This is a genomic window from Pseudoalteromonas sp. BSi20495, assembly GCF_000241185.1.
Taxonomy (GTDB): Bacteria; Pseudomonadota; Gammaproteobacteria; order Enterobacterales; family Alteromonadaceae; genus Pseudoalteromonas; species Pseudoalteromonas fuliginea.
In genome coordinates, this window is sequence record NZ_BADY01000061.1 from 1 (window position 1) to 55,867 (window position 55,867).

The 55,867-nt window shown below is 39.5% G+C and carries 60 protein-coding genes, 2 tRNA genes and 1 riboswitch; of the genes, 38 read left to right on the plus strand and 24 right to left on the minus strand.

Going from position 1 to position 55,867, the window contains the following annotated elements; genetic code table 11:
- Nucleotides 1–146: 146 nt before the first annotated feature.
- Nucleotides 147–2,246, minus strand: a complete 2,100-nt coding sequence (locus P20495_RS11740) for a TonB-dependent receptor (RefSeq protein ID WP_033015570.1) — start codon at nucleotides 2,244–2,246, stop codon at nucleotides 147–149.
- Between the two features lie 102 nt (nucleotides 2,247–2,348).
- Here P20495_RS11740 and P20495_RS11735 point away from each other — a divergent pair, with 102 nt between their 5' ends.
- The 8 genes from P20495_RS11735 to P20495_RS11700 all read left to right on the plus strand — a co-directional run bounded on the left by P20495_RS11735 (nucleotide 2,349) and on the right by P20495_RS11700 (nucleotide 10,039).
- Nucleotides 2,349–2,747 (plus strand): thioesterase family protein, encoded by a 399-nt coding sequence (locus P20495_RS11735; RefSeq protein WP_008135779.1) that lies wholly within the window; start codon nucleotides 2,349–2,351, stop codon nucleotides 2,745–2,747.
- Nucleotides 2,748–2,873: 126 nt separating this feature from the next.
- Nucleotides 2,874–3,272: an META domain-containing protein gene (locus P20495_RS11730; RefSeq protein ID WP_033015572.1), complete on the plus strand. Its 399-nt coding sequence runs from the start codon at nucleotides 2,874–2,876 to the stop codon at nucleotides 3,270–3,272.
- 120 nt (nucleotides 3,273–3,392) lie between these two features.
- Nucleotides 3,393–3,507: riboswitch (TPP riboswitch) on the plus strand.
- 143 nt (nucleotides 3,508–3,650) lie between these two features.
- Nucleotides 3,651–5,603, plus strand: a complete 1,953-nt coding sequence (gene thiC, locus P20495_RS11725) for a phosphomethylpyrimidine synthase ThiC (RefSeq protein WP_008135783.1) — start codon at nucleotides 3,651–3,653, stop codon at nucleotides 5,601–5,603.
- A gap of 105 nt (nucleotides 5,604–5,708) precedes the next feature.
- The gene (locus P20495_RS11720; protein ID WP_008135784.1) at nucleotides 5,709–6,710 is read left to right on the plus strand and encodes an FAD-dependent oxidoreductase; all 1,002 of its coding nucleotides are present in this window, start codon (nucleotides 5,709–5,711) and stop codon (nucleotides 6,708–6,710) included.
- A gap of 6 nt (nucleotides 6,711–6,716) precedes the next feature.
- Entirely contained in the window at nucleotides 6,717–6,911 is a 195-nt protein-coding gene (gene thiS / locus P20495_RS11715; RefSeq protein ID WP_008135786.1) for a sulfur carrier protein ThiS, read from the plus strand.
- A gap of 5 nt (nucleotides 6,912–6,916) precedes the next feature.
- Nucleotides 6,917–7,708: a thiazole synthase gene (locus P20495_RS11710; RefSeq protein WP_008135788.1), complete on the plus strand. Its 792-nt coding sequence runs from the start codon at nucleotides 6,917–6,919 to the stop codon at nucleotides 7,706–7,708.
- A gap of 10 nt (nucleotides 7,709–7,718) precedes the next feature.
- Nucleotides 7,719–9,254: a thiamine phosphate synthase gene (gene thiE, locus P20495_RS11705; RefSeq protein WP_008135790.1), complete on the plus strand. Its 1,536-nt coding sequence runs from the start codon at nucleotides 7,719–7,721 to the stop codon at nucleotides 9,252–9,254.
- Nucleotides 9,255–9,289: 35 nt separating this feature from the next.
- On the plus strand, nucleotides 9,290–10,039 hold the full coding sequence (locus P20495_RS11700) for a HesA/MoeB/ThiF family protein (RefSeq protein ID WP_008135792.1): 750 nt from the start codon (nucleotides 9,290–9,292) through the stop codon (nucleotides 10,037–10,039).
- Between the two features lie 724 nt (nucleotides 10,040–10,763).
- On the opposite strand, the gene asd is transcribed toward P20495_RS11700, so the two are convergent.
- Together asd and rsgA are read right to left on the minus strand one after the other, a co-directional pair.
- Nucleotides 10,764–11,630, minus strand: coding sequence for an archaetidylserine decarboxylase (asd, locus tag P20495_RS11695; protein ID WP_007378748.1), 867 nt, complete (start codon nucleotides 11,628–11,630; stop codon nucleotides 10,764–10,766).
- Between the two features lie 15 nt (nucleotides 11,631–11,645).
- Nucleotides 11,646–12,704, minus strand: a complete 1,059-nt coding sequence (gene rsgA / locus P20495_RS11690) for a small ribosomal subunit biogenesis GTPase RsgA (protein WP_007378747.1) — start codon at nucleotides 12,702–12,704, stop codon at nucleotides 11,646–11,648.
- A gap of 120 nt (nucleotides 12,705–12,824) precedes the next feature.
- On the opposite strand from rsgA, the gene orn reads away from it, so the two are divergent.
- The 3 genes from orn (at nucleotide 12,825) to P20495_RS11675 (ending at nucleotide 13,979) form a co-directional block, all read left to right on the plus strand.
- Entirely contained in the window at nucleotides 12,825–13,370 is a 546-nt protein-coding gene (orn, locus tag P20495_RS11685; RefSeq protein WP_008135796.1) for an oligoribonuclease, read from the plus strand.
- A 337-nt stretch (nucleotides 13,371–13,707) separates the two neighbouring features.
- Nucleotides 13,708–13,783, plus strand: a tRNA-Gly gene (locus P20495_RS11680).
- Between the two features lie 120 nt (nucleotides 13,784–13,903).
- Nucleotides 13,904–13,979: transfer RNA gene (locus P20495_RS11675), tRNA-Gly, on the plus strand.
- A gap of 231 nt (nucleotides 13,980–14,210) precedes the next feature.
- Here P20495_RS11675 and P20495_RS11670 read toward each other — a convergent pair.
- From P20495_RS11670 to P20495_RS11660, 3 genes are all read right to left on the minus strand, one after another.
- Nucleotides 14,211–14,639 (minus strand): secondary thiamine-phosphate synthase enzyme YjbQ, encoded by a 429-nt coding sequence (locus P20495_RS11670; RefSeq protein WP_008135799.1) that lies wholly within the window; start codon nucleotides 14,637–14,639, stop codon nucleotides 14,211–14,213.
- Nucleotides 14,636–15,103, minus strand: coding sequence for a chemotaxis protein CheX (locus P20495_RS11665; protein ID WP_007378744.1), 468 nt, complete (start codon nucleotides 15,101–15,103; stop codon nucleotides 14,636–14,638). Before P20495_RS11665 ends, P20495_RS11670 begins: the two co-directional genes overlap by 4 nt.
- A 77-nt stretch (nucleotides 15,104–15,180) precedes the next feature.
- On the minus strand, nucleotides 15,181–15,618 hold the full coding sequence (locus P20495_RS11660; RefSeq protein ID WP_033015589.1) for a transcriptional repressor: 438 nt from the start codon (nucleotides 15,616–15,618) through the stop codon (nucleotides 15,181–15,183).
- A gap of 94 nt (nucleotides 15,619–15,712) precedes the next feature.
- On the opposite strand from P20495_RS11660, the gene P20495_RS11655 reads away from it, so the two are divergent.
- The 10 genes from P20495_RS11655 (at nucleotide 15,713) to P20495_RS11610 (ending at nucleotide 24,821) form a co-directional block, all read left to right on the plus strand.
- Nucleotides 15,713–16,333: a MarC family protein gene (locus tag P20495_RS11655; protein WP_007378742.1), complete on the plus strand. Its 621-nt coding sequence runs from the start codon at nucleotides 15,713–15,715 to the stop codon at nucleotides 16,331–16,333.
- Nucleotides 16,334–17,300: 967 nt separating this feature from the next.
- Nucleotides 17,301–17,765 (plus strand): hypothetical protein, encoded by a 465-nt coding sequence (locus P20495_RS11650; RefSeq protein ID WP_008135805.1) that lies wholly within the window; start codon nucleotides 17,301–17,303, stop codon nucleotides 17,763–17,765.
- A 57-nt stretch (nucleotides 17,766–17,822) separates the two neighbouring features.
- Nucleotides 17,823–19,499 carry a methyl-accepting chemotaxis protein gene (locus P20495_RS11645; RefSeq protein WP_242401474.1) on the plus strand — a complete coding sequence of 559 codons (1,677 nt, stop codon included), beginning with the start codon at nucleotides 17,823–17,825 and terminating at the stop codon, nucleotides 19,497–19,499.
- A 393-nt stretch (nucleotides 19,500–19,892) separates the two neighbouring features.
- The gene (dusA, locus tag P20495_RS11640) at nucleotides 19,893–20,825 is read left to right on the plus strand and encodes a tRNA dihydrouridine(20/20a) synthase DusA (RefSeq protein WP_008135808.1); all 933 of its coding nucleotides are present in this window, start codon (nucleotides 19,893–19,895) and stop codon (nucleotides 20,823–20,825) included.
- Between the two features lie 244 nt (nucleotides 20,826–21,069).
- Complete coding sequence (locus tag P20495_RS11635) at nucleotides 21,070–21,750, plus strand: PspA/IM30 family protein (RefSeq protein ID WP_008135810.1); 681 nt, start codon at nucleotides 21,070–21,072, stop codon at nucleotides 21,748–21,750.
- A 9-nt stretch (nucleotides 21,751–21,759) separates the two neighbouring features.
- A complete protein-coding gene (locus tag P20495_RS11630; protein WP_008135811.1) occupies nucleotides 21,760–21,966 on the plus strand; it encodes a PspC domain-containing protein in 207 nt (68 codons plus the stop codon).
- A 170-nt stretch (nucleotides 21,967–22,136) separates the two neighbouring features.
- Nucleotides 22,137–22,463 (plus strand): hypothetical protein, encoded by a 327-nt coding sequence (locus tag P20495_RS11625; RefSeq protein ID WP_007378285.1) that lies wholly within the window; start codon nucleotides 22,137–22,139, stop codon nucleotides 22,461–22,463.
- A gap of 79 nt (nucleotides 22,464–22,542) precedes the next feature.
- A complete protein-coding gene (locus tag P20495_RS11620; protein ID WP_008135815.1) occupies nucleotides 22,543–23,052 on the plus strand; it encodes a copper chaperone PCu(A)C in 510 nt (169 codons plus the stop codon).
- A gap of 8 nt (nucleotides 23,053–23,060) precedes the next feature.
- Nucleotides 23,061–24,047: a DUF2333 family protein gene (locus P20495_RS11615; protein WP_007378287.1), complete on the plus strand. Its 987-nt coding sequence runs from the start codon at nucleotides 23,061–23,063 to the stop codon at nucleotides 24,045–24,047.
- Between the two features lie 3 nt (nucleotides 24,048–24,050).
- The gene (locus P20495_RS11610) at nucleotides 24,051–24,821 is read left to right on the plus strand and encodes a TIGR04219 family outer membrane beta-barrel protein (protein WP_007378288.1); all 771 of its coding nucleotides are present in this window, start codon (nucleotides 24,051–24,053) and stop codon (nucleotides 24,819–24,821) included.
- A gap of 44 nt (nucleotides 24,822–24,865) precedes the next feature.
- On the opposite strand, the gene P20495_RS11605 is transcribed toward P20495_RS11610, so the two are convergent.
- Together P20495_RS11605 and P20495_RS11600 are read right to left on the minus strand one after the other, a co-directional pair.
- Entirely contained in the window at nucleotides 24,866–25,753 is an 888-nt protein-coding gene (locus P20495_RS11605) for a TIGR03899 family protein (RefSeq protein WP_007378289.1), read from the minus strand.
- The gene (locus tag P20495_RS11600; RefSeq protein WP_008135818.1) at nucleotides 25,722–26,261 is read right to left on the minus strand and encodes an SRPBCC family protein; all 540 of its coding nucleotides are present in this window, start codon (nucleotides 26,259–26,261) and stop codon (nucleotides 25,722–25,724) included. The genes P20495_RS11605 and P20495_RS11600 overlap by 32 nt, the downstream gene beginning before the upstream one ends.
- A gap of 264 nt (nucleotides 26,262–26,525) precedes the next feature.
- Here P20495_RS11600 and P20495_RS11595 point away from each other — a divergent pair, with 264 nt between their 5' ends.
- Nucleotides 26,526–28,718 carry an EAL domain-containing protein gene (locus P20495_RS11595; RefSeq protein ID WP_008135819.1) on the plus strand — a complete coding sequence of 731 codons (2,193 nt, stop codon included), beginning with the start codon at nucleotides 26,526–26,528 and terminating at the stop codon, nucleotides 28,716–28,718.
- 110 nt (nucleotides 28,719–28,828) lie between these two features.
- Nucleotides 28,829–31,006: a YgiQ family radical SAM protein gene (locus P20495_RS11590; protein WP_007378293.1), complete on the plus strand. Its 2,178-nt coding sequence runs from the start codon at nucleotides 28,829–28,831 to the stop codon at nucleotides 31,004–31,006.
- A gap of 183 nt (nucleotides 31,007–31,189) precedes the next feature.
- On the opposite strand, the gene P20495_RS11585 is transcribed toward P20495_RS11590, so the two are convergent.
- From P20495_RS11585 to P20495_RS11530, 13 genes are all read right to left on the minus strand, one after another.
- Nucleotides 31,190–31,741 carry a protein disulfide oxidoreductase gene (locus P20495_RS11585; protein ID WP_008135821.1) on the minus strand — a complete coding sequence of 184 codons (552 nt, stop codon included), beginning with the start codon at nucleotides 31,739–31,741 and terminating at the stop codon, nucleotides 31,190–31,192.
- A 56-nt stretch (nucleotides 31,742–31,797) separates the two neighbouring features.
- Nucleotides 31,798–33,156, minus strand: a complete 1,359-nt coding sequence (gene mgtE / locus P20495_RS11580; protein ID WP_007378295.1) for a magnesium transporter — start codon at nucleotides 33,154–33,156, stop codon at nucleotides 31,798–31,800.
- 101 nt (nucleotides 33,157–33,257) lie between these two features.
- Nucleotides 33,258–33,530: an HPr family phosphocarrier protein gene (locus tag P20495_RS11575; protein WP_007378296.1), complete on the minus strand. Its 273-nt coding sequence runs from the start codon at nucleotides 33,528–33,530 to the stop codon at nucleotides 33,258–33,260.
- A gap of 43 nt (nucleotides 33,531–33,573) precedes the next feature.
- Nucleotides 33,574–34,419, minus strand: a complete 846-nt coding sequence (gene rapZ, locus P20495_RS11570; protein ID WP_007378297.1) for an RNase adapter RapZ — start codon at nucleotides 34,417–34,419, stop codon at nucleotides 33,574–33,576.
- 19 nt (nucleotides 34,420–34,438) lie between these two features.
- Complete coding sequence (ptsN, locus tag P20495_RS20470) at nucleotides 34,439–34,891, minus strand: PTS IIA-like nitrogen regulatory protein PtsN (protein ID WP_033015583.1); 453 nt, start codon at nucleotides 34,889–34,891, stop codon at nucleotides 34,439–34,441.
- 4 nt (nucleotides 34,892–34,895) lie between these two features.
- On the minus strand, nucleotides 34,896–35,183 hold the full coding sequence (hpf, locus tag P20495_RS11565; protein WP_007378299.1) for a ribosome hibernation promoting factor: 288 nt from the start codon (nucleotides 35,181–35,183) through the stop codon (nucleotides 34,896–34,898).
- A gap of 26 nt (nucleotides 35,184–35,209) precedes the next feature.
- On the minus strand, nucleotides 35,210–36,709 hold the full coding sequence (locus P20495_RS11560) for an RNA polymerase factor sigma-54 (RefSeq protein WP_007378300.1): 1,500 nt from the start codon (nucleotides 36,707–36,709) through the stop codon (nucleotides 35,210–35,212).
- A 69-nt stretch (nucleotides 36,710–36,778) separates the two neighbouring features.
- Nucleotides 36,779–37,504, minus strand: a complete 726-nt coding sequence (lptB, locus tag P20495_RS11555) for an LPS export ABC transporter ATP-binding protein (RefSeq protein ID WP_007378301.1) — start codon at nucleotides 37,502–37,504, stop codon at nucleotides 36,779–36,781.
- A complete protein-coding gene (lptA, locus tag P20495_RS11550) occupies nucleotides 37,501–38,043 on the minus strand; it encodes a lipopolysaccharide transport periplasmic protein LptA (RefSeq protein ID WP_007378302.1) in 543 nt (180 codons plus the stop codon). The genes lptB and lptA overlap by 4 nt, the downstream gene beginning before the upstream one ends.
- Nucleotides 38,033–38,587, minus strand: coding sequence for an LPS export ABC transporter periplasmic protein LptC (gene lptC / locus P20495_RS11545; RefSeq protein ID WP_008135827.1), 555 nt, complete (start codon nucleotides 38,585–38,587; stop codon nucleotides 38,033–38,035). The genes lptA and lptC overlap by 11 nt, the downstream gene beginning before the upstream one ends.
- A complete protein-coding gene (gene kdsC / locus P20495_RS11540) occupies nucleotides 38,584–39,135 on the minus strand; it encodes a 3-deoxy-manno-octulosonate-8-phosphatase KdsC (protein WP_007378304.1) in 552 nt (183 codons plus the stop codon). The genes lptC and kdsC overlap by 4 nt, the downstream gene beginning before the upstream one ends.
- Nucleotides 39,136–40,107, minus strand: coding sequence for a KpsF/GutQ family sugar-phosphate isomerase (locus P20495_RS11535; protein ID WP_008135829.1), 972 nt, complete (start codon nucleotides 40,105–40,107; stop codon nucleotides 39,136–39,138).
- 3 nt (nucleotides 40,108–40,110) lie between these two features.
- Nucleotides 40,111–41,079, minus strand: coding sequence for a calcium/sodium antiporter (locus P20495_RS11530; RefSeq protein WP_008135831.1), 969 nt, complete (start codon nucleotides 41,077–41,079; stop codon nucleotides 40,111–40,113).
- A 268-nt stretch (nucleotides 41,080–41,347) separates the two neighbouring features.
- Between P20495_RS11530 and P20495_RS11525 the strand changes: the two genes are divergently transcribed.
- Genes P20495_RS11525 through murA form a run of 7 tightly spaced genes read left to right on the plus strand, consistent with a single transcriptional unit; the run spans nucleotide 41,348 to nucleotide 46,013 of the window.
- Nucleotides 41,348–42,163, plus strand: a complete 816-nt coding sequence (locus tag P20495_RS11525; protein WP_033015593.1) for an ATP-binding cassette domain-containing protein — start codon at nucleotides 41,348–41,350, stop codon at nucleotides 42,161–42,163.
- Nucleotides 42,163–42,942 (plus strand): lipid asymmetry maintenance ABC transporter permease subunit MlaE, encoded by a 780-nt coding sequence (gene mlaE / locus P20495_RS11520; protein WP_007378308.1) that lies wholly within the window; start codon nucleotides 42,163–42,165, stop codon nucleotides 42,940–42,942. Before P20495_RS11525 ends, mlaE begins: the two co-directional genes overlap by 1 nt.
- Nucleotides 42,943–42,955: 13 nt before the next feature.
- Nucleotides 42,956–43,504, plus strand: coding sequence for an outer membrane lipid asymmetry maintenance protein MlaD (mlaD, locus tag P20495_RS11515; RefSeq protein WP_008135833.1), 549 nt, complete (start codon nucleotides 42,956–42,958; stop codon nucleotides 43,502–43,504).
- A 5-nt stretch (nucleotides 43,505–43,509) separates the two neighbouring features.
- Nucleotides 43,510–44,190 (plus strand): phospholipid-binding protein MlaC, encoded by a 681-nt coding sequence (locus P20495_RS11510; RefSeq protein ID WP_007378310.1) that lies wholly within the window; start codon nucleotides 43,510–43,512, stop codon nucleotides 44,188–44,190.
- Nucleotides 44,183–44,476, plus strand: coding sequence for a lipid asymmetry maintenance protein MlaB (locus P20495_RS11505; RefSeq protein WP_007378311.1), 294 nt, complete (start codon nucleotides 44,183–44,185; stop codon nucleotides 44,474–44,476). Before P20495_RS11510 ends, P20495_RS11505 begins: the two co-directional genes overlap by 8 nt.
- Nucleotides 44,477–44,481: 5 nt before the next feature.
- Nucleotides 44,482–44,739: a BolA family protein gene (locus P20495_RS11500; protein ID WP_007378312.1), complete on the plus strand. Its 258-nt coding sequence runs from the start codon at nucleotides 44,482–44,484 to the stop codon at nucleotides 44,737–44,739.
- Between the two features lie 14 nt (nucleotides 44,740–44,753).
- On the plus strand, nucleotides 44,754–46,013 hold the full coding sequence (gene murA, locus P20495_RS11495; RefSeq protein ID WP_007378313.1) for a UDP-N-acetylglucosamine 1-carboxyvinyltransferase: 1,260 nt from the start codon (nucleotides 44,754–44,756) through the stop codon (nucleotides 46,011–46,013).
- A 57-nt stretch (nucleotides 46,014–46,070) separates the two neighbouring features.
- Here murA and P20495_RS11490 read toward each other — a convergent pair whose 3' ends face one another.
- The 3 genes from P20495_RS11490 to P20495_RS11480 all read right to left on the minus strand — a co-directional run bounded on the left by P20495_RS11490 (nucleotide 46,071) and on the right by P20495_RS11480 (nucleotide 49,183).
- Nucleotides 46,071–47,153 carry a trypsin-like peptidase domain-containing protein gene (locus tag P20495_RS11490; protein WP_007378314.1) on the minus strand — a complete coding sequence of 361 codons (1,083 nt, stop codon included), beginning with the start codon at nucleotides 47,151–47,153 and terminating at the stop codon, nucleotides 46,071–46,073.
- 100 nt (nucleotides 47,154–47,253) lie between these two features.
- A complete protein-coding gene (locus P20495_RS11485; protein WP_007378315.1) occupies nucleotides 47,254–48,606 on the minus strand; it encodes a Do family serine endopeptidase in 1,353 nt (450 codons plus the stop codon).
- Between the two features lie 133 nt (nucleotides 48,607–48,739).
- Nucleotides 48,740–49,183 carry a YhcB family protein gene (locus tag P20495_RS11480; RefSeq protein ID WP_008135838.1) on the minus strand — a complete coding sequence of 148 codons (444 nt, stop codon included), beginning with the start codon at nucleotides 49,181–49,183 and terminating at the stop codon, nucleotides 48,740–48,742.
- Nucleotides 49,184–49,317: 134 nt separating this feature from the next.
- Here P20495_RS11480 and zapE point away from each other — a divergent pair, with 134 nt between their 5' ends.
- The 8 genes from zapE (at nucleotide 49,318) to P20495_RS11440 (ending at nucleotide 55,849) form a co-directional block, all read left to right on the plus strand.
- A complete protein-coding gene (gene zapE, locus P20495_RS11475) occupies nucleotides 49,318–50,406 on the plus strand; it encodes a cell division protein ZapE (protein ID WP_007378317.1) in 1,089 nt (362 codons plus the stop codon).
- Between the two features lie 286 nt (nucleotides 50,407–50,692).
- Nucleotides 50,693–51,121, plus strand: a complete 429-nt coding sequence (gene rplM, locus P20495_RS11470) for a 50S ribosomal protein L13 (protein ID WP_007378318.1) — start codon at nucleotides 50,693–50,695, stop codon at nucleotides 51,119–51,121.
- 8 nt (nucleotides 51,122–51,129) lie between these two features.
- Entirely contained in the window at nucleotides 51,130–51,522 is a 393-nt protein-coding gene (gene rpsI / locus P20495_RS11465; RefSeq protein ID WP_086007041.1) for a 30S ribosomal protein S9, read from the plus strand.
- A gap of 582 nt (nucleotides 51,523–52,104) precedes the next feature.
- A complete protein-coding gene (gene petA / locus P20495_RS11460; RefSeq protein WP_007378319.1) occupies nucleotides 52,105–52,695 on the plus strand; it encodes a ubiquinol-cytochrome c reductase iron-sulfur subunit in 591 nt (196 codons plus the stop codon).
- Nucleotides 52,695–53,960: a cytochrome b N-terminal domain-containing protein gene (locus P20495_RS11455; RefSeq protein WP_007378320.1), complete on the plus strand. Its 1,266-nt coding sequence runs from the start codon at nucleotides 52,695–52,697 to the stop codon at nucleotides 53,958–53,960. Before petA ends, P20495_RS11455 begins: the two co-directional genes overlap by 1 nt.
- On the plus strand, nucleotides 53,957–54,706 hold the full coding sequence (locus P20495_RS11450) for a cytochrome c1 (protein WP_008135840.1): 750 nt from the start codon (nucleotides 53,957–53,959) through the stop codon (nucleotides 54,704–54,706). Before P20495_RS11455 ends, P20495_RS11450 begins: the two co-directional genes overlap by 4 nt.
- Nucleotides 54,707–54,785: 79 nt before the next feature.
- Nucleotides 54,786–55,412: a stringent starvation protein SspA gene (gene sspA, locus P20495_RS11445; RefSeq protein WP_007378322.1), complete on the plus strand. Its 627-nt coding sequence runs from the start codon at nucleotides 54,786–54,788 to the stop codon at nucleotides 55,410–55,412.
- A complete protein-coding gene (locus tag P20495_RS11440; RefSeq protein WP_008135843.1) occupies nucleotides 55,412–55,849 on the plus strand; it encodes a ClpXP protease specificity-enhancing factor in 438 nt (145 codons plus the stop codon). Before sspA ends, P20495_RS11440 begins: the two co-directional genes overlap by 1 nt.
- Nucleotides 55,850–55,867: the final 18 nt, after the last annotated feature.

Genomic DNA, 55,867 nt, shown 5'->3' on the forward strand with positions numbered 1-55,867 from the left:
TGCGAATTTATTTCGCGCTCTGTAATTTAACTTTATAAAAAGCGAGGTATAAAACCTCACCTACAAATAAAAACAACCGCGTTTAATTTAAACGCGGTGTTTTTATTGCTTGCTGTAGCTTTCATTTGAAAGCCAACGGCTGTGCTTTACAGATTAAGTGTAAACGTAACACCTGCTACGCGAGGCTCACCTAATTGTGTGTAGGTATGTGTTGCGTAGCCATCTTGTGGGTCGTTACCAAATTCAAAACCACGTGTAGGGACTGTTTCGTCAAACACGTTACGAGCCCATGCGCGAACTGCCCACATGTCTGCTTCATAGCCAAAGCTTAAATTAACTAAGTTACTGCTTGGTGCCTGTGAGTTATGACTATCAGAAAAATAGTAATCGTCCTTACCTTCAATACCAACCATACCGTAAAGCTCATTAGTAAAGTTATAACGAGCAGTAAACGCATATTGGTATTTAGGTGACTGTGCCTGTTCACGACCGTCTTGATTTAAGCCTGATTGTGTTACAAAGTCGTCTATTTCAGTGTTTAAGTAACCAGCGCTACCTGTTAAAAACAGATTATCAGTTAGTTGGTAACTACCTTCAACTTCTAGTCCGTAATTGCTGCCAGAACTTGCGTTATCAACATAACCGGTAAATTGCTGACCTTCTACTTGCCATGCTTTTAACTGAATATCATCGCGGTGCATGTAAAATGCAGCTAAGCGAAGTGTAAATTTGTCATCAAGTGATGAGCCTTTAACGCCGAATTCGCCACTCCATAAATATTCAGGGTCGAAACTGGTGTGTTGCTGGAAAAAATCAGCGCTTAGGTTTAAGCCTTCATCTTTCGCTTTAGCAAGCGCTTCTGAATTAATACCACCGGCTTTGTAGCCACGCGTAATACTTGTGTAGATCATAGTGCGGTCAATTACTTGATACTCTAGCGCAATTTTACCGCCAACCATTACATCGTCAGTGTCTTGTATAAAGCCATTGCTATCGGTGTAGTCACCTTGGTATTGCTCTACACGTAAACCTGTAATGAGTGTTGTTTTAGAACCAATTGGAGTCGCTACTTGACCATATACTGCAACGTTACTGGTTTCGTAAGTTGAAGAAAACGGGCTTGCTAACCATGTGTATTGGCGCTCTAAATCAACATCACGGTTTTGGTAATAAATACCCGCAACCCAGTTACCTGTTTTAGAATTAAATTGTAAATCTACAGATTGGTCATCGCGATCGCGGCTGTAAAGATCGGTTGAGCTGTATCCATCAGGATGTAAGCCAGCAGCACATAACTGTGGTTTACTTGCATCGTTACATACCCAGTCTTCGTCAAAGCTGTAAAGTAACTCGGTATCAATAGCCGATAGGTTTAGATTTACATCAAAAGCGTCAAAGCCCGTGTAAGTATTCTTAATACCTATTGCGTAGCTTTCTTGGTTATCTTGCCCTGGATCGTCCGCAACACTATTGCGGCTGTTATCAAGCGTAAACGCATCGTAACCATTGTTTATGTCAATATAGTGAAGGTTTAACTCAGTATTTAAATGCTTTGTAAGCTGGCTGTTTAATTTAAAACGCGCTACTTGCTCGTCTTGATTTTGTGTTTCGTCATTTAAGTACAGGTTATCTACGTAACCGTCTGACTTTCTGCGAAAGTAGCTAACGCGTGCGCTAGTGTCATCTGTTAAGCCTGTGCTTGCTGCAATGCCTGCTTCGCGTGTGTTGTATGTGCCAGCACCTACTTGTAATTTTAAACTTGGATCGCTTGTGGCTTTAGCTGAACCCATTTGGATCATGCCGGCCATACCGTCTGCGCCAAAGCGAGTGCCTTGTGGGCCGCGATAAATTTCTACTTGGTCTATATCAAATAATAATGAGCTGCCACCAAGGCCAGAATAGTTAATACCATCAATTACTAAGCCTACAGATGGATTAATAGGATCTACAAATTGTGAACGAAGTCCCACGCCACGAATTTGAATATAACGACCGCGCGACGCGCCAGAAGTAAAGTTTACATTGGCGGTACTGCCTAATATTTCGTCTAAGTAACTTGCACCACGTAGATTAATTTCTTCTTCGCTGAATAAGCTTGCGCTTGCGCTTAAGGTTTGAATGCTTTCGCGTTGAAAATCGCCAGTTACAACAATTCTTTCTAGGTTGCTATCGTCAGCGTTAGCTGCAAGTGGTGCACCAAGCAGCGGTAAAAGTGCTGCGGTAATTAAAGACAAACGTAAGTTCATTAGGTTACTTAACTCCATTTTAGGGACTCGTATGGTAGCAATTATTTGAGCACATGTGCTATAAACTCGGCAATTATACGTTAAATAATTAGGATTATTAATATGACCTTTAAAGTTGACTTTAAAGTGCGTGATTACGAATGTGACTTACAAGGCATTGTAAATAACAGCGTCTATTTTAATTATTTGGAGCACGCTCGCCACGAATTTTTATACGCAAATGGTATTGATTTTGCTCAGTTAGCAAAAGATAAAATTAATCTAGTCGTGATGCGCAGCGAAATGGATTATAAGCATTCGCTCTTACCGGGTGATGAGTTTTATGTGGCTGTAGAGCCGCAGCGCATAAGTCGCCTTAAATTTGCTTTTAAGCAAACGGTTGTTCGTAAATACGATGAAAAAGTAATGCTCAATGCACTAATAATAGGAACGTCGGTTAATGAAAAAGGCCGCCCATTTTTGCCTGAGCAAATAGATAATGTATTCAAAACTACAACTTAGTGCGTAGTAGCGTAACTTTTGAACTATCATAGAACAAAAATTTACATTTTAAACATGCATTTTTAACGGATAAATCGCATAAATATTGTTATTATTACAGTAATTAGACAATTAGTTAGTAGTAGCATGAAATTAGCAGCAATACCGATGCTTATAATCGGTTTATGTGTTGGTTGCGCATCAACAGGGACGGTTACCAGTGAGCAGCTTAAATACACCCAATGGCAATTATCACGTGTTGATGGTTTAGCAATTCCACCTTCGTTTAATGCATCAATGAGCTTTATTGAAGCACTGCAAGTAAACGGTTTTGCTGGCTGTAACAAATTTTTTGGTGAAGGCTCGCTTGAAGAAAGTAACCTTACCGTAAGTAAATTAGGAATGACGCGCAAGTCGTGCGGCGAAGACCTTGATGAGTTTGAGCAGCAGTTATTACAAGCCTTAAAGCAAGGTGCAGAGCTTAAAATGCAAGACCAGCAATTAGTCATGCAAGGCGAGCAAACATTTGTGTTTATCCCTAAATAATTTTAAGTTTTTGAAAAACAGCCCCTTGCGGGCAGTTTTTAACTGACGTACACTCAGCGCAGATTTGATGAATAATATATCAAATCAACGAACAAAATTTATATATCAATATTTATATATCAATACTTGTCGGAGTGCCAAAGCTAAGTAATTAGTTTGTGGCTGAGATCGCGAAAGCGGGATCCGTGAACCTGATCAGGCTAATACCTGCGTAGGGAACAAGCTGCCTAAAATAGGACGCTTGTGCGTCTTTTTTTATGCGCACAATAAAGCGATTTTAATTATTTTAGGCTGCAAAGTAGCATGTACGCTACTTTACGATCTTTCTCTATTCCTCGGAATATCTGACAAGACAACCCTTAAGCAATGAGGCAAGTCATGTCAAACACTACAAATAAAGCGTCGCGCCGAGAAACTCGCGCTGCCGCGTCTGAATATATTTATAACTTAACGGGTCAACCGTTCCCAAATTCTCATAAAGTATACGTTGAAGGTACTCAACCAGGCGTGCGCGTTGGTATGCGTGAAATCACGTTAAGTGATACGTTTATTGGCGGTACAGATGAAAACCCTGTTTATGAGTCAAACGATCCGCTTCGCGTTTACGATACTTCGGGCCCGTATACCGATCCTAATTTTGAACTAGACGTGCGTAAAGGCTTACCAAAATTTCGTGAACAATGGATTGAAAACCGTGGTGACACTGAAATTTTAGAATCAGTGACGTCGCAGTTTTCGCAGCAGCGCATGGCAGATGAAGGGCTGGATCATATTCGCTTTGATCACTTGCCAAAAATTCGCCGTGGTGTCGCTGGTAAAAACGTAACGCAAATGCACTACGCACGCCAAGGGATTATTACTCCTGAAATGGAATACGTAGCCGTTCGCGAAAATATGGGACGTGCAGAAATTCGTAAAGAATTACTAGCCGCGCAGCATAAAGGCGAGTCGTTTGGTGCGAGTATTCCTGAATTTATTACCCCAGAGTTTGTACGCGACGAAATAGCCCGTGGTCGCGCTATTTTACCAAATAATATAAACCATCCAGAAACAGAGCCTATGATTGTCGGTCGTAACTTTTTAGTTAAAGTTAACGCCAACATTGGTAACTCGTCGGTCAGCTCATCTATTGAAGAAGAAGTAGAAAAAATGGTGTGGTCTACCCGCTGGGGGGCAGACACCGTGATGGACTTATCAACGGGTCGTTACATTCACGAAACCCGCGAATGGGTTGTGCGTAATTCGCCTGTACCTATTGGCACAGTACCGATTTATCAAGCGCTTGAAAAAGTAAACGGTGTGGCTGAGGATTTAACGTGGGAAATTTTTCGCGATACGCTAATTGAGCAAGCCGAGCAGGGTGTTGATTACTTTACTATTCATGCGGGTGTATTACTGCGTTATGTACCAATGACGGCTAAACGTGTAACCGGTATTGTGTCGCGCGGTGGCTCAATTATGGCTAAGTGGTGTTTAGCGCATCATAAAGAAAACTTTTTATACACTCACTTTGAAGATATTTGTGAAATTTTAAAACAATACGATGTGTGTTTTTCACTCGGTGATGGACTTCGACCTGGTTCGATTGCTGATGCCAATGATGAAGCACAGTTTAGTGAGCTGCGCACATTAGGTGAACTGACTAAAATTGCGTGGAAGCACGACGTGCAGGTATTTATTGAAGGTCCAGGACATGTGCCAATGCACATGATTAAAGCCAATATGGACGAGCAATTAAAGCATTGCGACGAAGCGCCATTTTACACTTTAGGCCCGTTAACGACAGATATTGCACCAGGGTACGATCATATCACCTCAGGTATTGGGGCGGCCCAAATAGCATGGTACGGCTGTGCAATGCTTTGTTATGTAACACCTAAAGAGCATTTAGGTCTGCCAAATAAAGAAGATGTTAAAGAAGGCTTAATTACCTACAAAATTGCAGCGCATGCCGCCGATTTAGCAAAGGGGCACCCAGGCGCGCAAGAGCGCGATAACGCGCTATCAAAAGCACGTTTTGAGTTTAGATGGCATGATCAATTTAATATTGGTTTAGATCCAGAGCGTGCTCGTGAATATCACGACGAAACCCTTCCGCAAGAATCAGGCAAAGTGGCTCACTTTTGCTCTATGTGTGGCCCTAAATTTTGCTCAATGAAAATTAGCCAAGAAGTACGCGATTACGCTAAAGATTTAGAAACACGCGGTATTGATCCAAATGACGCTGGCGAGGCTATTGAAATCAAAATGATTGATGTAGAAGCCGAGATGAAAGCTAAATCTGCCCAGTTTAAGCAAACAGGCTCAGAAATTTACCACAAAGCGGTATAGCAATAAGTTAGATACAGATGTAGGTGAGGTTTTATACCTCGCTTCTTTAAATATTAAGAAGTGCGAGTGAATTCGCACCTACTAATAACTGCTTTTGGAGGTTTTATGTTTTATAACATTGCTGTGGTGGGTTTTGGTTTAGCAGGGCGCTTAGCCGCCCTTGAGCTAAGTAAGTTGCATCATGTAACGGTGTTTGAAGCAGACGATGAGCAAACCCCAAATAGCGCCGGTAAAGTGGCAGCAGCCATGCTGGCGCCGCTGGCTGAGTCGGTGTTATGCGAGGCTGATTTAGCTTTAATGGGGCTTGATTCAATGAAGCGCTGGCCAGAAATAGTGAGTGAACTTGAGGGGGATGTGTTTTTTCAGCAGCAAGGCACATTGGTTGTTGCGCATCAGCAAGATAAAGGCGATCTACAAAGCTTTACTCAGAGAATAAAGCCCATAGCAGGGCACAGCGCTCAGGCATTGAATGCTCAGCAAATAGCGCAGTTAGAGCCAGAGCTTGCTAATCGGTTTAACCAAGGTCTATTTTTACCCTGCGAGGGGCAAATAGATAACCAAGCCTTTTATAAAGCAAGTTTTACCATGCTCAACAAGCGCAAAGTTAAGTGTGTGTTTAACCAGCGCGTAACCATTAAAAACGGTGAAATAAATAATCGACCATTTGACTACATTATAGATTGTCGTGGGCTTGGTGCTAAAAGTGATAAACCGCTTAGAGGTGTGCGCGGTGAAGTCGCAAGGCTATATGCACCTGAAGTAAATTTAACGCGACCTGTGCGTTTAATGCATCCGCGTTACCCAATTTATATAGCGCCTAAACCTAATCATGAATATGTAATTGGTGCGACCGAAATAGAATCGCAAGACAATGGCGCCGCAACAGTGCGATCAACTCTTGAGTTACTTTCAGCGGCTTATACCGTACACAGCGGATTTGCCGAAGCACGACTACTTAGTATTCAAACCGGATTACGCCCCGCATTTAGCGATAACCGCCCAGAAGTATTGCAAGTTGGTAATGTAATTAGCATTAACGGCTTGTATCGACATGGTTATATGTTGGCACCGGCATTAGTGGCGCAAGCAGTTTCACGAATAGAATGAGAAAAAATGAACATTACAATTAATGGCGAGCTACTTAATGTTAATAGTAAAGCACTCGTCGAGGTACTTCAAAGTTTTGGTGCAGTCGCACCTTTTGCTGTGGCTGTTAATGGCGAATTTATTCCACAAAGTCGGCACGGTAACTATGTACTTAATGAAGGCGACAGTGTTGAGTTGCTGTCACCCATTCAAGGCGGATAAAGCTCATGCAAACTAAAGACTGTTTAACTATTTATGGAGAGCAAATAAATAGCCGTTTATTAATAGGCTCTGCACTTTATCCGTCGCCTGATATTATGACCCAATCAATAGTTGCCTCTGGGGCTGAAATTGTTACCGTGTCGCTTAGGCGCCAACAAAGTGCAGCAGCCGGTGATGACTTTTGGCAGTTAATAAAAAATACAGGCTTAAAAATACTGCCTAATACCGCAGGGTGCCACAGTGTTAAAGAGGCCATAACGCTTGCAAAAATGTGCCGTGAGGTATTTGCCACCGACTGGATTAAGCTAGAGCTGATTGGCGATGATTACAATTTACAGCCTGACCCTTTTGCGTTACTTGAAGCGACAAAAATATTAATTAATGATGGCTTTAAAGTATTACCTTATTGCACCGATGACTTAGTACTTTGCCAGCGCTTAAATGAGCTAGGGTGTGAGGTGCTTATGCCGTGGGGTGCGCCAATAGGCACGGGTAAGGGCTTGTTAAATAGTTATAATTTAAAAACTATTCGAGAGCGCTTACCCGATACCACATTAATAGTAGATGCAGGTTTAGGTTTGCCATCGCATGCCTGCCAAGCACTCGAAATGGGGTATGATGCGGTATTATTAAATTCAGCCATTGCAGGGGCGGGTTGCCCAATTACTATGAGCCGCGCATTTAAAGGCGCAGTTGAAGCAGGGCGCTTTGCATATCAAGCAAAAGCGATGCCGGAAAAAGACGTTGCAGCCCCATCAACCCCAACAATGGGTATGCCATTTTGGCATCAGCAGTGAAGGAAAGAATATGAATAACGTAGTATGGACAATTGCCGGTTCTGATTCTGGCGGCGGTGCCGGTATTCAAGCTGATATAAAAGCAATGCAAAGTTTTGGTGTACATGGCTGCACGGCAATCACGGCGCTTACTGCACAAAATAGTTTAGGCGTAGAGGCTATTAATGCAGTGTCTACCGATATTATTGAATCGCAGTTACTAGCGCTTGAAAAAGACATGAAAGCCAAAGTGATAAAAATTGGCATGTTAGCCAATGTGCAGCAAATTCAGTTGATCAGCGAACATATAAGCCACTATAAAGCTAAGTGGCCTGCGCCTCCCGTTATTGTATATGACCCTGTTGCTATTGCCTCAAGCGGTGACTTACTAACAGAAGAAGACACCGTCAGCGCAATAAAAGAATGTTTACTGCCGCTGGTTGATGTAATAACCCCAAACACCCACGAAACACAGTTATTAACCGGTGTGTATTTAATTGGCCCAGCTGCAATAAAAGAAGCGGCTAATAAGCTATTAAGCTGGGGTGCAAAAGCCGTTGTTATTAAAGGCGGACATTGGGATTACCCAAGCGGTTATTGCATTGATTATTGTGTAAATAATTTTACACAAAATGCTGAAGAATACTGGTTAGGCAATCAAAAAATACAAACACCGCATAATCACGGCACCGGATGTAGCATGGCTTCGGTAATTGCTGCGTGTTTAGCTAAAGACTACCCATTAAAAGATGCCTTTATTTTAGCTAAAGCATATATAAATCAAGGATTAAAACAGTCGGTACGCTACGGCGAAGGGATTGGACCGGTTGCCCATACATCGTTCCCCACTAATTTAGATGACTACCCACAAGTGATTGAGCCGGGGAGCTGGCTGGGTGATGAGCTTGATTTTGATGTGCCGCTTGATTTTAATATGGCTGCTGATTTTGCACCTTGTGAAAGTAAATCGCTTGGCTTATATGCGGTTGTAGATAGTACCGATTGGCTAGAAAAATGCTTACAACAAGGCATTAAAACAACGCAGTTACGTGTTAAAAATAAAACGCAAGACGAGCTGGATGAGCTCATTAAGCACGCTGTTGAGCTGGGCAAGCAATACAATGCGCAGGTTTTTATAAACGATTACTGGCAGCTAGCTATTAAACATGGTGCGTATGGTGTGCATTTAGGGCAAGAGGATTTAGACATTGCTAATTTAGCCGCTATTAAAGACGCTGGGCTAAGGCTTGGGCTTTCTACTCATGGTTTTTATGAAATGCTGCGTGCGCATAATTATCGCCCTAGTTATATGGCATTTGGTGCTATTTACCCAACCACCACCAAAGACATGACAGGGCAAATACAAGGTCTTGAAAAGCTGATTAAATTTGTGCCTCTTATGCAAAGCTACCCAACAGTAGCAATAGGTGGGATTGATTTAAGCCGTGCTGAGCAGGTAGCTAAAACAGGCGTAGGCAGTGTTGCCGTAGTGCGTGCGATTACCGAGGCTGATAATTACGTAGAGGCTATAAGCGCTCTGCAAGTGGCCATAAGCAGTGCCAATTAAAACTAACAAGGGTAATACTAATAAGGCTAATAAACGTGAGTGAGCTAAGCGATAAAGAAACCCTGCGTTACAGCCGCCATTTATTGCTTGAAGAAGTTGGGCTTGAAGGGCAATTAGCACTTAAATCCTCAACGGTTGCAGTTGTGGGTGCTGGTGGGTTAGGTAGCTCAGCACTTTTATACTTAGCCGCTGCAGGTATTGGAACGCTTATTTTAATTGACGATGATGAGGTTGAGCTTTCAAACTTACAGCGCCAAGTGCTTTATAAAATAAATCACTTAGGACAAAGCAAGGTCGCTGCAGCGGGTAAAGTATTAGCGAGTCTTAATAATCAAATAAACATAGTAACGCATTGTCAAAAGCTAGATGAGAGTAATGCAGCTAATATTCTAAAAGGTGCTGACATAGTACTTGATTGCTCTGATAACTTTAGTACTCGCTATAGTGTTAATCGTTATTGTATTGCTAATAAAACACCGTTAATTTCTGGTGCTGCACTCGCAACCAAAGGGCAGTTAATGGGCTTTGATTTTAGGCAAAGTGATAGCCCATGTTATGGCTGTGTTTTTCCACAAAGCGAAGCTACACCGGTTATAAATTGCAGTAATGCAGGGGTAATTAGCCCGCTACTTGGTGTAATAGGCTCTATGCAGGCGCAACTTACGCTCAATTTATTGCTGGGGCATGCAGAGGGGTGTGTGTTTATAACCTTTGATGCGCTTACTTTCAAGCAACAGTATTTCAAAGTGATTAAAGATTCAGAGTGTAAAGAGTGTGGTAAATAGGTTTTTGAGGGGCTTGTGTCTGTTATTACATGTGGCGTTAAGAAACTAAAAGCTGCGCTTTTCACGTGAGCAAGCTCTACGTCTACAACACATCAAAACTTCTGCACCAAGCTTGTAGACGCACAGCTTGCTGGCGTGATGGGAGAAGTCCATAAAAATATAAACGCTACAAGCCTGCAATTACATATAAACCAAAAGCTGACGCTTTTAACGTGATCAAGCTCTACGTCTACAACGCATTAAACTTCTGCGCCAGACTTGTAGACGCACAGAGCTTGGTGGCGTGATGGGCGAAGCCCATAAAGATATAAACGCTATAAGCCTGCAATTACATATAAACCAAAAGCTGCGCTTTTCACGTGAGCAAGCTCTACGTCTACAACACATCAAAACTTCTTCACCAAACTGTAGACGCACAGCTTGCTGGCGTGATGGGCGAAGTCCATAAAATATAAACGGTGCAGCCTACAATTATATAAACCAAAAGCTGACGCTTTTAACGTGAGCAAGCTCTACGTCTACAACATATCAAACTTCTTCACCAAACTGTAGACGCACAGCTTGCTGGCGTGATGGGCGAAGCCCATAAAAATATAAACGCTACAAGCCTGCAATTACATATAAACCAAAAGCTGACGCTTTTCACGTGAGCAAGCTCTACGTCTACAAAATAAAAAACCGCGTTTAAATAACGCGGTTTTTTGATTTCTAATTAACGATTGATTTAGTCGTTAATTTTTGCAAACGCAGTACCTAAGCGAGTAACCACTTCTGGTAGTTGATCGTCCAGTATTTCAGCCTTATCAGCACCCCATGCAAGTACCACAGTAGAGCCTAATTTAAAGCGACCCATTTCTTCACCCTTTTTAAGCGTGATAGCGTTATCGCCAGTGGTTGGGTATTTCCAACTAAATACATCGCTACCAGCTGGTGGCGTGACAGTACCTGCCCAAATAGTTTCTATGCTGGCTACAATTGTTGCGCCAACAAGTACCATAGCAAGCGGACCAATCTCAGTTTCAAAAATTGCGACTACTCGTTCATTACGTGCAAACAAGTTAGGCACGTTTTGCGCTGTAAGTGGGTTTACTGAAAATAAATCACCTGGCACGTAAATCATTTTGCTTAGTGTGCCATCAATTGGCATATGAATACGGTGGTAATCTTTAGGTGCTAAATAAATGGTGGCAAACTTACCGCCTAAAAATGGTGTTGTATCATCTTGTGAGCCGCCTAGTAGCGCTTGTAAGCTGTAATCGTGACCTTTAGCTTGTATTAGCTGTCCGTCAACAATATCGCCTAGCTGGCTGATTGCGCCATCCACTGGATGAGTGATGATATTGCTATCTTCTACCATTGGGCGCATGCCGTCTTTTAGAGGGCGAGTAAAAAATTCATTAAAGCTTTTATAATGAGCCGGATCTGGGTATTGGGCTTCGCTCATATCTACTTTATATTGCTTAATAAATAGTTTAATTAAAGTCGTTGTTAAAGCACCTGCTTTAGCTGCGGCTAATTTTCCCACTACGCGTGAAATAAAATGTTTTGGCATTGCGTACTGCATTGCGATTTTAAATTTGTCTAAACTCACAGTATTTATCCTAAATTATACGCGAGGCGCACGGGCGCCTGCACGGCCATCGGCCATTGTTTCTAAAATTCGGTGGTAGCTGTCAAAGCGCAATTGAGAAATTCTTCCATCGGCTACAGCTTCTTTAACTATACAGCCAGGATCGTTTAAATGTTTACAGTCTCTAAAGCGGCACCCGCCTATAAATTCTCTAAACTCTTTAAAACACCACGTTACACGCTCAACATCTAAATGCCATAAACCAAATTCACGAATTCCTGGTGAATCGATTAGGTTACCGCCACTTGGTAAATGGTGAAGGCGTGAAACAGTTGTTGTATGCTGGCCTAGGCCGCTGTTTTCAGATACTTCTTTAGTTAATATTTCAGCGTTAGGTAATACAGTGTTAACGAGGGTTGATTTACCCACACCACTTTGACCAACAAAAATGTTATTTTTACCAACAAGTACTTCTTTTAATTCATCAATACCATTGCCCGATATATTACTAACAAGGAGTACTTGGTAATCAAGTTTACGGTAGATATCGAGAACTTTTTGTATTTCACTAAGACCAGCATCATCAATTAAATCTATTTTATTGAGTACTAAAATTGGCTCAATACCCATATCTTCACAGGCTATTAAATAGCGGTCGATAATACTTGGGGTAAACTCAGGTAGTACCGCCGATACCATGAGTATTTGATCAATGTTAGCTGCAATAACTTTTACACCATCGTAAAAGTCAGGGCGGGTAAGTTGTGAGCGACGCTCTTGCGTGGCTTCAATTACTCCGGCTAAATCACCTTCACTTACTTTGGCACGGCGAAACAATACCTCATCACCACACACTAAATTTGACACGGTACGGCGTATATTACAACGCAGTACATCGCCGTTCTGTGTTTCGACATCGGCGTGTTGGCCAAAACGACTGATCACAATTGCGCTCTCGACCTGACCTAAATTATCGGTTTGCCATTCTTGCGCGCCTTTTTTAGCTGGTTTTGAGTCTGCGCTATTAATGCGCTTTTGGTGGTTGGCCTTGATCTGACGAGATTGGCCTTTACTTAATTTTTTCTGTTTTGCCACTGGAGGCCTATAACCTTAGTTAAATGTCGCTTTTCCTAAAAAAAGCTTTAGCTCGACGGTTGATGCTAATATGATATATCGAAATGCGTTGGATCTAAAGGAAAGCACCGCTTAGGTATTATGACTATTAATAAATCAAATTTAATTTGGCTCGATCTTGAAATGACCGGACTCGAACCAGAGACCGATAAAATACTCGAAATTGCGACGGTTGTCACTGACGCAGACCTGAATATATTAGCCGAAGGGCCAACTATAGCTATTCATCAAAATGATGAATTACTAAATGGTATGGACGAGTGGTGTACGACTCAACATGGTAAATCGGGTTTAACAGCGCGCTGCAAAGCAAGTACCTTTGATGAAGCCTATGCTGTAGAGCAAACTTTAGCGTTTTTAAAGCAGTGGGTACCAGCAGGCACTTCGCCAATGTGTGGTAATTCAATTGGTCAAGACCGCCGCTTTATGAATAAATATATGCGCGAGCTTGAAGACTTCTTCCATTACCGAAATCTCGACGTAAGTACTATTAAAGAATTAGCACGTCGCTGGAAACCTGAAGTGCTTGCTAAAGTGAACAAAAAAGGCTCACACCTTGCTTTGGACGATATTAAAGATTCGATTATGGAATTAAAAATCTATAGAGAAAATTTCTTTAATTTGTAAAAAACACTTGCAAACACTCCGTATTATTGTAGAATCCTGCCCCGCTCAAGACGATAACCCACGCGGGGTTAGTGTGTTTGAGTGATTGAATTACCATCAATAAATGCGGTACTAGCTCAGTTGCTAGAATGTTGAACGCGACCTGTCGCGCTTAAGCGTAAAATAACTGAAGAAATAGAGAATGCGTTACTAGCTCAGTTGCTAGAATGTTGAACGCGACCTGTCGCGCTTAAGCGTAAAATAACTGAAGAAGTGAAAATGCGGTACTAGCTCAGTTGCTAGAATGTTGAACGCGACCTGTCGCGCACCAACGTAAAATAACTGAAGAAGTGAAAATGCGGTACTAGCTCAGTTGGTAGAGCGCGACCTTGCCAAGGTCGAGGTCACGAGTTCGAGCCTCGTGTACCGCTCCAATTTCTAACCAAAAGAAATTGTAGTGTTGAATTAAAATGTAATGCGGTACTAGCTCAGTTGCTAGAATGTTGAACGCGACCCGTCGCGCGCCAACGTAAAATAACTGAAGAAGTGAAAATGCGGTACTAGCTCAGTTGGTAGAGCGCGACCTTGCCAAGGTCGAGGTCACGAGTTCGAGCCTCGTGTACCGCTCCAATCTTTTTATATCCTCAAAATTTTCTGTATTAAAAATCACAAATAAAATTATAATTTAAAATCTCTCTTATTTATTTTATTGCATATGTAATACTCAGCATTGAAGTTTTGGTTGTTAGAAGCTATCGCTTCTCGCGCGAGCTCTGCGCCTACAATAAAGGTATTGTACTTTGAAGTTATGAGGTATGAGTGAGGTAGGAGGAGTCAATAATTTGAAATCGAGAGCTTTTATTAAAGCCGCTCCCCCTGAATCGTTGCTATAATACGCCTAGCGCCACCAGAGTTGCGATGTTCACCTAAGTAAATACCTTGCCATGTACCTAGTGCTAAATACCCATTAGAAATAGGAATAGTTAACTCACAGCCCAATGTGCTGGTTTTAATATGTGCGGGCATGTCGTCATCGCCTTCATAATCATGGCGGTAATAAGGCTGGCATTCAGGAACGAATTTATTGAAATGGCTTTCCATATCCATACGTACCGTAGGATCGGCATTTTCGTTTATAGTAAGGCTAGCGGAGGTATGTTGGATGAATAGGTGTAACAAGCCTACTGTGTAAGTAGTAAGTTCAGGGAGTTGAGACAATATTTCGTCGTCAATTAAATGAAAACCCCGCGAGCGAGGTTTTAATACTATGACCTTTTGTTGCCAACTCATAGCTTATCGAAACTAACTTCAATATTTGCATTACCAGCATCGCTAGTGAATGGCATGATGATTTTTTTACCTTGGCTTTTATGGGTAATTGTATGCCCTTTCCCTGATACGACAATAGGTGTTGCCATATCAAAATCAAAGCCTTTTTCACCTAATAAATTTTTAGCGCCACCGGTAACCATATTAGTAATTTCGCCAACCATATCGGTTACTTCTTCATCAATTGAATCAGGGCGTTCGCCTAGCATGCGTTCCATAATAGTTAATGCAAGCTCTTCATCAAAGGTAATTGAAAATGAACCTTTAGTTTGTGGGCCTACCATGCCAATAAGGCCAGACACATCACCACAGGCTATTTCATCTGTTTTGATACGTGGCTTACCTGGCTTTAATTGAGTTTGAGCCATGGTACTTAATACATTTATCAAAGAAGATAAAAAAGGATTGATGAACTCTACATTCATATTGCTTACTCTTAAATTGATACTATGAAAATGACTATAATTATATTAAGTATAGCCAATATGGGTAACTTTGAGGGCTAGGATGTCCTACAAGAATCACATTTTCCATGTGCTTCGATAGTTTGTCCTGAAACAACAAATCCACCCTCAGCCGCTAAGTTATTAAGCTCATGCGAAATAACGGTAGAGTGTAACTCTTTTACAAAACCACAAGTATCGCAAATTAATAACTGTACGGGATGAATATGATCAAAATGATGACACAGCATAAATGCATTTGTGCTTTCAATTTTATGAATAAAGCCTAGTTCGGCCAAAAAATCTAAGGCGCGATATATAGTGGCGGGTTTAGCACCTGACTCAGTTACTTTTAATTGTTCAAGTAAGTCATAGGCCCCCACGCCACCTTGGGCACTAGCGAGTAAGCGAAATACTTTCTCACGAATGGGTGTGAAACGTGCGCCACGGTTATCACATACTTGTTTTGCTTTACCTACGAGTGATTCTATATTCATCATTCTCTTATCCTTACGCTACCGTGATATACTAACATACTGTGTTGTAGTTGCAGCGTTTTTATTAGACGCTTTTTATCTAGGAAACCCAGTAATGCATGAATTATTAGCCATATTTATCTTCTTTTTTGCGGTGATAGACCCCATTGGCACTGTGCCTGTATTTATTGCAGTTACTCGCGGTGAAGATGAAAAATTTAAGCGCAAAGTAATATTTAAAGCCGTAGGTGTATCTGCCATCGTGCTTTTATTTTTTGTTGTAGCGGGTGAGCAACTACTTAATGCCATAGAAATTCCGCTTTCAGCATTTCAAATTGCTGGCGGCATAGTATTACTTATTTTTGCACTTTCAATGATATTTGGTGAAAGCAAACCAGAAACAGAAATAAAAAGTGTTCGAGATAGCACTGAGACTGCCATTTTCCCACTGGCTATTCCTTCTATAGCAAGCCCTGGTGCTATGTTGGGGGCCGTGTTGATGACTCGTAACGAAGAGCATACATGGGTTGAGCAGCTAATAACATCATCAACGATGTTAGCGGTGTTGGCTATTGTCCTAATTTTATTGCTCTTAGCTACGCATGTGCATAAATTAATTGGTGACAGTGGTGCAAGTATAATAAGTAGAATAATGGGGCTTATTTTGAGTTCAGTTGCGGTAACAAATATTTTAAGCGGTATTGCTCATTACTTTGGTTTGCAAGTGTTTACTTAAAGTCGTTGCGATTTTAGGAGACCATGACATTATATTTACTAACTTGAATTTGAAATAATTAATCACACGTAACGATATTTATGATTGGGAAATATTGGGTTTGCGTGTAGTAGGCCTACTGCTTATATGCAAATTACTCTTGCTGCCATTATGCGTATTTTAAATGTAATTTTTGATTTTAAAATGTATTGTTGTTTTTGAGTGCAGTTTGGCCGTGTTTTATTAGAACGATATAATACTAAACGCAACCCTTTACTATATCGTTACAGTCTTAAATTGCTCACTCGTAGCGTTGTGTAAATTAAAGTAGGTATTTTTTATAGTACCAATCCTCATAAAAGTTTTAGCCTAGGAGCAGTTTATCTTTTGAGATTTAATTTTTAGCTGTGTGTTTGTTTTTTAGGCAAAATAGAGCCTGTGTCGTGAATAAATAGGCGATAATGCAGTACAAATATGCGCCGCCCTAATGGGGGGGTAGGGACGATTAACCTTCAGTTACTTACATTGATGAAGTTAAGTAGGCACGAGCTAGGCATAGAAGCTTTACTCGGTTTTTACTTACTCTTACAGGGATGCAAGCCATTAGAGTTACGCAGGAGCAGTTACCGAAACCACTTGATTACAAACCTCGCGCCGCGATTTAATCGCCCCTAGATTGAACAAATTTCTATTCACAAAGAACAACACGGCCTAGCTACAGTGCAATTTAATTATTGTTAATAGACCTCAAATCTAAGCCGATTGGTGTAAGTAAAATAGTATTGTTTTTATTTTTTAACTGATTTTATAAAAAATTTTACTAAGTAAATAATACTGCCTATATTTATTAACAATACCACCCTGCATGTAGAATAAATGTTTTTCTTAATTGTTTATTAGTTATTACATTTTTGGCTTTGTTGTAAGGAATACTAACGTGATGTGATGCTGGAGGGTTTGTTTGTTTCCTTATTTACAAGAGAAGATTATGAAAAATAAAGTTTTAAAATTTACAGCGTGTTTTTTTATATTTTTGACTCCTGCTGTTCAAGCGGGTGACGAGGTGAAACATATACCAGGCGTTTTTATTGGCACTACACATTTTGACAGTGAAAGTGAGTTTACGTTTGGTGTTGAGTATGAATATAAAATCACTCAAAAATGGGGCGCCGGAGTGGTATTTGAGCGTACAAATGATGCACATCATGGCGATGGTACTGCTGTCGCTTTGGCTTCGCTCTATTATCACCCGACTAAAAATGTTCGTTTAGGGGTGGGTTATGGTGAAGAGCGTATAGGCGGAGCTCATCCTCATAATGAGGATTTATATCGTATTAGCTCAGCCTATGATTTTCATGTCGGTGATTTTGGTATAGCACCAACGATAGCTATTGATTTTATTGATGATGAAGAAGCAGTAGTTGTCGGTTTAGCTATTACTCGACCTTTTTAAGTTTTTACTTTGTAACAGTAAAGTTAGGTTTAAGCCTAAAATATGAAGGGGTCTAAAATGTTAAATAAGTTATCTATTACAAGTAAAATATACTGCCTAGGAATATCACAAATATTTTTAATGGTGGTAATTGGGATTATATCTTTAACACAAATGAACAAAATTGGTATAGAGCTGGTTGATATAGCTGAGCGAGATATTCCGCTCAGCAACATGCTTACTACAATGTCTGAGCACAAATTAGAACAAACGATATTTTTTCAGCGAGCTTTATTACACGCAAGTTTAGAACCAGGTAAAGCCAATGAAGAAATCGAGAATAAACTCACGTCATTAACGCAAAAAATTCAAAGTGAATTTAATAAGTCAGAAAAATTTGTCACCGATTCTATTGATTATTTACACAGTGAAGAGGCAAAAGCGAGTTTTACTTCGCTAGCGAGTGACCTGAAGCTTTTAAATAAAGAATACCAAAGTATTTCTCTGAATATTAATGACATTATTGAGGCCACTAAAACGCAATCCGTTGGCAGCTTGGATGATAAAATAAAGTTAATAGAAGTCGCAGAAGATAAATTTGAGGAAAAACTTATAGCTTTACTCTCTCAGATCCAGCAGTTTACTTTAAACTCAGCTTTGCAAGCTGAAAATGATGAAAAGCAAGGTATTAACCTTATTCTTTATATATTTATCTTCTCCGTTATTGTGGGTGTTGTTTTGTCATATATGATTAGCAGAGCAATCGCTTTGCCTGTGAATATGCTAAAAAATAGATTAGTTGAAATAGCTGATGGCGATGGCGATTTAACGTTAAAGCTTGATGAAAGCGCCGGCGATGAAACTGGCGATACAGCAAGAGCGTTCAACAAATTTTTATCAATGCTAAGAGGGACAATAAATGAAGCTAATATACATTTATCGCAATTAGACGACTCATCAAAGTTTGCCGTAACTGTTATGCAGGAAACGGTAGTTAATGTTGAAAAGCAAAGAGCTGAAACCGAAATGGTTTCAACAGCAGTAGAAGAAATGAACTGTACAACTTTAGAAGTTGCGAGTAATACCCAGAATGCTTCTGATGTAACAGAAGCAGTCAAAGAGCGTGTATTAAAGGGCAAGGCAGAAGCTTCTGAGGCAAAAGTTGTTATTCAGCGTTTAGCTAAAGAAATAGATGAAGCAAGTACCGTAATTGAGTGCCTTGTTACAGAAACAAATAATATCGGCAGCGTTTTAGATACAATACAGAGTATTGCCGAACAAACCAATTTACTCGCTTTAAATGCTGCAATAGAAGCCGCTCGTGCTGGTGATACTGGTAGAGGTTTTGCTGTTGTAGCGGACGAAGTCAGGGCACTTGCTCAACGAACACAGGTCTCAACTGTTGATATACAAGGGCTGGTTACTCGCTTACAAAGTGAGGCGAAAAATGCGGTTGTTAGTATGAATAAAGGGATTAGTAGTGCTGACGAATGCCTTAAAAAAAGTACTGAAACGTCAGAAATATTTGCCAACTCAGCCATTGCTGTTAATGAGATTACGGACCTAAACTTACAGATTGCTACCGCAGCGGAAGAGCAGTCTGCTGTTGTAAGCGAAATAAATCAAAATTTAATTAATATTACTGATATTGCAATAGAAACATCTACAGGAGCAAAAAATACGTCAGAAGCAAATGAAAGTATCGCCCGATATATTGCTAATTTAAGAGTTAATTTGAATAAATTTAAAGTTTAAATTATGTTTTTATATAGAAGCAATGGAAGTGTGGCAATTCGGTAACATCATTACTAATTTAAAGATGTATATTTCTTTGATAATTAATGATTTTATGGGTTATGTAATTGTCTTGGGGCAGTGGTATTAGTTTGATGATTGTCGTGTACACAAATTAATGATATTTGCGTAAATTTATTAGTAGAGCCATATGGTTTATTTTAAGCTCGGCTACACCGATTGTCTTTTAAATGGTGTAGCTCATTATTTTAGCTTTTAGGTGTTTGCTTTGCATTGATGCCTGCTAGGCTTTTGTGTAAAATACAGCGCCTTTTAAGCTGTGCTTAATAACTTAATACCCTGAGGTTTGCTTTGAATAAATGTACTTTGGATAGACGCTTTTCTGTAGCCCCAATGCTTGATTGGACTGATCGTCATTGTCGTACTTTTCATCGCAAAATGACTAAACACACTGTGCTTTATACCGAAATGATAACCACAGGGGCTATCTTATTTGGTCGAGGCGATTACTTACATTTTAATAAACACGAAGGCCCAGTTGCGCTGCAACTTGGTGGCTCTGATCCTAAAGCGCTTGCGCAATGTGCAAAGCTAGCTGGTGAGCGTGGCTATGACGAAATAAATTTAAATGTAGGGTGCCCGTCAGACCGAGTTAAAAATGGCCGATTTGGCGCATGTTTAATGGCTGAACCTCAATTAGTTGCTGAGTGTGTTGCAGCAATGAAAAACGAAGTAAGCATTCCTGTTACCGTTAAAACGCGTATTGGTATTGATGAGCAAGATTCGTATGAGTTTTTGTGTGCGCTTATTGAGGCGTCGCATAAAGTAGGGTGTGATGATTTTATTATTCATGCTCGTAAAGCATGGCTCAATGGTTTAAGTCCAAAAGAAAATCGTGAAGTTCCACCGCTTGATTACCCACGTGTTTACCAACTTAAAAAAGATTATCCGCAGCTAGACTTAAGCCTAAATGGCGGTGTTAAAACAATTGAGCAGAGCCTAGAACATTTACAACATATTGATGGTGTAATGATTGGGCGTGAAGCTTACAGTAACCCATTTATGCTCAATGACGTTGATGAGAAAATTTATGGTGATACTGCAAACACGCAATCACGCCACGATGTAGTACGCTCAATGTACAGCTATATTGAAGAAGAAATGCGTTTGGGTGCTAATTTTTGGCATATTGCACGTCACATGCTCGGTATTTTTCAGGGGCAGCCTGGTGCGCGAGGTTTTAGACGCCACCTTTCTGAAAGTGGTCACGGTAAGCAAGCCGATTTATCAGTAATGGATAAAGCATTAAGCTTTGTACCCGAATAAAGCTAAGCTATAAAAGTTCTAAATTTAAGCCACTTTCAAGTGGCTTTTTTGATCCTAAAAATTAGTCAAAAGCATAATTTATTGGCTAATTACACTCTATGCTATTCAGCTTAAAGTCACTAAAAATTTAATTGTTTATTAATTATGTTGTTGATATTAGGCTTTTTTTCATTGTTTTTATGAACTTGGCACAACTCTTGGAATCTTCTTGTTGAAATTAATTAAAAATCAACAGGAGAATACCATGGGAATATTTAACCGCGTAAATGATGTAATTCAATCAAACATTGTCGCCATGCTTGATAAAGCTGAAGACCCTGAAAAACTTTTAAACCTAATGCTTACCGAGATGCAAGATGCATTGAATGAGTGTCGTAGTACAGCAGCCGCTTTATTGTGTGAAGAGAAAGTAATTAATCGCCAAATTGATACTAAAAAAACAGAATTAGCAGCTTGGCAAATTAAAGCAGAACGTGCGGTTGAGAAGGGCAGTGATGACCTTGCTAAATCAGCCTTACTTGAGAAGCAACGCGTTAACGAAAGCATTGAAAATAAGCAAAATCAACTAGAAACATTGCAAGAGTCTATTGCAAAAATTAAGGTTGATTGTGAACGCTTGCAGCAAAAAATGGCTATGGCTAAAACAAAGCAAGCTCAGTTAATGCAACGTCATCATGTTGTTATTGCTAGAGAGCGAATTAATACGCAATTACAAAGTGATAAAGTTGCCCATGCGTTGTCTCGTTTTGAACAAATAGAGCAGCGTGTTGAAGGCATTGAAGCTCAAGTAGAGGCTTATGAGCTGACTGATACAGCAAGCTCTACCAGTGCCCAAATTGAGTCGTTAGTTAAAAATGAAAAAATTGATGCTGAACTGGCTCGCTTAAAAGCGAACTTAAATACTAATTTAAAACACACTGCTTAGGAGATTGCTATGAACAGCTTTAATCGTCAACGAGGTTGGTATAAAGATACTTTGAATAAAAAAATATCGGGTGTTTGTAGTGGTTTAGCACATAGATTGGACTTTCCAGTATGGGCAACCCGCCTAGTTACTATTTTATTATTTTTGAGTTTTCCATTTGCAATTGCACTTGGTTATTTTATAGCGCATTGCAGCCTTGAAAATAAAGAGTATTAATACTAAGAGGCATAAATATTTGAACAATTTAACGAATTAAATCACTCTATAGCGTTGTTGAATTTTTTATTTAGAACAACTAGATATAAAAACTTTTGCCTAGTTATAGCGCAATTTTCTTATCGTTAAATAGACCCATATATAAGCCGGTTGGTATAAGGAGAATTACTATGAAAGCTTTGGCAGTATGTGTATTTATCTATTTATTACTGTTTACTGATTTAATAGCGTTTGTGCATGTTGATTCTTGGCAGTTACCATTATGGATTGCTGATATTAGCTGGGCAGGGCTTGAGCTTGTAGGTGCTTTGGCCGCAATTGTTGCTGTGGTTGCGGTAGTGGCTTTAATTACTATGGGATTAGTTGGAGCGGGTGTTGTGGCATTAGCTGGGACTGTTTTAGCGTTTTTATTCGGATCAATAATGATTGCATGGCCGTTACTATTTGTTGCAGTGTTGTGTTGGCTTGTTGCTGATAACAAAAAAGTAGCCTCTTAATCCTTAATTTGACTGACTATTATGGGTTAACTATGTTAAATTTAGCCTGTAATTTAATGTTTTCACTAGGGATGAAATGATGACAAAGCAGTTTTTTTCGATGGCTTCAGCGTTAATGTTAGGTTTATTTACGTCATCATTGGCGGCGCATTCAGGGCACGAGCATGGTTCTGATGTGGCTGTACTCGAAGTAACTAACGCGCAAGTGAGGGAGTTTTTACCTGCCAGTACTTCAACTGTAGGTTATTTAACCCTTATTAATCACAGTGGAGCCGCAGCAACTTTAACTAAGGCAACGATTGATGGCTTAGGGCGTGTGGAAATACACGAGCATTCACATGTAGACGGCATGATGAAAATGCAACAAGTTGAATCGGTTGTAATTAAAGCGCATGAAAGTGTTAGCTTCCAACCAGGCGGTTATCATTTAATGGCATTTGAACCATTAGAGTCATTAAAAGTAGGGCAAGAACGTAAACTCACGCTATATTTTAGTGACGGTAACCGCTTGTTTACTAATGCTCAAGTGGTGTCGCTTGAAACGCAAGCTAAGCAGTCAAAACCATCTACTCAACACGCTCATCATTAGGAGTACACATGTCGCAACATAAAGGAAAAATAGCAGGAACAATTGTTTTACTGCTTATCATATTTTACGCAATTGCTGTTTATTGGAGTACTGAACCGGCACGTTTTGATGTTGTCGCTAATGCAAAAGAGCAAGCGCAGTTACGTAATGAAAAAATAGTTACAGGTTATACAACAACGGCAACTCTTATTGAGGTAGCGAGTACGATACTAAATAAACCGGGTGGTTATTTATCGAATGATGTTATACCGCCAAGTATTATTATGGATGACATGCCTGCGTGGGAATATGGTGCGTTAGAAATGACGCGTGATTTAGCGCTTTCTATGCGAAAAGATTTTAGCCGTTCACAATCGCAATCAACAGAGCATGAAGCACTTAAAAAAGCACAGCCACAGTTTAATATAAGCTCTGAAGCGTGGGCATGGCCAAGCGCGGAGGGAGAGTATCAAAAAGGAATTGATTATCTAGTCGTTTATCGTACACAAATAGCGAATCAGCACGAACGTGATAGCCAATTTTATGCGCGAGCTGATAATCTACGTAGTTGGTTAAAAGAAGCGGAAAAGCGCTTAGGTAGCTTAAGCCAACGTTTAAGTGCCAGTGTCGGCCAAGAAAAAGTGAATACTGATTTAGCTGGAAATTCGTCAAATAAACAAGCGACTCTTGCACCATTACAACAGCAAGTCAGAACACCTTGGCTAAAAATTGATGATGTTTTTTATGAATCTCGTGGCGCAACTTGGGCGTTGTTACACTTTTTACAAGCGGTAGAGTATGACTTTGCAGATGTACTTGAGAAGAAAAATGCTCGTGTTAGTGTGCAACAAATAATACGTGAACTTGAGGCAACCCAAGAAACGGTGTGGAGCCCAATAATTTTAAATGGGAATGGTTTTGGCTATGTGGCTAATCATTCCTTAGTTATGGCAAATTATATTTCTAGAGCCAATGCGGCTTTAATCGAACTTAGCGAACTACTAGCTCAAGGATAAAAAATGAAAAAGTATTGTTTAGCAGCAGCCCTTTCAATGGCATGTTTAGCACCTGCAGCACACGCTGACACTTTATTAGGTTTATATGTAGGGGTTGATGGCTGGAAATCAGATAATGATGGTCAGTTTTCTTATAAAAATAATGCATCTCAAGATTTCAATTTTGAAGATGAAACATTTATAAGTTATTACGCAGCCCTTGAGCACCCAGTACCGTTAGTACCTAATATTAAATTAAAGTATACCGAACTTGAACTAAACGGTTCTGCAGTTTTAACTGATACATTTAGCTTCAATGGTTCAGACTATGTGGTTGGTACGACAGTTAATTCAATTAGCGATCTAACACACATTGATTATATTCTGTATTACGAAATTTTTGATAACGATTTAATCTCTATTGATTTAGGTTTGAATGCGAAACAGTTTGATGGTGAGGTTGCTGTAACGGGTACTACTCAAAGTGGCAACACTAACTTTACTGAAACCGTTGATTTTTCAGGTTTTGTACCACTTGCTTATGGTCGTGCAGAAGCCGGCCTGCCATTTACTGGTTTAAGTGTGTTTTTTGAAGGTAGCTTTTTGGCTATAGACGATAGTAAAGTACAAGATTACCAAGTGGGTATTGCGTGGGAATTTATTGATAACCTAGCGATTGATGTTGCAGTTAAAGCTGGATATCGCTCCATGGTATTAGAACTTGATGATGTAGATAATATTACTACAGATATCGATGCATCTGGCCCATTTGCAGGTATTCAGATTCACTTTTAATTACTCACTTGATAACTAGTTGAGTGATTTTATAGCGTGGTTTACTACTTAGTAGCATGCCACGCTAAATCAAATTCTACTTCTAATGCACTATTTATTAATTGTTTATACACTTTATTTACTGGAACGTTTATTAGTTTAGATAGCTCATCACCCGTTTGAGTGAATTTGTAATAACTCAGTACTAAATCATTGCTTTTTGCTTTTAACGTTACTTTTTGAGAAAAAAATGAAAGCGTAAGTTCTTGCCCTGATTTTAACACGGCTGATTCAATTTCTTTTCGATACAATAAGTTAAGATCCATTAAAGTTAAAATGTCAGGAAAGCTGATACCTGTTTTTCCTAAATTTAGAGATACTTTATTGCCTTTGCGTAGTAAGTCAAAAATCGATGGTTTTTTATAAAATCCGAGTAAAATAAAGTGACTGTCGTCTTTTTCGTTATAGCTACTTAGTGATACACATTTTTGTAATGCATCGGCTTCGCGCTGAGTCATGTGCTTAAGTGTTTGCAGGCTCTTAATTGAAAATGTTCCAGGATTGAGAGTTTCGCCTGTAAGTATTTTTGCCCATAATGTTTGCATTGATTCGTTTGAGGTGTCTTCACAGAGCCCAATAAAGTGCTCTACCCAATCCGCATCAGGTTGTTTGCTACTTGCTACATCGGGACAAAACGCCATTGCCATCGCTAAGATTGTTTCAATATTTTGCTGTTGCTTAATAAGTAGTAAATCTTGTCGCTTTTGAGCGCGAGCTAAAACTGAATTATCGCTACTAATATGGTACAGCGGTTTTATTTTCCCCTGTGGGTTATAGTTTTTTTCATCGTTTGAGAGTGCGCCATTACTTCCTACCTTGGTTATAGAGTAACCAAGTAATGATTCTATGATGTTTGCGAGATTAATTCTTGCTTGTGCTGTTTTGACTGTCATGACTTTCCATTACATTTTGTATATCACTTAGTTGAGCAACTGTTTTTAAATTATTTAGCCCTAATGCAATTGTATTATTGAGCACATATTCGCTAAATATAGCCATGTAACCAGAAACAAGTATTGTCGTTGCTTGCCCTTCAATATGGCACTCTACATTTACACTGTTGTTACTATTAGTTGTAAACGTCAATGTGCCTTGTACGATATGTTCATTATTTAATAAGGTATTAAATACCATCTTACGATCATTTAATGCAGTAATTGTCATCTCACCATGCCCCCATTTACTGGTCCATGATTGATGAGCTCCAATACCAGCACTTGGTTCACTAACTGCAAATTTAATGGATGGATCGACTTGTTGCCAAGGAGACCATTTATGCCATTCATCAAAATCGGTTGTTAATGATTTGATAGTACGAATACTTGCATTCACTTCGATAGTCTTATTGACGCTATAGTTTTGAGGAAGCATTAAGCCAATAATAATAATAGTGAGTAACAAAATTAAGAGACATTTTAACAGTGTTTTTAATAATTTAATAATTAGGCCTTAACTGAATTATTTACTTAAAATATAACAACTTTCCATTAGTAGACTATAGTATGAGTAGAGTTGTAAACCAAAATCTAAATCTAAAGCTGTAAACTTAGAAGTTCAAACAATCTAATCCTAACTAAGGTGTTGACGAGAATGTTGAGCTGTTATTTTTACTAAGTTATTGTTTTTAAGTTGGTTGTTTTTTGCTTGTTATTAATAGGAGCATGAATGTCATCAGAATCGAGCGGTTTTTTATTTTTAAAAGAAGACCATGATGAAGTCATCTCAGAGCCTTCTGATTGTTGGGATATTTTAATCGTCGATGACGATCCTGCTATTCATTCTGTAACTAAATTAGCTCTCTCTGGGTTGGAATACAAAGGAGCTGGATTTCGATTTCATGATGCTTATTCTGGTGCTGAAGCTATTGCTATATTATCTCAAAAAAACTCAATCTCAGTCATTTTTTTAGATGTGATAATGGAAACTGATGATGCAGGTTTACAGGTTGTAAGGCGGGTCCGTGAGGAGCTTAATAACCAACATGTTAGGATTATTTTACGTACAGGGCAAGCCGGTATCATACCTGAAGAAAAAGTAACTCGTGAATATGACATCAATGATTATAAAACAAAAACGGAATTAACACGTTCTAAGCTCGTCACCTCTTTAATTACTGCAATTCGCTCATATGAACAAATTGGCCAATTAGAGTACCAGCATAAAGCAATGGACTCTATTTTATCGGCTTCGAAGTCTATTTTAGGGCAGACCGACATAAAAGTACTGTGCAGAAGAATTATAAAGCACTTAAGTGTTATTTTACAGTGTCCGGATAAAGGCTTAATTTGCAGCAAACTAGACGGTAATAATTACATTCAAGTCTTGGGTGGTTGCACGCGCTATGAAACATACTTTGGAGAAAATTTAGCTGAGGTTGATAGTCGGATATACAATGAAGTAGAAGCGTCTTTTAGTCAAAAAAAACATCAATATACAGATACTAGCGCTACATTTGTTTTAAGAAGTAAGCACAGAAAAGCAGCCATTTATATTGAATGCGACGAAGTGATCACGCGTACTCAATTGCAATTTGCAGAAATATTTTTTGCAAATGTAAGCATTGCTTTAGATAACGTTAGGCTATTTGTTAAGTTAAGGGACGCGGCTTACAGAGACGTACTGACAGGTATTTCCAATCGAACTAATTTTATTGAGCGAATAGAGCGCTATCAAAAGCCACAAAAAAATGACTACCTACTTGTTTTACTTGATGTAATGAATTTTTCGGATGTTAATAATGGTTTAGGGCAAGAGGTTGGTAATAAGTTATTAATTGCTATTGTTGAGCGTTTAAAGGAAATTTACCCAACAGCTAAATTACTATCACGTATTGGGGCTGATGTATTTGGTTTTGTTATCCTTAAAAATGAATTTAATATTACAGACTTTAACGAAAAACTTAGTATTTCATTTTGTGCTGCAGAGCATATATTACCGGTGGGGTTTAAAATTGGTTTATGTCAACAGCAAGATTTTCAAAGTACAGGTATTGAAACCCTCAAAGTAGCTTATATTGCGCTTAATCAAGCTAAAAAGAATAAACATAAAGAAGGTGTTTATTACTGCGTTGATATGGAGGACGCCATTGCATGGCGACTCGGTATTATTAGGCAACTAAGGCATGATTTTGCTAGAAATAAACTAGAGGTGTGGTATCAGCCTCAATTGGCGTTTAATGATCTATCATTAATTGGCTGTGAGGCGCTTCTGCGCTGGCCTTTAGAAAATGGCACTTATATTTCACCTGCTGTATTTATTCCCTTAGCTGAAGATGCAGGGCTAATAGTTGATATTGGACAATGGGTATTAGAGCAAGCATGCCAGCAACAAAAACGATTGGAGAGTGCCGGCGCAGATATTTGCATTGCAGTAAATGTATCTGTTCCACAATTTAAAGTAAAAGGGTATGCACAAACCGTTAAAAATACATTATTAAAATATGGTGTGCAGCCAAAAAATATAGAGTTGGAAGTAACTGAAAGTGTGGTTATGGATGAGTTAGAAACTGTCATTAATACACTCCAAGAACTCAAAAAATTAGGTGTTGAGGTGGCTATTGATGATTTTGGTACAGGCTTTTCATCTTTAAGTTATATCCAGAGTTTACCAATTGATAGATTAAAAATAGATAGGGCGTTTATTAAAGGTTTACCAAATGATGACACCGGTGCAATTGCTGCTTTGGTTATATCACTTGGTGCTAAGTTGGGTTTAAAAACGATAGCAGAAGGAGTTGAAACGCAGGAACAAGCTAAATTTTTGAAAGATTTAGGGTGCGATGAGGTGCAAGGGTTTATGTATGCCAAGCCGATGCCTGAGCACGAATTAATTGAGTTTATTAATAAGCAAAATAATTAAAGTTAAATTAAGATTTTACAGCTAAAGGCGCATCACAGATTGTAATGTTGTATATATAAACAATGCTATAAGGTATAATTCGCGCCTTTTGTTATTCTACGGCTAAATTTATGAGCACACTCAAAGCTAAGCGCGCCTTATTTTCATACCCTAAATATTGGGCTGAATGTTATGGCACCGCGCCATTTTTACCTACTACACGTGAAGAAATGGATGCACTTGGCTGGGATAGCTGCGACATAATTATTATCAGTGGCGACGCGTACGTTGATCATCCTAGTTTTGGTATGGCGGTAATTGGCCGTGTACTTGAAGCGCAAGGCTTTAGAGTGGGCATTATTGCCCAGCCAGCATGGGACTCTAAAGATGCATTTATGGAGCTAGGCAGACCGAATTTATTTTTTGGTGTAACAGCTGGGAACATGGATTCAATGATCAACCGCTATACTGCCGAAAAGCGTATGCGTCATGATGATGCTTACACACCTGATAACGTCGGCGGTAAACGCCCCGATCGTGCCGTAATGATTTACTCGCAAAAATGCCGTGAAGCATACAAAGGTATCCCCATTGTTATTGGTGGTATTGAAGCTAGCCTTCGTCGTATTGCTCATTATGATTATTGGCAAGAAAAAGTACGTCGTAGTATTTTGTTTGATGCAAAAGCGGATATTTTAATTTATGGCAACGCAGAGCGCCCGTTAGTTGAAGTTGCACACCGTATTGCGGCCGGTGAAACGATGGATACGATTCAGGATATTCGCGGCACGGCTGTTATTCGAAAAGAACCCCTACCTGGTTGGCGTGGCAGTGATTCTACCGCTATTGATAAAATTGGTAAAATCGACCCTATTCCAAACCCATATGGCGCGGATGATGTTGGCTGTAGTAAATCTGAATTTAAACAAGCCGGTATTGATTTAAAAGCTGAAGCTGCAAAACCAATTATGGTTCAGCCTGCGCGACCTAAACCGTGGGAAAAAACCTACGTTAAGTTACCTGCTTATGAGCAAGTAAGTGTTAACAAACCTTTGTACGCCCACGCCTCGCGCATTTTGCATCAAGAAACAAATCCTGGTTGTGCAAGAGCGCTGTTTCAGCGACACGGCGATCGTTCTATTTGGGTAAACCCGCCAGCATACCCGTTAGAAACACATGAAATGGATGCTGTATTTGGTTTGCCGTATCAGCGTATTCCTCACCCAAGTTATGGTGATGCTAAAATACCTGCTTACGATATGATTAAAACATCAGTTAATATTATGCGTGGCTGTTTTGGTGGTTGTTCGTTTTGCTCAATTACAGAGCATGAAGGGCGCATTATTCAAAGTCGTTCGCAAGAATCTATTATTGAAGAAATTGAACAAATTAGAGATAAAGTTCCCGGCTTTACTGGTGTTATTTCTGATTTAGGTGGTCCAACGGCGAATATGTATAAGCTGCGCTGTACGAGCAAAAAGGCAGAGAGTACCTGTAGACGCTTATCATGTGTATATCCTGATATTTGTAAACACATGGATACAGATCATACGCCAACAATAGATTTGTATAAAAAAGCACGTGAAGTTAAGGGTATTAAAAAGGTATTGATTGCTTCAGGTGTTCGTTATGACCTAGCTGTACGCGACCCTCGTTACGTTAAAGAGTTAGTAACTCATCATGTGGGTGGCTACTTAAAAATAGCGCCAGAGCATACAGAGGATGGTCCATTATCAAAAATGATGAAACCAGGTATGGGAGCGTACGATCAATTTAAAGAGCTATTTGATAAGTACTCTAAAGAAGCCGGTAAAAAGCAGTATTTAATTCCTTACTTTATATCTGCTCACCCAGGTACAAAAGATGAAGATATGGTAAATATGGCTTTATGGCTTAAATCAAACGACTTTAAGCTTGATCAGGTACAAAATTTTTACCCATCACCTATGGCTAATGCGACGACTATTTACCATACAGAGATGAACTCTTTACGTAATATAAAAAACAACTCAGAAGTTGTTCCAGTACCTAAAGGCGCTCGCCAACGTAGATTGCATAAAGCTATTTTACGCTACCATGATGCAGCAGGTTGGCCGATGATACGTGAAGCACTACGTAAAATGGGTAAAGCTAATTTAATTGGTAAAGGGCCTAACTGTTTAGTGCCAGAAGAAGGGCGTGATGAAAAAATAGGTAAAGGCGGTAAAAAAGGCGGGCGACCAGCATTAACGCGACATACCGGTTTTAGCCAATTTAAAAAGGCAAACACTAAACCAAAAGTAGGTGGTAATCGTCAAAGTACACGTTAGTAATTCAATCTGCCAGTTATTAGTTTAATTGCGATACGCGCTTTTCAGCCTTCGTAATACGTAAGTTGAGTTAACCTTGCTCTTTATTATCAATATTATTGTAGATGATAAAGAGTGAGCTTTTAGAGCCCCCTCTTTGAGCTGCGCGTATTTAGTGCCTATATATTTGCAGCTAGTTTTTTCTTAAAACGTTGATGATACCCACAAACGTAATTTAAGTGACCATAACGGCTGAATACCTGTTAGCCCTTGCGTCATTTTATTATCTTTTAAGATTATATAAGATGGCGTGACTTGCCCTTGCCAATCGGTAAATATCTCACTGTGTTGATCGTTGACGGTCGTAAAACTGTAGCCATGATCATTTAGATAGTTATGTAGTTCTTGATCAGAACCTGATTTTATTGCGATGCTCACGACAGGATAATTATTCTCGTTTGCGAGTTCGTTTATGGCAGGGGAGGTAATACTACAAATAGAGCACCAAGTTCCCCAAAAATACACAAGGGTTGGTTTATCTTGGCTCATTGCAGCTAGATCAATGTTTTTCCCTTTATAATCTGTTAATTGTAATTGAGGATTTGCTGGCATGACAGGTTGCCGCCACCAATTGACGGCAGTATAAATGACGAAAAATATGGAGCCATATACCAATACACTTTTTAATATTGATAACCCTTTTTGTTTTAGCGTTTTTTTAGGTGTCTCTTTTTTATTCTTGATATTCGTTGTCATCGTTGCAGCTTTACCCTAAGTATTTTTTACTTTAGTTATTTGCAAAAATTTCTAATTTATACCAGCAACCAGGTAGCAGTTCCTAAAAAGGCGAATATACCAACAATATCTGTGACAGTGGTTAGCACCACACTCCCTGCAAGTGCGGGGTCTATATTCATTCTTTTAAGTATTATTGGAATACTTGCGCCAGCCACACCAGCCACGACTAAGTTCATGAACATAGCGAAGGCAAGTACACCACCAAGCATAAAGTCCCATTGCCATAGGGCAATAACACCTGCAATTAATAATGACCACAAAATACCGTTTAACGCACCAATGGCAAGTTCTTTCATCATTAAAAAGCGTTGGTTTGTTTGGTTTATATGGCCTACTGCAATACCGCGTATAACAAGCGTTAACGATTGACTTCCTGCAACGCCACCCATAGAAGGGACAATACCGTTTAGTACCGCCAAAATAGGTAAAACATCTAGTGTTCCTTCAAAAAAGCTAGCAACAAAGGCCGCTGCAAGTGCGGTTAGTAAATTGACACCTAACCAAACTGAGCGCTTTTTAGAGCTTTTGAGTACTGGCGCAAAGGTATCTTCTTCATCATCTAGACCGGCTAAGCCTAGTAAACTATGCTCTGCATCTTCTCGAATTACGTCAACAATATCATCGATAGTGACACGACCAAGTAATTGATCGTTATCATCCACAACAGGTGCTGATATCCAATTATGGCGCTCAAATAGTTGCGCGACTTCACTTTCATCCATTGAAATTGGGATTGATTCACAATCTTCATCCATTAAATCGCGAACAATTTTTTCAGGTGGGTTCGTTAATAACGTACTCAGTGATAGAGCGCCTATAAAACAGTTGTGTTTATCAACAACATATAGATCATCTGTACCTTCTGGTAGCTCCCCACGTAGCCTAATATATCTAAGTACAACATCGAGCGTTACATCAGGGCGAATGGTTACCGTATCGGTGTTCATTAGCGCGCCAGCTGAACGCTCTTGATATGAAAGTGCTTGTGTTGCACGTTCACGGTCTTGAATATCCATAGCGCTGACAACGTCTTTATAAACGGTGTCTGGTAAACTACGGAGTACTTCACCTAAGTCATCGTGGCCCATGTCTTCAGTTGCGGCTGCAATGTGCTCAGGTTCCATTTGGGCAATAATGCCTAAACGAACATCTTCGGAAAGCTCTTCAAGAACATCACCTTGTACATCAGGGTCAACCAATTGCCAAAGTAGTCGGCGAATTTTATGCGGCGATGACTCTAATAATAATGCGGTATCACAAGGAGCTGTTTTTGCTAACATCCGCCTAACTTGAACAAATTGACCACTGTTAAGCGACTTTGTCACTTGTTTTAATTGTTGTAGTGGATAGTCTTGTTCAAAAGCTTCAGGCATTGGCGTCCTTATTGATTTTTATATAACTATGGATAGGGAGGTTTATTAATGGGGTAATTAACCACATTTAGTTTATCTTAGTTTCGGTTTTTAGCTAAGTGCTATTCTTCTTCATTAAAGCGTTGTGCTATCAATTGACCAACGGCATTTAAAGCTTGTTCGGCATCAGGGCCCTCACACACTACTTTTACCTCTTTTCCTTGACTGCTTTCCAGTAGCATTAAAGCCAATACACTGTCCCCAGGCGCTTCTTTATCATCTTGATATATCATGATTGAGGCATCAAATTTAATAGCAAGTTGCGCTAATACTGTAGCGGCTCTTGCATGAAGTCCTAATTTATTTTTTATTAAAAAAGTGTCTTCTAAACGCATAAGTTACTCTACCTAAGCTGAACAGATGATTATTTTGAATGAGTTATTTTTCTTGTTCTCTATGGCGGATTTTTACATTTGGATGTGTCATCGAAAAACTTTCACCAATCGTTTGTGCTAAATATACTGAGCGATGTTGCCCACCAGTACAACCTATAGCAATAGTTAAGTAGCTACGGTTATTTCGCTCTAAATGTGGCAACCATGTTTGTACAAAAGTTTGAATTTGCCAAGTGAACTTTTGGACAATGCTGTGGCTGGCTAAGTAATCCTTTACGGGTTGGTCTAAGCCATTTAAAGGTTTTAATTCTGGCTCCCAATGTGGGTTCGGTAAAAAGCGTGCATCAAAGACATAATCAGCTTCCTTAGGAATGCCGTGTTTAAAGCCAAATGACTCAAAAGTAACAATGAGTTGTTTATCTTTTTTACCCAGAATTTTTTCACGAATTGATTCAGCAAGTTGATGAACACTTAAATCACTCGTGTCGATCATATAGTCAGCGCGAGTAGTGAGAACATCGAGTAGTTCTTTTTCTTTTTTTATAGCTAAATCAAGAGGTAATGAGTCAACTGATAACGGGTGTAGACGGCGAGTCTCAGAAAAACGTTTAATTAATGTTTGATCCTCACTGTCTAGATAAAACAGAGTCGGTTTAGCAAAGCCAGGTAAGTATTCAAGGATATCGTTAAATTCATCTTGCTCTTTTGGTAAATTACGGACATCAATACTAACTGCAATTTTGTCGTAGTTATCAGATACACTTCTCACTAAAGAAGGTAGCAGATTAATTGGAATATTATCTACGCAATAATAACCTAAATCTTCAACTACGCGTAAAGCAACCGATTTTCCAGAACCGGAACGGCCACTTATGATAATTAATTCCATTTATCACCCATTATGTTAATTACGATTGTTCTACAATAACTTGATACAGTTCAGTATCTGATTTTGCGCTGCGTAACTGTTTACAAAAATCTTTATTATTTAGTTTATCAGCTATCGTTGCGAGCGTCTTTAAGTGCTGCTGGTTATCGCCATCAGGTACGATGAGAGCAACAAATATATCAACAGGGCGATTATCTATTGCATCAAAATTAATAGGTGTTTCGCTTACTAATACGAGTGCTAAGGGCTCTTCTGCGCCGCTCATTCGCCCATGAGGGATTGCAATGCCTCTTCCTATACCAGTGCTTCCCAGTTTTTCTCTATTCATTAAGGCGCTGAGAATATCTTGTTGAGAAAGATATGGGAGCTTGTCATGAGCAAGTTGACTGATGAACTCTAAAATTCTTTTTTTACTATTAAAAAGGACCGCAGCTCTGCTGCAGTCCTGGCATATAAGTGAACTTAATTTCATAATATTAGTGTCGAGCAAGCTTCTCTTTGTGTTTAATAACTTGGCGATCGAGCTTGTCAATCAGCGAGTCAATGGCGGCGTACATATCTTGATGTTCAGTAGAGGCAAATAACTCAGCTCCACTTACATGAATCGTTGCCTCAGCTTTTTGGTTTAATTTTTCTATATCAAGAATGACATGAACATTATTAATATGATCTGAGTGTCTTTCTAGCTTCGCAAATTTGGTATTTACATAATCTCTTAATGAATCAGTTACTTCTACGTGACGACCAGTTAAGTTTAGTTGCATAAGCATTACCCTCTTTGTTTAGCGTCTTAAATCAAACTTTTTCGCTGATTTGACGGTGGAATAGCTAGAGATTCGCGATACTTTGCGATTGTACGTCTCGCTACTTTTATTCCTTGCTCAGCTAATATATCTGCAATTTTACTATCACTCAATGGTTTTGCTGAGTTTTCTGCTGCGATTAATTTTTTAATGAGAGCGCGTATTGCTGTTGATGAGCATTCGCCTCCATTTTCAGTACTTACATGGCTTGAGAAAAAATATTTAAGCTCAAAAATACCGCGAGGTGTATGCATATATTTTTGAGTTGTTACGCGTGAAATAGTTGATTCGTGCATTTCGACCATTTCTGCTACATCATTTAAAACCATTGGTTTCATGGCTTCTGGGCCATGCTCAAAAAAACCTTGTTGTTGCTTAACAATACAATTAGTTACTTTTAATAGTGTATCGTTTCTACTTTCTAAACTTTTAATAAACCATTTAGCTTCTTGTAGATGCGAGCGAATAAACTGGCTATCACCACTTGATTTAACGGTGCGTGACATTGCTGCATATTGGCTGTTGACTCTGATTTTAGGCATGCTATCTGGGTTTAGTTCAACAACCCAGCGACCTTTTATTTTTTTCACCGATACATCAGGAATTACATACTCAGATTCTTCTCTAACTATAGTATCCGCCGGTTTTGGGCTAAGAGTATGTATTAAAGTCATTATTTCTTTAAGCTCTTCTTCTTTGAGCTTTGTTTTTTTCATTAATGTACGATAGTCGCGAGCAGCTAATAGATCAATGTGCTCGGTTAAAATCATTTTTGTTTCATTAATATAGGGTGTTTCTTTATCGTATTGGTTCAGCTGAATACATAAGCATTCTTGTAAACTACGTGCTGCAATACCAACAGGGTCAAACAATTGAATTCGTTTTAAAACAGCTTCTATTTCGTCAAGTTCAACTTCGTTGTCTTCTTCGTTCTCTTGATTAAAACTTTCTAAAATTTCTTCGCAGCTTAGCGTTAAAATACCCGAATCATCGACGGCTTCAACAATCGCAATCGCAATCGCTTCATCGGTAGGACTAAAGGGAGTCAGTTGTAGTTGCCACATTAGGTATTCGTGGAGCGTTTCAGTCGAGGAGCCTTGGTATATAGATTCATCTTCAGGCATTGGTCCTGATGATGACGCTGGGGCTGCGCTCATATATTCATCCCAACTAACATCCATAGCCATTTCATCACTTAGCGTATCTTTAGCAAGTGCTTCACCACTGTCTTGCTCATATTCGCTCGGAACATCATCAGCATTTGCGCTAACAGTGACATCGTCGTTATCTGCTTTTTGCTCGTTTTTACCAGCAGAATCTTCGGCGTAATCTTGTTCTTCAACCTCTAATAGGGGGTTGCTGTCGAGTGCTTCTTGTATTTCTTGCTGGAGATCCAATGTACTGAGTTGCAACAGGCGAATTGCTTGTTGCAGCTGTGGAGTCATTGTAAGTTGCTGGCCCATGCGCAGCTGTAATGATTGCCTCATGTATCTCTAACAATCCTTTTATGTTGTTATAATTAATACTAGCAGATGCTTAAAGACATGGCGTAAATGTTACAGCCTAAATTGCTCGCCTAAATAAACATCACGTACTGTTTTATCGTTTAATACGTGTTCTGGAGTGCCTGATGCAATTAACTCACCATGAGAAACTATGTAGGCTTTTTCGCAAACATCAAGAGTTTCTCTTACATTATGGTCGGTAATTAACACACCAATACCACGATTTTTAAGATGTTCTATTATTTTCTTTATATCTAACACTGAAATAGGGTCAACACCAGCAAAAGGCTCATCAAGCAATATAAATTTAGGATCAGCGGCTAGTGCTCGCGCTATTTCAACTCGGCGACGCTCGCCTCCTGATAATGCCATACCTTGGCTATCACGAATGTGCTGAATACTAAATTCATCTAATAAATTGTTAAGTGTGTCTTCTCTTGCTTGCTTATTTAGCTCTTTACGTGTTTCTAAAATAGCCATTAAATTTTGATAAACAGTAAGCTTTCTAAAAATTGATGATTCTTGGGGTAAGTAACCAATGCCTAATCTAGCACGACTATGCATAGGTAAAAGAGTAATATCGTTATCGTCGATAGAAATCTTGCCTTTATCACTAGGTACAAGGCCTACAATCATATAAAACGTTGTGGTTTTACCTGCACCATTAGGGCCAAGTAACCCGACTATGCTGCCAGCCTTTACTTCCAAACCTACATTTTTTACAACTTCACGGCCTTTATAACTTTTAGCTAATAGTTCTGCTTTTAATGTACTCATGGCTGACCTTTATCGTTTTTTTCTTTTTTAGTCTCAATAGGTACTAAAATAGTATGCACACGATCGGTTGAGTTTTCGTCTTTTTCAGCGCTAATTAATTGCTGTTGCATATCGTAAGTAATACTCTTGGCATTTATTTTTTGACCCGCTTGCGATACTTGTGCATCGCCAATAAGGGTTAAAAATCGTTTAGCTACATCATAACGAACTTCGTTTGCGCTGGCGCTCATTATAGTGCCATCAGTTTGTTTTTCTTCGAAATATGCAGGGCTACCAGTTGCAATTAGTAGCTGTTTATTATCGCCTAATTCATCACGTTTATGTACTTCTAAACGGTCGGCTGTAATACGACGGTTGCCGTGAATAATCTCAACATTTTTTTCAAAAATTCCGACGTTTTCTTTTAATTGGCCTTCTTGTTTGTCGGCACTTATTGATATTTGATTCGCTGCAGGTTGAATCGCTTGTTCAGCAGCGCTAAGGTTGAAAGCTAGTATAAGTGTCGGAATAATAAGTATTTTTGAAATTTTATTGGTCATAATATATAGTTCGCGTATGGTTAATAAGTTTTATCACTTCAGTTTTTAAATCGGCTTCAAGGCCTTTACCGGTGATCTTTAAATTGGGTCCCGTAACAATAACGGGTTGCTCTGAACGCATCGTGAGTAGTTTTATATCTACTTGAATATTATCCGCATTAATCTTGTCTATCATTGCATTATCAGTAAGATTATTGGCAACCACGTTACCTTCTAAAATTAATTGTTTTCCTTCATATAACGTTGCTTCGTCTGCATTTATTCGCCATGTTTGTTTTTCGTTATATAAGGTGAAAATGGGCTTTTCAAAAAAGGTAAAGCCTAGCTGTTGATATAACTCCATTTTAGCAGCTGTAACTTTATGATTAATTTTACCATTTTCATCATAGGCCGTTTGTTTTAGCTCAATAGCAATATAATCAGGCTTAGCGATAACTTCAGCTTCAACCTGAGCTGTCATATTTGTTTGTGTAAAATAAGGGTACCAAAGCCAAACCATACAGCTGATGAATAAAACGCTTAAAATTATGCGCGCTGTATTCATGAACTAGTACCTTTGCTAGTAAGTGGTTTGTCGTTCTCTAGCATAAGTAAGTCGGTTAGTTCTCTCACTGCGCCAAAACCACCCAGCATCTGTGTCGTGTAATGTGATAAACGCTTGATTAGTGGGTGAGCATCGTTAACTGCAACGGCAAACCCGACTAATTCCATTACCGGCATATCGGGGCCATCATCACCAATGTAGGCAATTTGATCATCACTTAGGTGAAGCTTGTTTTTTAGCTCTTCGTAAGCAATAAGCTTGTTTTCTTGACCTTGATAAATATGTTGTACTGTTAAACTGGTCATACGTTGTTGCACTATCTGCGAATGGCGACCAGTAATAACAGCCACTTCAAAGCCACTGTTTATAAGCGCTTTAATGCCAAAACCATCTTTTGTATTAAATGCTTTGAGCTCTTCACCTTGATTGCCAAGATAAATTCGGCCATCAGAAAATACACCATCAATATCGCATATAAGTAATTTTACTTTTTTAGCACGTGCTTTTGCATCAGCACTCAGCGGTTGATAGAGTTCTTCAAATTGCATTTATAATACTCCTGCTTTTAATAAGTCTTGCATATTTAGTGCGCCAATAGGCTGGTTTTGCTCATTAACAACAATCAAGCCATTTATACGTTTGTGTTCCATTATATTAAGCGCTTCAGCAGCTAAAATATCTTGTGTAGCTGTTGTGCATGACCTAGTCATAACAAGGTCTATTTGTGTTGTATGAATATCTAGTCTTTGCTCTAAAATACGGCGTAAATCACCGTCGGTAAATAATCCCACTAGCTGATTACTTTTATCAACAATGGCTGTCATACCAAGGCCTTTGGCTGACATTTCAATAAGTGCATCTTTTACGGTTTGTGAGACGCTAATAATAGGTGTATTTGCGCCGCTGTGCATAACATCTTTTAAGATTAGTAATAATCGTTTGCCTAAACTGCCCCCAGGGTGAGAAAGCGCAAAATCATCGGCGGTAAAACCACGAGCTTCTAACAGAGCCACTGCCATCGCATCGCCCATAGCAAGAGTCGCTGTAGTGCTCGCCGTTGGTGCTAACCCTAAAGAGCATGCTTCTTTTTCTACTTTAATGCATACATGTACATTTGCATGTGTTGCCATGGTCGATTTAGTATTGCCTGTCATGGCGATTATTTTTGCGCCAAGGCGTTTTAAAACAGGGATAATATTTAAAACTTCACTCGTCTCACCTGAGTTTGAAATAAGCATGACAACATCGTTTTTGGTGATCATTCCTAAATCGCCATGGCTAGCTTCGCCTGGGTGTACAAAAAAGGCAGGGCTTCCTGTACTTGCAAGTGTTGCTGCAATTTTATTACCTATATGGCCTGATTTACCCATGCCAATAACAATAATTCGACCTTCGCAGTCAAACATTAATTGGCATGCTTGATGAAAATTTTCATCTACATATTGCGCTATGTCATTAAGTGCTTGGCGTTCAATATTGAGAACACGAAGACCCTGTTCGATAAAGTTCAGCGTCGTCATTATTTACCCTACTTGACTAAAAATATACCCTTGGTAGCCCAAAAATGCGATAAGCAATAAGCCACCTTCCATTCTATTGATGCGTTGGGTGCCTCTAAAGTTCAATGACATGATGATAAGAGCAAATGTTGCACCAATCATAATGAGTATATCTCGACTCGCTACTGACGGATCGATAATGGATGGATTAATAATACCTGCGAGCGGTAACACAGCCAATATATTAAAAATGTTTGAACCAACAATATTGCCTAGAGCTAAATCATCTTCATTTTTTAATACACCGGCAATTGAAGCTGCAAGCTCCGGTAAGCTCGTGCCAATGGCAATAATAGTTAAGCCAATGACTAGATCGCTTAGGCCAAAGTATTTAGCTATGTCGACTGCGGAACCAATTAAAAAATGTGAGCTAACAGGGAGTAGAACCATGCCAATAACTAACCAAAATACCGCTTTTTTAGTTGGTACATCGTTAGGTACGTCGTCACAGGCTTCTGTTATAAATGGGTCATCTTGGTTTTTTGCGCGCAGTGAAATAATAATCAAACCGCCTATAAACACGATAAAGCCAATAAGTAAGGCGATACCTTCGGCTAATGAAAAATAATTGTCTGAAAAAATATACCAGGTAGCGAATGATATCAGCAAGACCAGTGGCATTTCGCGTTTTAATGTACTTGAAGATACAGACAGAGGTCTAAATAACGCTGTAATACCTAACACAAGTAGAATGTTTGTTATGTTTGAACCGACAGCGTTACCAACTGCAGTATCTGTTTTATTTGCGAGCGCTGCAGAAGCGGAAACCATCATCTCTGGGGCTGACGAACCCATTGCCACAACAGTTAAGCCTACAATTAGGGTTGGTACGCCAAAGTTTTTTGCAAGTGCCGCTGCGCCATAAACAAACCTGTCTGCACTCCAAACAAGAGCCGCAAAACCAAGAATTAAAATAACAAACGAGGTAACCATTATATTAAGCCAGTTATTCAAAATACAGATGGCGCGAATAGTAACAAAAGCAAAGGTGAAAGTATAAATAAAAGAGTCAGGTCAACTCTAATTACAATAACTTGTTGAATAATATTTTAAGGCGCTTATATCAGCACCTTAAGCTGCAGTTAAGCCGTTATAAACGAGTCTTATACTCCTTTTTGCAAGTGTATTACAAAATCTTACGAATTGTTTTTTCCATCTTGGTTAAAAAAGCTTTAAAATAGGTGCACTAGTGAATATTGTTATGGAGAGCGACTTGTCGCAATCAATAGTAGAAGTCAAGGATGTTAGCTTTTCGAGAGGCGATAGAAGCATATATAAAAATATGAGCTTTAGCGTTCCTAAAGGTAAAATCACTGCGATTATGGGGCCAAGCGGAATTGGTAAAACGACCATGTTGCGTTTAATTGGCGGTCAACTTAAGCCTGACTCCGGTGATATTTTATTTGAAGGTGGTAGTATCCCAAATATGTCGCGCAAAGAACTCTACGAAGCGCGAACTAAAATGAGTATGCTTTTTCAAAGTGGTGCGTTGTTTACTGATATGTCGGTATTCGATAATATAGCGTTCCCAATTAGGGAGCACACTGAGTTGAGTGAAGACCTAATTCGGTTGGTTGTGCTAATGAAATTGCAAGCTGTTGGGCTACGCGGAGCGAAAGATTTAATGCCTTCTGAATTATCGGGAGGTATGGCTAGGCGCGCAGCTCTGGCACGTGCTATTGCGCTCGACCCTGAACTTATAATGTACGATGAACCATTTGCAGGCCAAGATCCTATTTCTATGGGGGTGTTGGTTAAATTAATTAAGTCACTCAACGAAGTGCTTGGTTTATCTTCTTTAATTGTAACCCATGATGTTAACGAGGTAATGAGTATTGCTGACCACGTTATTATTATCGCTGATCAGGGTGTAATTGGTTGTGGAACACCTGACGAAATGCGCAATCATGAGTCTCCTTTAGTGCAACAGTTTTTAAAAGGTTTGTCTGATGGTCCCGTGCCTTTTCATTTTCCAGCTCAAACATATGCAGATGAGTTGCTTGGAGAAAAAGCATAATGTTGGATTTATTTCAAAAATTAGGGCATAAGACGCTAGGTCGTTTTGCGGCTCTGGGTCGCTCAACTTATATGCTTTTTGGCGCACTTGTAAATGTACCTAACTTTAAAAAGGGTACACCTCTACTTATTCGTCAGCTCTACATGGTGGGTTCGCAATCTTTGCTCATTATTATGGTGTCAGGTTTATTTATCGGTATGGTCTTGGCATTACAAGGTTATACGGTGTTAGTTGGATATGGTGCAGAGGATAGTTTAGGGCCATTAGTGGCATTAAGTTTATTACGAGAACTCGGGCCTGTTGTTACAGCGTTATTATTTGCAGGGCGAGCGGGCAGTGCGCTTACTGCAGAAATAGGCTTAATGAAAGCAACAGAACAGTTATCATCATTAGAAATGATGGCAATTGATCCACTAAAACGAATTATTGCACCGCGCTTTTGGGCAGGCTTTATAAGTATGCCGTTACTAGCGGTGATATTTTCAGCAGTGGCAATTATTGGTGCTCATTTAGTTGGAGTTGATTGGCTTGGTGTTGATACGGGTAGTTTTTGGTCAATTATGCAATCACAAGTATCGTTTCAGCAAGACATACTAAACGGTATTATTAAGAGCTTTGTATTCGCCATTGTGGTGACTTGGATAGCACTTTATAAAGGGTATGACTGTGTGCCGACCTCTGAAGGGATCAGTAAAGCAACCACCGAAACGGTTGTTCATTCGTCATTGGCGGTTTTAGGGTTTGACTTTATTTTGACAGCGGTAATGTTTACCAGCTAATAGGGTATAGATAATGAATTCACGGAAATTAGAAATTTTAGTTGGTTTTTTTGTGGCGTTAGGAATTTTAGCGTTTGCTATGCTTGCGCTTAAAGTCGCCAATTCAGGTATTAGCGGCTCAGGCGAGACGTACACACTTAATGCTAAATTTGAAAACATAGGGTCATTAAAGGCACGTGCACCAGTAAAAGTGGGCGGAGTCGTTATTGGTCGAGTAGAGTCAATTTATGTTCATCCACAGGAGTTCTTGCCAGTGGTTAATATGACCATTGATGCACAGTATTTATGTCGTTTTTCAGACACGAGCTCAATTTCAATTTTAACATCGGGTATTTTAGGTGAGCAGTATCTAGGTATCCACCCTGTTATTTCTCCTAATTCAGCAGAGCAACGCTGTTTAGGTCAAGTCGTAACCGAAAATAAGCAAGACGAAGCAATTGATGATTTATTTGGTGTAGACAGTAAAGCGTTAGGTGACGGTGATTCAATCACTGATACTAAGTCTGCCATTGTACTTGAAGAGTTAATTGGGCAGTTTTTATTCAACCAAGGTAGTGAGTAATTATTATGTTGAAAAAGTTTCTAGCTATTGTAGCAATTAGCACAATGACGCTAACTCAAAGCGTAAGTGCTGCAGATGTTAAACTAAATGATCCAAACAAAATGGTGCGTCAAGTAGCGGACAATACGTTTGCACGTATCAAAAAAGATCAGCCATTAATCATTAAAAATCAAGAGCATCTTCGTGTCATTGTTGAAGAAGAATTAATGCCTTATATTGACTACAAATATGCAGCACTTCGCGTGTTAGGTAGTGAAGTATCTAAAGTACGAGCAATTACAGATGAAGCTGAAAAAGCCCAAGCGATTAAAGATATTCAGCGCTTTATTGGTGTATTTAGAGAATATTTAGTTGCCACTTACGCTGGTGTATTTACACAATATACAAATCAAAAAGTTGAGTTTGGTGCTGAGCAACCATTTAAAGGTAAAGATGTCGTTGTTGTTAAAACTAAAATTCTTGAAGATGGTAAACCTGATATCAGAATAGACTTTAAAGTTCGTGAAGATCGCGATGGTGAATGGCGAGCTTACGATATGATTGCTGAAGGTATTAGTTTATTAGACGCCAAACAAAGCGAACTACAAGGTATTTTACGTCAGCAAGGTATTGACAATGTAAGCAACCTTTTAGAGCAAAAGAGTAAGTTACCTGTTCAATTTAGAGGCAGTAGCTCGAATGACTAAATTGGCAATTAGCCAAGTTGATGAACAGCAGTTTCGAGTAAGTGGTGAACTTACTCGAAATTCCATTAGTAATGAACGGCTTTTGAACGATAAGTTAATAACTAAGCATAAAACCACTTATTTTGACCTTAGTGAGGTATCAAGGGTTGACACAGCGGGCTTAGCTTGGTTAATTCACTCTTTTGCAGAATTTAAGCAGCAAGGCATTCGTCTTGAATTGCAAAATCCACCTGAACAATTGCAAAATTTAATGCAGTTGGGTCAAGTTACAACCCTATTTGAGTGAGAGTTATGGAAACTAGCCAAGTCGAAACATTATTACGCGATGAACTTCAATTAGCTGAAGTGCATGTAAAAGCTAATGGTAGTCATTATGAAGTAATTGCAGTTGGTGAATGCTTTGACGGTTTAAGCCGTGTTAAAAAGCAACAGCTAGTTTATGGTCCGTTGATGAATACAATTTCAGATGGCACAATTCACGCAGTTTCTATTCGCGCTTTCACTCCAACAGAGTGGAAACGTGAACAAAAATTTATTTTACCGCAATAAGTAAGGCCTCCTAAATGGATCAATTTGTAATTCAAGGTGGCACTTCACTTGCTGGTGAAGTTACTATTTCTGGTGCTAAAAATGCAGCGCTTCCTATTTTGTTTGCTGCTTTACTTGCTGATGGTAAAAGTACATTTACTAATGTTCCACGTTTACGTGACATTGTTACCACCGAAGCACTATTAAAAACTTTAGGTGCAGATGTTAATTGGCAAGGCGACACACTTATTATTGATGGCGCAACGGTAAATCAGACGCTTGCCCCTTACGAGCTCGTTAAACAAATGCGTGCTTCTGTGCTTGCACTAGGCCCTTTAGTGGCACGCTTTGGTGAAGCTCAGGTTTCATTACCAGGTGGTTGTGCTATTGGTGCTCGTCCTGTTGATATCCATATTCAAGGTTTAGAGCGCTTAGGCGCACAAATAAGCGTTGAAAATGGTTATATTAATGCCAAGGTAAATGGTCGCTTAAAAGGCGCTGAAATCTTTATGGAGATGGTTAGTGTTGGTGCTACTGAAAATTTACTGATGGCAGCAGCGCTTGCTGATGGAAAAACCATACTTGATAATGCCGCGCGTGAGCCTGAAATTATCGATTTAGCTAATTGTTTAATTGCAATGGGTGCTAAAATCACTGGTGCAGGTACTAGCCGTATCGAAGTAGAAGGTGTTGAGCGCTTGGCGGGTTGTGAGCATAGTATTTTGCCAGATAGAATTGAAACAGGTACATTTTTAGTGGCGGCTGCAATGGCTGGCGGTGAGGTACTTTGTAAGAATACTGATTTCCATTCACTTGAACCTGTGATTGAAAAGCTGCGTGCAACGAATGCATTACTTGAGGTGCATGATGACAGTATTTACTTAGATATGCGTGGCCGAGAGCTTAAAGCTGTTAATATTAAAACCGCTCCACATCCTGGTTTTCCTACTGATATGCAAGCTCAATTTACAGCATTGAATGTTGTGGCAAATGGCAGTGCAACGATTACAGAAACGATTTTTGAAAACCGTTTTATGCATGTGCCTGAGTTACAGCGCATGGGTGCTAATATTCGTCTTGAGGGCAACACGGCTATTTGTGGTGAAACCAAAAGCCTAAGCGGTGCGCAAGTTATGGCAACTGACTTACGTGCTTCAGCGAGTCTAATTTTAACAGGTATAGTCGCGCAAGGTGAAACCGTTGTTGACCGTATTTATCACGTTGACAGAGGGTATCAGCGCATTGAAGATAAGCTCAGTGCATTAGGTGCTAATATTAAACGTAGAAGCAGTTAAAAGCGCCTAATATATGTAGGTCGGATATGTAAATACACACCGACCTACAATTAGTAGTTATAGTTTTGTTTCAAGCTCTGCGACCATCACCATGATTTTTTCTATTTTGCCATTTCGATAAAGCTCAAACTCTATTTCTTTCCCAGGTTCTGTATTGCCTATTTTTTCAAGTACTTTTTGCGGATTGGCTACGGAAAGCCCTGCAATTTTAATAACGATATCTTGTTCTTCAATACCTGCTTGCCAAGCTGGGCCTAAGGGATCTAAGTTCGTAATTCGCATACCTGAAACAGGAGTTAGGCTATCGTTAACTTCTTTACCTGTGCTGTCTACTGCGGTGCCTTCAAAACCAAGGTAGCCTCTAACTACACGACCATGTCGAATCAATTTTCCCATTACTTTTTTAGCAAGTGAATACGGCACAGCAAAAAATATTCCCTGTATGTTTAAATTTTCACGCGTTTTAAATTGGGCTGAAGTGATACCAACTAAATCACCGTTAGAATTAACTAATGCGCCCCCTGAATTTCCTACATTAATAGCGGCATCCATTTGTAATAAGTTATTATAAGGGCTGTCTGTGATTTTTTGCTTACCAGTAGCGCTAATAATACCTTGGGTAATTGTCTGTCCTAAATTAAGTGGGTTACCTATGGCTAGTACTACATCACCTACACTCGACGTATAGCTATCGCTTATAGGAATAACGGGAAGGTGGTCTGCGTTTATTTTAAGTAATGCAAGATCAGTAATCGTATCAAAGCCGATTAGTTGGACATCAAAAAAGCGCCTGCCGTCTGTCAGAATAACCATAATTTGATCTGCATTATTCACTACATGATAGTTAGTAAGAATGTAGCCATCTTGCGACATAATCACACCAGAGCCTAATTCTTGTACGGTATTTTGTCTTTTATAACGAGGCTCTTTCGAAATGCTCTCAGAAAAAATAGTCACTACGGAGGGAGCTGCACGTTTAACAGCATCTGAGAAACTTAAATGGCTAGTACTCATTGCACTCGCAAGAGGTACGTTCGGTAATAGAGAAGCTCGCATATTAGGGCTGAAAAAAACCACTAAAAAAGCAATGCTAAGCCCTGCAAATAATGGCGGGAGAATAAATTTTATTAGTTTCAGCACGGGATTCTTATTATAAGGAAGTAATTTCTTTATGATGGCATAAAAAAAATAACAGCGGCAAGTGCCACTGTTACTTTTATTTCATTTATAGCAATATTTATTACTGAATTAAGATAAATATAGATTCACGGCCACGTTTCACGCCAAGCACTATATTGCCTTTTGTGTCATCGATGATCTTATTCATATCACGAATTGTTTCTACGCGTTGACGGTTTACCTGCATTATAATGTCACCCTCTTCAAGACCAACACGGGCAGAAGGTGAACGAGGATCTACAGAGGTAACTTCAATACCTTTATTACTATTTTTTTGCACGTTTTCAAGCGTAGCACCTTGAAAAGCAGGGTGTAGCTCTTCCCCTGTTGCCGTAACACCTGATGCACCATCGAGTGTAACTTTAACTGTTTTAATTTTTCCGTCACGATAAATGCCGAGCTTGATTTCTCTACCTTCACCCAAGGTTGCTATTTTGCTTCGTAATTCATGGAAGCCGCTAATATCACCGCCATTAATACTTACAATAACATCACCGGCTTTGATTCCTGCTTTACTTGCAGCGGTGTCATCCATTACTTGCATAACGTAGGCACCTTGTTTGACGTCAAGTTGCTGTGCTTTAGCTAGACCTGCATCAAGTGGGCGCCCAGAAATACCAAGTGAGCCACGACGTACTTCACCGTGTTCAATAATTTGATCTACTAGGTTTTTCATCATGTTAGACGGGATAGCAAAACCAATACCAACATTACCGCCTGAAGCCCCTAAAATAGCAGTGTTAATCCCTATTAATTCACCATTTAAGTTAACTAAAGCACCGCCTGAGTTACCTTGGTTAATCGCTGCGTCGGTTTGAATGAAATCTTCGTAGCCTTCAATGTTTAAACCACTGCGACCAAGTGCACTCACAATCCCTGATGTAACAGTGTGGCTAAGGCCAAACGGATTACCGATAGCAACGGCAAAGTCACCCACGCGCAAATTATCTGAGTTTGCTAGTTTTACTTCAGTTAAATCATCAGCGTCGATTTGTAAAAGCGCAATGTCGGATTCTTTATCAGTCCCAATTTTAATCGCTTCAAACTCACGGCCGTCTTCAAGAGTAACAACCATTTTTTCTGCATCTTGAATTACATGGTTATTAGTTACTACATAACCTTCATCAGCATTAATAATAACGCCAGAGCCTAAACCGCTAAATTGACGTTTTTGGCTTCGGGGCTGTTGCTGTCCGAAAAAGTATTCAAGTGGATCCGCACGGCGACGCACTTCTTTTGAGCCTGAAACTTGAATGCTTACAACGCCTGGAGTAATTTTTTCGAGCATTGGGGCAAGTGTTGGCAACTGCTGGCCATTTACGGCAACCGGTATTTTTGCATAAGACGCTACCGGGCTTAATAAAAGGCTAGTAGAAAGAATAGCTGCGCTGATAAGTGATAATTTCATTTTCATAGTCTGGGTTTACTCCACTTCGAGAAAAGCAAAAAATTAAAAAGGGCTGCATAAGCAGCCCTTTTTAATTTATCAGTAAGATAAAACAACAAAGCTGTTATATCTAAAGACTATGGGGTTAAAAAAAAGTTCATCAAGATGCTTTAGAATGTTCTGAAACTTTATTTTGTCCTGCAAATAAACCTGATTCGCCTGAAACATAATCAGCAGGTTGTGCTTTTGCTGATGAGCGATCGCATCGGCGCTCTTTTATCGATGCTTGTAATTGCTCAGTAGTTTCTTTTGAAAAGAAAGGTTCAGCTGGTGTTTGCTTCCGATCCTCTAGCAGCAGTTGATTGGTTTCTTCAACATGGCTAAGTAGTTGATCGTAATTCTCTTTCATTTTATTTACAAGCTTGCCTGTACTCGCTAAATGATCGGCTACATCTTGACGATATTGCTCTAACGCATTTTTAGCTTGCTCTGCCTGTTTTTCCAGCTCATCCTGTTTAAATTGTTTTTTAGTGACAAATGCACCAATAAAAAAAGCTATAACAGCAACAATAACAATTAAACCTACCCACGTGACTGTGCCCATAAATCTACCCCTTTGGGAAAATAACTAACGAATGCTTGATTCAATTATAAATCATACTAAGTGTAATATACCCCGAGTAATGATGCGTGTTAATATGCTTTGCAAATTAAACTGCATTTTAACTGTAAATAGATATGACTCCTTGGCAAACATACCAACAAGATTTGAAGCGAGATGACTTTGTACATGATGTAGCACAAGAAAATGCAGTGCGCCATTTACAGCGTTTATATGACGATTTAACCCAGAACAAAATAAAATCAAAAAGCTTTTTTGCCAAGCTTTTTAATAAAGATGAGCCAGCGCCTATAAAAGGTTTATATTTCTGGGGAGGAGTAGGGCGTGGTAAAACTTATTTAGTTGATACTTTTTATGAAGCCTTACCAGGCACGCGGAAGATGCGCGTACATTTTCATCGTTTTATGCATCGCGTACACGATGAACTTAAAAAGCTAAACAATACTGTAAACCCATTAGAAAAAGTCGCGGATATTTTAAAAGCTGAAACAGACATAATTTGCTTTGATGAATTTTTTGTTCAAGACATTACAGATGCCATGCTGTTAGGCGGTTTAATGGAGGCATTATTTGCACGCGGTATTGTACTTGTTGCAACGTCAAATATAGTACCTGATGATCTTTATAGAAACGGTTTACAACGTGCGCGTTTTGTACCAGCTATTGAGTTGGTTAAACTCAATACAGAAATAGTAAATGTAGACTCAGGTGTCGATTACCGATTACGTACGCTAGAACAAGCCGAAATTTTTCATAGCCCGCTTGACGAACAAGCAGATAAAAACCTATTTGATTACTTCGATAAACTTTCCTCAGAGCCTGGCCAATTAGATGAGCCTATAGAGATAGAAGGGCGTTTAATCAAAACGCGCAAAGTAGCTAAATGTGTTGTGATGTTTGAGTTTAGTGAATTGTGCGAAACAGCGCGAAGCCAAGTCGATTACATGGAGATTAGTCGCCTATACAATACGGTTATTATTTCTAACGTGAAACAGCTTGGGCAAACTAACGATGATGCTGCAAGACGCTTTATTGCTTTAGTTGATGAATTTTATGAGCGCCACGTAACTTTAATAATTTCAGCTGAGAAGCCGATCACCGACCTTTATACTCAAGGTAACCTTAATTTTGAATTTAAGCGTTGTATAAGCCGTTTGCAAGAAATGCAGTCTTTAGAGTATTTAGCTAAAGAGCATTTAGTTTAAAGTAAGTAGGCAAATGTGTAATAGGCCAACGCTTAAAAATAAGAGGTACATATATAGTACTTCTTATTTCTAAAATTTCTTGTGGAAAAAACAACCGGCGAGTAGCAATGTGTTTTAAGTGCTGGTATACTCCCGCGTCTGCCACGTTGCGTTCTATGCCATCATATAGTCTAGCCACTTGTGAGCGGCGCAAAAGTCTAAAACTCGAAGGGGTTGTAGCAAACTTAGAGCAGTAGTTAATATTAACTACTTGTGGTTTTAATTGAAAAACATTGGATTTTTATAAATGAAAACGTTTGTTGCTAAACCAGAAACAGTAAAACGTGACTGGTACGTAGTTGACGCTGAAGGTAAAACTTTAGGTCGCATCGCTACTGAAATCGCTCATCGCCTACGCGGTAAGCATAAGGTTGAATATACACCGCACGTAGATACTGGTGATTATATCATCGTTATCAACGCTGAAAAAGTTACTGTAACTGGTAACAAATTCAAAAACAAAGTGTACTATTCACACTCTGGTTTTCCAGGTGGTCTTAAGTCTACTACTTTTGATAAACTTCAAGCTGCAAAGCCTGAAATGATCATCGAGAAGGCTGTTAAGGGCATGTTGCCACGTGGTCCTTTAGGCCGCGCTATGTACCGTAAACTTAAAGTTTACACAGGTACTGAGCACAACCATGCTGCACAACAGCCTCAGGTTCTAGACATTTAAGGAGCACCATCATGGCAAATCAATACTACGGTACAGGTCGTCGTAAAAGTTCAAGTGCTCGCGTATTCTTACGCCCAGGCACTGGTAACATCGTAATCAACAAGCGCTCTTTAGAAGAGTACTTTGGTCGCGAAACAGCACGCATGGTTGTTCATCAAGCTCTTGAGCTAGTTGATATGACTGAAAAATTTGATCTTTTCATCACCGTTTCTGGTGGTGGTACAACTGGTCAAGCTGGTGCTATCCGTCACGGTATTACTCGTGCACTTATGGAGTTTGACGAGTCATTACGTCCACAACTTCGTAAAGCAGGTTTCGTTACTCGTGATGCACGTAAAGTTGAACGTAAGAAAGTGGGTCTTAAGAAAGCGCGTAAGCGTCCACAGTTCTCAAAACGTTAATCTATACGTTATCAAAAATTCAAAACCCAGCTTATGCTGGGTTTTTTGTTTTTAAAAATAGTAATTCCAACAATGAAAGATATGCCTAAATTGACTCGTTATCGTGCCTAGGCTTAATAATTACAGTTACTTGTATTGATCAAACTCCTCAATAACAGCGTATTTAATAAACGAAAGTTAAAAAATACTCAGATAGCTGCAAAAAAGTTAAATAATTATCGTAATTAGTTTAAATCCATCAGTTAATTGGTGGAATTTTTTGCTACAATTGGCATGGAAGTAAAACGATCGAGTTTTACGACACTACGCACCGTTTTAGAGTTTTTGCTTAGTGACGTTGATCTTGGTCAGTACATAGTTTTTACAGAAACGGTATTATGACTATTCGGCCCTATACTCAAACTGGCTTACTGAATCCTAGGTGAAGTTAGGTGTGTTAGAGCATGAGGCTGTGAATAACCTTGTTTTAATCAAGGGTTTTAATTATGATCGTTTCTATTTTAAAAATTTCGAATAATTAACCTGCTGTAACTGATGTTCTCAATATAGCAAGTGTTGAGAATCGTAAGTGGAGATAAGTGGATGAGCAATGCGCCTGTAGACAATGGCCGACGTCGCTTTTTAACCATAGCTACCTCTGTTGTTGGTGGTGTTGGTGCGGCTGGGGCTGCTGTTCCTTTTATTGCGTCTTGGAATCCAAGTGAGCGAGCTAAATCTGCGGGTGCGCCTGTGGAAGTAGATATCAGCAAACTTGAGCCGGGACAATTAATACGTGTCGAGTGGCGTGGTAAACCTGTATGGGTTGTATCACGTACCCCAAAAATGCTTGAGCAGATGAAAGAACATGAAGGTCAACTTCGTGATCCACAATCGCAAGAGCCACAACAATTAGAATCATCAACAAATGATTACCGTTCATTACGCCCAGAAATATTTTTGGCTGTAGGTATTTGTACGCATTTAGGGTGTTCTCCTGGCTTTTTACAAGGTAACTTTGGCGAAAAAGTAGAAGGGACTGACGATGGTTTCTACTGCCCATGCCACGGTTCTAAATTTGATATGGCTGGCCGAGTTTTTCAATCGGTACCTGCACCATTAAACTTAGAAATACCACCTTATACTTTTCTAGATGAAACCACTATTTTAGTGGGCGAAGAAAGAGGGGTAGTCTAATGTTTGGTAAGATTATTGGTTGGATAGACGACCGAATCCCAATGACACGTGTTTGGAATATGCACATTGCACAGTATCCAGCACCTAAAAACTTTAACTTCTGGTACTTTTTTGGCTCACTAGCCATGCTGGTACTAGTAAACCAAATTCTTACAGGTATTTGGTTAACGATGAACTTTGTGCCATCTGCTGAGGGCGCATTCGCCTCGGTTGAATACATCATGCGTGATGTAGAATATGGCTGGTTATTGCGTTACTTGCACTCAACAGGTGCTTCAGCGTTTTTCATCGTTGTATATATGCACATGTTCCGTGGCATGATCTACGGTTCTTACCAAAAGCCACGTGAATTACTGTGGTTATTCGGTATGTTTATTTTCTTGGCATTAATGGCTGAAGCGTTCATGGGGTACTTATTACCTTGGGGTCAAATGTCATTTTGGGGTGCGCAGGTAATCATTTCTCTATTCGGTGCAATTCCGGTTATTGGTGATGACTTAACACTTTGGATCCGTGGCGACTACGTAATATCGGGTGCAACGCTTAACCGCTTCTTTGCATTACATGTAATTGCACTCCCACTGGTTATCGTAATCTTAGTTTTCTTACACATTGTTGCATTGCATGAAGTGGGTTCAAATAACCCCGAAGGTATTGAAATTAAGCGTAAGAAAGGCTCTGTAGCTGAAGAAGATAAACCTAAATTTAAATTTCATGAGTATTACACTGACAAAAAAGATATTGTTGATGCAATACCGTTCCACCCTTACTACACAGTTAAAGATATTGTGGGTGTGGTTGGTTTCTTAATATTGTTCTGTTGGGTTGTGTTTTTTATGCCTGCGATGAATGGCTTCTTTTTAGAAGGTCCAAACTTCGAAGCAGCTAACCCTCTTAAAACACCAGAGCACATTTTCCCAGTTTGGTACTTTACGCCATTCTATGCAATCTTACGCGCAATCCCTGATAAGCTTATCGGTGTTGCAGCAATGGGTGCATCGATTGTTGTACTTGCGTTACTACCTTGGGTAGACCGTGGTAGAGTTAAATCGGTTCGTTACCGTTGTGGTTTCCATAAATGGAACATTGCAGGTTTTGTTGTTACTTTCGTTCTTTTAGGTTGGGTGGGTGCAACTCCACAAACAGACCTAAAGACGATAATTTCTCAAATCTGTACTGTGACTTACTTTATGTTCTTCGTACTGTTGTTTGTATACAGTAAGAACGAAAAAACTAAGCCATTGCCAGAGAGGTTAACGAAATGATGAAAAAGCTTATTATTGGTTTATTTGCTTTATCAGTAAACTTGTTGCCGAACATGGTTATGGCAGCTGGTCCATCGGTTCCTTTAATGGAAGCGAATAACGACCTTACTGATCAACCATCTTTACAGCGCGGTGCAAAGTTGTTCATGAACTACTGTCTTGGTTGTCACCAAATGCAGTATCAACGTTATGAACGTACTTTTCGCGATATTGGTATCCCAACAGAGGTTGGTTTAGAACAATTGATTTTTGACGGTTCTAAAGTCGGTAGCCATATTACTAACGCGATTACAAAAGATGATGCAGCAAAATGGTTTGGTGCGGCTCCGCCGGATTTAACGCTAATTGCTCGTGTAAAATCACCAGATTATATTTACACGTACTTAAAATCGTTTTATAAAGATGAATCTCGCCCGTTTGGTGTAAATAACATTGTTTTCCCATCTGTTGGTATGCCTCATGTTCTTCAAGAGCTGCAAGGTTTGCCAACGCCAATTACTGAAGAAGTAGAAGAGCATGGTCACACTGTGACTAAAGTTATTGCTACTGAAACAGATGGTACGGGTGAACTAAGCGTAGATGAATACGACCAAGCAGCTCGTGATTTAACGAACTTCCTTGAGTACGTGGGTGAACCTTCACGTCTTGAGTCGGAAGCATTAGGTATTAAGGTAATCGGATTTTTAATTATCCTGTTTATCTTGGCATTTATGCTTAAGAAAGAATACTGGAGAGATGTTCATTAAGTTTGAACATATTTAAAGGTAATTTTGCAATAGGGGCTTGAGCCCCTATTGCTGTTTTAGTGATTTAATGGAGGTAGGCATGGCCGTAGCTGCCAATAAGCGCCCTGTAATGACCCTTTTTTCTGGGGCTAACTGTATGTATAGCCACCAAGTACGAATTGTACTTGCGGAAAAAGGTGTAAGTGTAGATATTCATTTGGCTGAAAAAGATAACCTGCCAGAAGCACTTCACGAAATTAACCCTTACGGTACAGTGCCAACACTGATTGACCGTGAGCTTGGTTTATATCAGGCAAATATCATCATGGAATACCTTGATGAACGTTTTCCTCATCCTCCACTAATGCCTGTATACCCGGTAATGCGTGGTCGTAGCCGTTTAATGATGCACCGTATTGATACAGATTGGTACAGCCTAGCTGAAAAAATCATCAATAATGCATCTGATGCAGCTCAAGCTCGTAAAGAGTTAACAGAAGCATTACTAGCTGTAGCACCTATCTTTAGTGAAGCTCCTTACTTTATGAGTGAAGAGTTTAGCTTGGTAGATTGTTACTTAGCTCCACTACTGTGGCGTTTACCAGAGTTTGGTATTGAGCTTAATGGTGCTGGTTCTAAAGAGCTTAAAGAATACATGATCCGTTTATTTGAACGTGAGTCATTCCAAGCTTCTTTAACTGAAGCTGAGCGTGAGATTCGTTTATAATGACGCCTAATCGTCCTTATTTATTACGTGCCTTTTTTGATTGGATAGTTGATAACGAATGCACGCCACATTTAGTGGTAGACGCTGGGTTTGCTAATGTACAAGTGCCTACACAGTTTGTTCAAGACGGACAAATTGTTTTAAACATAAGTCCATCAGCAGTCACACAGTTTTCGTTAGACCTAACCCAACTTAGCTTTAACGCGCGCTTTGGTGGTCAGCCAATGCAAGTGTATGTGCCCTTAGGTGCAGTGCTGGCAATATATGCACGTGAAAATGGTGAAGGTACGGTCTTTACAGCAGACGAGTTTTTAGGGGACGAAGACGACTTTGCTCCAGAGCTTGAAAGTGTTGACTCATCAGCTGAATTTATTGATGAAGCACCACTAGAAAAGCCTGAAAAGAAAAAAGGCTCTCATTTACGTGTTATTAAATAATACATAAATGCCAAAAAA

What these genes read in the sequence shown, in the direction of transcription:
- P20495_RS11670 (WP_008135799.1), bottom strand. Translation starts at nt 14,639, where the DNA reads ATGAGTTGGCAACAAAAGGTCATAGTATTAAAACCTCGCTCGCGGGGT.
- hpf (WP_007378299.1), bottom strand. Translation starts at nt 35,183, where the DNA reads ATGCAACTAAACTTAACTGGTCGTCACGTAGAAGTAACTGATTCATTA.
- P20495_RS11740 (WP_033015570.1), bottom strand. Translation starts at nt 2,246, where the DNA reads ATGAACTTACGTTTGTCTTTAATTACCGCAGCACTTTTACCGCTGCTT.
- P20495_RS11610 (WP_007378288.1), top strand. Translation starts at nt 24,051, where the DNA reads ATGAAAAAGTATTGTTTAGCAGCAGCCCTTTCAATGGCATGTTTAGCA.
- P20495_RS11505 (WP_007378311.1), top strand. Translation starts at nt 44,183, where the DNA reads ATGACTAAATTGGCAATTAGCCAAGTTGATGAACAGCAGTTTCGAGTA.
- mlaD (WP_008135833.1), top strand. Translation starts at nt 42,956, where the DNA reads ATGAATTCACGGAAATTAGAAATTTTAGTTGGTTTTTTTGTGGCGTTA.
- petA (WP_007378319.1), top strand. Translation starts at nt 52,105, where the DNA reads ATGAGCAATGCGCCTGTAGACAATGGCCGACGTCGCTTTTTAACCATA.
- rplM (WP_007378318.1), top strand. Translation starts at nt 50,693, where the DNA reads ATGAAAACGTTTGTTGCTAAACCAGAAACAGTAAAACGTGACTGGTAC.
- P20495_RS11635 (WP_008135810.1), top strand. Translation starts at nt 21,070, where the DNA reads ATGGGAATATTTAACCGCGTAAATGATGTAATTCAATCAAACATTGTC.
- lptB (WP_007378301.1), bottom strand. Translation starts at nt 37,504, where the DNA reads ATGAGTACATTAAAAGCAGAACTATTAGCTAAAAGTTATAAAGGCCGT.
- kdsC (WP_007378304.1), bottom strand. Translation starts at nt 39,135, where the DNA reads ATGCAATTTGAAGAACTCTATCAACCGCTGAGTGCTGATGCAAAAGCA.
- mgtE (WP_007378295.1), bottom strand. Translation starts at nt 33,156, where the DNA reads ATGCCTGAAGCTTTTGAACAAGACTATCCACTACAACAATTAAAACAA.
- P20495_RS11665 (WP_007378744.1), bottom strand. Translation starts at nt 15,103, where the DNA reads ATGAATGTAGAGTTCATCAATCCTTTTTTATCTTCTTTGATAAATGTA.
- P20495_RS11655 (WP_007378742.1), top strand. Translation starts at nt 15,713, where the DNA reads ATGCATGAATTATTAGCCATATTTATCTTCTTTTTTGCGGTGATAGAC.
- P20495_RS11480 (WP_008135838.1), bottom strand. Translation starts at nt 49,183, where the DNA reads ATGGGCACAGTCACGTGGGTAGGTTTAATTGTTATTGTTGCTGTTATA.
- P20495_RS11620 (WP_008135815.1), top strand. Translation starts at nt 22,543, where the DNA reads ATGACAAAGCAGTTTTTTTCGATGGCTTCAGCGTTAATGTTAGGTTTA.
- P20495_RS11585 (WP_008135821.1), bottom strand. Translation starts at nt 31,741, where the DNA reads ATGACAACGAATATCAAGAATAAAAAAGAGACACCTAAAAAAACGCTA.
- P20495_RS11645 (WP_242401474.1), top strand. Translation starts at nt 17,823, where the DNA reads ATGTTAAATAAGTTATCTATTACAAGTAAAATATACTGCCTAGGAATA.
- P20495_RS11450 (WP_008135840.1), top strand. Translation starts at nt 53,957, where the DNA reads ATGATGAAAAAGCTTATTATTGGTTTATTTGCTTTATCAGTAAACTTG.
- P20495_RS11510 (WP_007378310.1), top strand. Translation starts at nt 43,510, where the DNA reads ATGTTGAAAAAGTTTCTAGCTATTGTAGCAATTAGCACAATGACGCTA.
- P20495_RS11500 (WP_007378312.1), top strand. Translation starts at nt 44,482, where the DNA reads ATGGAAACTAGCCAAGTCGAAACATTATTACGCGATGAACTTCAATTA.
- P20495_RS11560 (WP_007378300.1), bottom strand. Translation starts at nt 36,709, where the DNA reads ATGAGGCAATCATTACAGCTGCGCATGGGCCAGCAACTTACAATGACT.
- lptC (WP_008135827.1), bottom strand. Translation starts at nt 38,587, where the DNA reads ATGAATACAGCGCGCATAATTTTAAGCGTTTTATTCATCAGCTGTATG.
- lptA (WP_007378302.1), bottom strand. Translation starts at nt 38,043, where the DNA reads ATGACCAATAAAATTTCAAAAATACTTATTATTCCGACACTTATACTA.
- P20495_RS11630 (WP_008135811.1), top strand. Translation starts at nt 21,760, where the DNA reads ATGAACAGCTTTAATCGTCAACGAGGTTGGTATAAAGATACTTTGAAT.
- P20495_RS11455 (WP_007378320.1), top strand. Translation starts at nt 52,695, where the DNA reads ATGTTTGGTAAGATTATTGGTTGGATAGACGACCGAATCCCAATGACA.
- P20495_RS11625 (WP_007378285.1), top strand. Translation starts at nt 22,137, where the DNA reads ATGAAAGCTTTGGCAGTATGTGTATTTATCTATTTATTACTGTTTACT.
- P20495_RS11720 (WP_008135784.1), top strand. Translation starts at nt 5,709, where the DNA reads ATGTTTTATAACATTGCTGTGGTGGGTTTTGGTTTAGCAGGGCGCTTA.
- P20495_RS11650 (WP_008135805.1), top strand. Translation starts at nt 17,301, where the DNA reads ATGAAAAATAAAGTTTTAAAATTTACAGCGTGTTTTTTTATATTTTTG.
- ptsN (WP_033015583.1), bottom strand. Translation starts at nt 34,891, where the DNA reads ATGAAATTAAGTTCACTTATATGCCAGGACTGCAGCAGAGCTGCGGTC.
- dusA (WP_008135808.1), top strand. Translation starts at nt 19,893, where the DNA reads ATGCTTGATTGGACTGATCGTCATTGTCGTACTTTTCATCGCAAAATG.
- murA (WP_007378313.1), top strand. Translation starts at nt 44,754, where the DNA reads ATGGATCAATTTGTAATTCAAGGTGGCACTTCACTTGCTGGTGAAGTT.
- rapZ (WP_007378297.1), bottom strand. Translation starts at nt 34,419, where the DNA reads ATGGAATTAATTATCATAAGTGGCCGTTCCGGTTCTGGAAAATCGGTT.
- P20495_RS11660 (WP_033015589.1), bottom strand. Translation starts at nt 15,618, where the DNA reads ATGAATATAGAATCACTCGTAGGTAAAGCAAAACAAGTATGTGATAAC.
- thiS (WP_008135786.1), top strand. Translation starts at nt 6,717, where the DNA reads ATGAACATTACAATTAATGGCGAGCTACTTAATGTTAATAGTAAAGCA.
- P20495_RS11735 (WP_008135779.1), top strand. Translation starts at nt 2,349, where the DNA reads ATGACCTTTAAAGTTGACTTTAAAGTGCGTGATTACGAATGTGACTTA.
- P20495_RS11595 (WP_008135819.1), top strand. Translation starts at nt 26,526, where the DNA reads ATGTCATCAGAATCGAGCGGTTTTTTATTTTTAAAAGAAGACCATGAT.
- P20495_RS11530 (WP_008135831.1), bottom strand. Translation starts at nt 41,079, where the DNA reads ATGGTTACCTCGTTTGTTATTTTAATTCTTGGTTTTGCGGCTCTTGTT.
- orn (WP_008135796.1), top strand. Translation starts at nt 12,825, where the DNA reads ATGACTATTAATAAATCAAATTTAATTTGGCTCGATCTTGAAATGACC.
- P20495_RS11605 (WP_007378289.1), bottom strand. Translation starts at nt 25,753, where the DNA reads ATGACAGTCAAAACAGCACAAGCAAGAATTAATCTCGCAAACATCATA.
- P20495_RS11440 (WP_008135843.1), top strand. Translation starts at nt 55,412, where the DNA reads ATGACGCCTAATCGTCCTTATTTATTACGTGCCTTTTTTGATTGGATA.
- P20495_RS11535 (WP_008135829.1), bottom strand. Translation starts at nt 40,107, where the DNA reads ATGACGACGCTGAACTTTATCGAACAGGGTCTTCGTGTTCTCAATATT.
- zapE (WP_007378317.1), top strand. Translation starts at nt 49,318, where the DNA reads ATGACTCCTTGGCAAACATACCAACAAGATTTGAAGCGAGATGACTTT.
- P20495_RS11615 (WP_007378287.1), top strand. Translation starts at nt 23,061, where the DNA reads ATGTCGCAACATAAAGGAAAAATAGCAGGAACAATTGTTTTACTGCTT.
- mlaE (WP_007378308.1), top strand. Translation starts at nt 42,163, where the DNA reads ATGTTGGATTTATTTCAAAAATTAGGGCATAAGACGCTAGGTCGTTTT.
- P20495_RS11710 (WP_008135788.1), top strand. Translation starts at nt 6,917, where the DNA reads ATGCAAACTAAAGACTGTTTAACTATTTATGGAGAGCAAATAAATAGC.
- P20495_RS11485 (WP_007378315.1), bottom strand. Translation starts at nt 48,606, where the DNA reads ATGAAAATGAAATTATCACTTATCAGCGCAGCTATTCTTTCTACTAGC.
- P20495_RS11525 (WP_033015593.1), top strand. Translation starts at nt 41,348, where the DNA reads ATGGAGAGCGACTTGTCGCAATCAATAGTAGAAGTCAAGGATGTTAGC.
- thiE (WP_008135790.1), top strand. Translation starts at nt 7,719, where the DNA reads ATGAATAACGTAGTATGGACAATTGCCGGTTCTGATTCTGGCGGCGGT.
- sspA (WP_007378322.1), top strand. Translation starts at nt 54,786, where the DNA reads ATGGCCGTAGCTGCCAATAAGCGCCCTGTAATGACCCTTTTTTCTGGG.
- thiC (WP_008135783.1), top strand. Translation starts at nt 3,651, where the DNA reads ATGTCAAACACTACAAATAAAGCGTCGCGCCGAGAAACTCGCGCTGCC.
- P20495_RS11730 (WP_033015572.1), top strand. Translation starts at nt 2,874, where the DNA reads ATGAAATTAGCAGCAATACCGATGCTTATAATCGGTTTATGTGTTGGT.
- P20495_RS11590 (WP_007378293.1), top strand. Translation starts at nt 28,829, where the DNA reads ATGAGCACACTCAAAGCTAAGCGCGCCTTATTTTCATACCCTAAATAT.
- P20495_RS11575 (WP_007378296.1), bottom strand. Translation starts at nt 33,530, where the DNA reads ATGCGTTTAGAAGACACTTTTTTAATAAAAAATAAATTAGGACTTCAT.